The sequence below is a fragment of the Mesorhizobium sp. M1182 genome, from assembly GCF_040318335.1.
In the GTDB taxonomy this organism is placed as follows: domain Bacteria; phylum Pseudomonadota; class Alphaproteobacteria; order Rhizobiales; family Rhizobiaceae; genus Mesorhizobium.
Window position 1 is genome coordinate 1 of sequence record NZ_JAMYMD010000004.1, and the last position, 53,857, is coordinate 53,857.

Consider the following 53,857-nt stretch of genomic DNA (forward strand, 5'->3'; position numbering starts at 1 on the left):
GACCCAGAACACGATCCACCATCGCGAATCTCCCTGCTCCAACCTCACAACAGAATCACTGATCGGCTTCTGTGCAAAGATCTCCTTGTGGGAGAAGGTGGCCTCGCGAAGCGAGGTCGGATGAGGGGTGCTCCAGCTTGGCACCGACGCACTCCGTCCAACACCCCTCAACCGTCTTGGCGCTGCGCGCCAATCCACCTTCTCCCACATGGGGAGAAGGAAGAAGCTGCCGCGCTACTCCGCCTCGGCCACCATCTGCCTTCCACCAACCCAGTCGCGCCACGCCTTCTCATCGCCGTGGAAGACGTTGAGGTCTATGCGACCCCTTACCCCGTGCGACAGGCCGGAGCCGGAATATTGCCAGAACAGCCATTTGCGGTCGGGATAGACCTTTGACGGGTGGGCGGCCACGGCGCGCAGCCAGAACGGATAGTCGGGGAAGGCGCCCCTGAGATTGTCACGGTAAAAGTCAGGCGCGGTGTAGATGATCGGGCGCTGGCCGTAGTAGCGCTCGAGCTTGTCCATGAACACCTGCATCTTTTCCAGCACCTTTTGCCGCGACGGGCGGCGCTTGCAGCTGGATTCGCCGTTCCACTCGACGTCGATCACCGGCGGCAGCGCGCCCTCGACTCTCGGCACGTTGCGGATGAACCAGTCGGCCTGCTCGCCGGCGGTGCGGCACCAGTAGAAGAAGTGATAGGCGCCGCGCTTCAGGCCGGCGGCGTCGGCACTGCGCCAGTTTCTGGTGAACATCGGGTCGAGATGATCGCCGCCGTCGGTGGCCTTGATGTAGGCGAAGTTGGCGCCCTGGGCGCGCAGCTTTTGCCAGTTCACATTGCCCTGCCAGCGCGAAACGTCGACGCCGTGGACGGCAAGGCGCCTCGGCGAGGAGGACTTACCGAAATTGATCGGCTTGGCGTCGCGAAAACCATAGCGCGTGACCGGCTCGGCAAGCATCGCCGGTGCTGCGCGGGTCAGCCGCTTCGGCGGCGACATCAGCGCGATCACCTCGGCCGGCGGTTCGATGCTTTGGTCGGGCTCCAATGTAGCGACCGGCTGTTCGTCCTGCTCCTGTTCCGCGAAGGCGGGCACAGCATCAGTTTTCGCAGCAGATGCCACCGGCGCGGGTGGCCGCACAACCGAGCTGGTGGTCTCGCTGGACGGCACTTGCAGCGCATCGACGCCGGAGGCCGACGTGCAGCCGGCAAGGCAGAGCGCTGCGATCGAGAAGATGACGACGCCTGATAACCGCATCTGGACCTGTACGCAAAACACAACAGACCGAAGGCAGGACAACGCCGCCGGACAAACCAAGCTGGATTCCTAACAAGAAACTACCAACAAAGTTTGAATCGAATTGTTAGGGCTTTGCATCGGGACGTTCGCCCGGACGGAGGTGCGCTATGCCCCAACGTTCGGCCACGTGGCTGCCTCGCAATCCCGCTTGACAACTCACTGCATGAGATTAGTCTCCACTAATCTTACGGTGTAAGGCCATACTTGGGAGGAAGTCATGCAGCCCGCCGCCTTGTCAGAATTGCAGCCGGTAGTCCCGCCGGAGCCATGCTCGCCCGCCATCGGGATCGACGAGATATCTGGCGATCTCAGCCGCGTCATCGAACGCGCCGAGGTCGATGCCTGGCTCGACCTCTATCGCGCCGCCCCGGCAGACTTTGCCGCAAGGCAAGGCCTTGCCATCGCCGAAGATGGCGATCTCGTCTGGACCACCTGCACGACGATCCCGTTCATCCATTTCAACTGCGTCAAGAATTTCGGTGTCGATAGCGCTGCCACCGAGAGCCGGCTCGACGCGCTTCTGGCGCATTATCGCGACGCCGGTATTCTGCGGCCCTGGTTCTACACCAATCCACATACCGAGCCCGCGACGCTCAGCTGCTGGCTCGAGGCGCGCGGCTTGCAACGTCAGGGCGGCTGGGAACGCATCTTTCGCGACGCCACGCCATTGCCACCGGAGCCGCTTTTCCCGACTGAGAACGTCTCGGTCGAGCGGGTGACACCGGCAACGGCAAGGGAACGGGCTGGGTTCATCGACAGCCAATATCGGTTGCCGACCTCACCGTGGTTGCTGGCGCTGGCCGGCCGACGCGGCTGGCATCATTACATGCTGCGGCGGGACGGCGCGGTGGCGGCGGTGCGCTCGATGTTCATCGGTGTCGACGGCATGGCCTGGAGCGGCATCGACGCGCCGGTTCCCGGCATCATGGCGCCGAGCTTCGACCTCGATGCAATGCTCGGCGAAGCGATGGTGCGCGACGGACTTGCGGGCGGTGCAAAACTGTTCGTGACCGACATCGAGGCGCCGCAGTCCGAACGCGACGGGCCGGCCTACCGCAACTATGCACGCCTCGGCTTCAAGCTTGCCTATTTCCGCAGCCATTACAGCTATTTGCCGGCAAATTCCGGCTGACCGTTTCAAGACCCTAGCCGCACAGCCACAGCTTGTGGCAGGTCGTGGCCATCAGGTGGGCCGGCGGTACAAAACGATCGTTGACCGCCACATCGTCGTCCGCCCGGCGGACCTTTTCCTCGAGCAGCGTACGAAGTTCTGCCGGCTGCACGCGGTCGCGCTCCATCACCAGCTTGATCATCGGATCGCTCAAGAGCTCGTCCAGGGTGTTGATGCTGTCGTTCATTCCGTCGCCTCCTCGACTGCCGCCCGCACGCAATAGATAGGCAGCAATGATGGCCCGCCAATGACGCTTTGCCGGCTATCTCGTGTCGCTTCGGATTAAATTTTTGTCCAGATTTCACCTCAAGCCGGAGGTGGCGCGCCTTCATATTGCGGCAGGCCGTCATCGATCTGCACCCAGGGCTGCTTCGAGGCGGTCCAGATATGCATCTCAGGCCTGAACACCGATGGATCATCGAGGGAGCCGGTGGTGATGCCGATGATGCCGCCGGAATCGCGTCGGGAAAACATCGTCGTGCCGCAGCGGGGACAAAAGCCGCGCTTGAGATCGGGCGATGAATTCACCGTCGCCAGCGGTCCGTCGACCGTCACATCGTCGATGCGGAACAGCACGCGCGCGTTGAAGGCGGCACCCAGTGCCTTCTGGCAGAGCCGGCAATGGCAGACGCGCTCATTGATCGGTGCCGCCTCGGCACGGTAGCGCACCGCACCGCACAAACACCCGCCCTGATATCTTGCCATCGCCCGTGTCCCTTCCCTGCGAGGATAGGCGATACCTATCGATAGGCGTGGCAGCGTCAATTGAAAAGCTTTGATGGCGCCATCTAAAGCTGTGACCCGGCCGATCCACGATTGGCCCGATGCGTCGGCCGAGGCCTCATAGATGAAAACCGGCCATCGCGCAGGAGACGGCCGGCAGACAATTGACTGGGCGTCAGTTCGTTTCGTTGACGACCTCATCCGAGGTCTTGACCTTGGTCTCGCCATTGAGGAACGGCAGCGTGGCAGCTGTCAGTTCCGGCGCGAAGAACACGTCGTAGTGGGTGCGGTTCGGCAGGATCGCCAGGCGGTTTTGCGACAGGTTCTCGCGCATCCAGCCGGCGTCCTTCAACCCGCCGCCAAGCATCTGGTAGAATTTGATCTCGTGCTCGGGCCGGTACATGTCGCTGTCGCCGAACACCAGCATGACCGGCATTTTCAGCTTCGGCACGTCGGCGGAATAGTCGTAGTCCTTGCGCATATAGGCGCCGAGCTGGTCGAGCAGTTTCGGAAAATCCTCCGGATGCGGCGCGACCGCGACATAGGATTTGTACATCGGCGTGTCCGTCATCATGTCGGCCATCGCCGCGCCGACTTGTGCCTGCTGGCCACGCATTTCGGCGTAGAAGCCGTCCGCGGCGTAGCCGGTCGAGACCAGCACTAGGCGGCGCACCGTTTCGGGATGCTGCACGGCCATGCGGAAGGCGACGCCGCCACCCAGCGAATAACCCATGACGTCGATCTTGACGTAGCCGAGTGCCTTGACGATCGCCGCCATGTCGTCGCCCATCGCCTCCAGGCTGAGCGGCCGGTCGCCGAGCGCGGTGCGGCCATGGCCCTGCAGGTCGACCCCGATCACGGTGCGGTTCCCGGTAAGCTTCGGCAGGATCGGCGCGAACATGTCGGTCGTGCCGAGACCGCCATGCAGCAGAAGCAGCGGCTCGCCCTTGCCATAGACGGCGTAATAATAGTTCAGGCCGTTGATCGGCAGCAGGCCGGATTTTTCCGGCGTCGGCAGTGTTGCGGTTGCGGTCGTCATGGCGGGCTTGGCCTCCTCTGCGTTGATGGTGCCCGGCGCGGCAAATAGCGCGGCGGCCGAGGCGAATATGGCGAAAAATACCGATCTGGACACGTCAGTCTCCCTCTCCCGTTTGCATCAAAGTCGCTTGGCGACCTCCTCAAGCTGTTCGGCGCACTGGCCCCAGCCCTCGTGAAAACCCATTTTCTCGTGCTGTTCACGGTCGGCGACCGACCAATGCGCGACGCGGGCAATGTAGCGGGTCTTACCCTCGCCCTCGTCCTCAAAGGTCAGCACGACCGTCATGAACGGCTTTTCGGACGGCTCCCACGCCTTCGTATAGGCATCGGTGAAGACGAGCTTTTTGCCCGGTACGACTTCGAGGAAGATGCCTGGATTCGGGAACTCCTTGCCGTCGGGATCGGCCATGACGACAAGGGTGGAGCCACCGGTCCGCACATCCAATTCGGCGCGCGGCGTCATCCACGGCTTCGGCGAGAACCATTGCGTCAACAGCTTTGGCTCGGTCCAGCAGCGATAGACGTTCTCGTGCGGCGCATCGATGATGCGCGCGAGAACCAGCTCGCGGTCGGAGTTGGGGGCGATGTCGAGCTTGGTGGTCATGGTGTTTCCTCACACGTCGGTTTTGGCTTCCGTGTCTAGGACGAACCGACACGACGCAAGCCGACACGGCCCGCGAAAAAATCCGCGGGACAGGAGATTCGAACGACGGAAATAAGTGGCTTCAGTGGCGCTTGGCTTGCACCAGATAGGCGTCGATCTCGGTCTCGCCGAGCCACTTGGCCGCTTCCAGCCGATGCAACCCTTCGACCAGGATATGGCGCTTGCCGTCATGGCGCACTTGGATCGGCATCTTCATGCCGTTTTCCAGAATGTCCTCGGCCAGATGGCGGACGGTCTCGGGATGCAGCGTCTTTTTGCGCGCCGTCGGCACGTAGATATCGTTGACCCTGACCTTTTGCACTCTCAGCATATCGGCTCCCGTGGCGGACAAGGCCGCCCTTTGTGAGATAGTCTGTTTGGCCGGCAAGGCCAAGGAGCAGCCGGCAATGGCTGGCCCGATCGTTTCCAATTGACGCTTGGCCGGCGGATGGCCGAAATGGCGGCCTTCGACCTTAGCGGTGTCCATGAACCATCTGCCGACCGAGTTTCCCGATTTCGGACTGGCGCCGGAGCAGCGACGCCAGGCAGTGCGCAGCCATTACTGGGAATGGCCCGGTATGGATGGCGGGCGCGGCGAGATCTGGTGCTACTGCGACCGTTTTTCCTATCGTCCCGGCGACATGGTGGCACTGCATGTCAGTTCGACGGCCGCCAGTTTCGGCATCGCGATCATCCGCGACGGCGGCGCGGAAACGACAATGTTCGAAAGGACCGGGATTGCGGCGCGCTGGCAAGATACGCCGGACCAATGTTCGGTCGAAGGCTGCGGCTGGCAAGCGTCGTTCGAGTTTCGGATCGGCGACGACTGGCCGTCCGGCGCCTATCGCGTGACGCTGACAGCAGATGGCCGGGACGGCAAGCCGATCCGCTGCCACCATCTTTTTATCGTCGCGCCGCAGCCCGGCAAGAAGCCTGGCCGTGTGCTGCAGGTGGCGGCCACCGGCACCTGGCTCGCCTACAATACATGGGGCGGTTCCAACCATTACGAAGGCATCACCGGGCCAGGCCGGGACCAATATGCACGAATGGTGTCGACGCAGCGGCCGTGGTGCCGCGGCTTCGTCGTGCTGCCCAGGGACGCGCCGCGCGTGCCGCTCGAAGTCGCCGTGCCGCCGAAAACCGTGCCGCGCTATCCGCATATGGAATGGGCCTTTGCTACCGGCCATTCGAAGAAATACGCCTCGTCCGGCTGGGCAAGCTACGACAGCCATTTCTTCCGCTTCGCCGAGCGTGCCGGCTACGCCGTCGATCTCGCCAGCCAGCACGATCTGCATTTTTCGCCCGACATTCTCGATGGCTATGACTGCGTCGTCCTGGTCGGCCACGACGAATATTGGACCTGGGAAATGCGCGATGCGGTCGACACCTATGTCGAGCGCGGCGGTCATGCGGCGCGCTTTGCCGGCAATTTCATGTGGCAGACCAGGCTGGAGGACGAAGGCCGCCGGCAGGTCTGCTACAAATACCGCGCTCGCGCCGAAGACCCGGCCTATCGCGGCGGTGATATAAGGCGCGCCACCAATTCCTGGGAAGCGCCGGAAATCGGCCGGCCGGGTGCCGCGACCTTCGGTCTCAACGCGACAAGAGGCGTCTATGCCGGCTGGGGCGGCTGCGCGCCGCGCGGCGTACGCGGCTTTCCGGTCTACCGGCCGGAGCATTGGGCGTTTGCCGGCACCGGCATCTACTATGGCGATCTGCTCGGCGCCGACAGCCATGTCTATGGCTACGAGGTCGACGGGCTCGATTTCGAGATCCGCGGCGGCCTGCCCTACCCCAAGCCCGACAGCGGTGCACCGGACGGGCTGCAAGTGCTGGCCGTCGGCATGGCGAGCCAGGTCGAGGAAAGCGCCGACATTGCGTTCGAGGACCAGTTTCTCGGCGACGAGGACGGACGCTTCACCGCCGAGACGCTGTTCGGCGAGGCAAGCGATGCCAACCTCGACAAGGTCAAACGCGGCAACGGCATGATCGTCAATTTCCCGCGCGGCAAAGGCGAGGTGTTTCACGCCGGAAGCTGCGAATGGGTTGCCGGCCTGCTAAGGCAGGATGCGATTGTCGAGCGCGTCACCAGAAATGTCCTTGACCGCTATCTTGGAAAGCCATGACATGTTGAAGTCTCCTGCCCCGGAAACTCGCGAAGCCTCGCATCTGTTTTATCTATCCAGCCTGCGCCGGCCGCTGATCGACCGCGCCGAAGGCATCTACATGTGGACGCAGGATGGCCGCCGCTTCATCGACGGATCGAGCGGTCCGATGGTTGCCAATATCGGCCACTCCAATCGCAACGTGCTCGACGCGATGAAAAGGCAGATGGACCGCGCCACCTTCGCTTACCGTCTGCATTTCGAGAACGAACCGGCAGAGGAGCTCGCGCGGCAGCTGGCCGCCAAACTCCCTGAAGGCATGGACCGCATCTTCTTTGTCTCCGGCGGCTCGGAAGCGACCGAATCCTGCATCAAGCTGGCGCGGCAATGGGCGGTCGCCACCGGGCAGCCCAGCCGTTGGAAGGTGATCTCGCGCTTTCCCTCCTATCATGGCGGCACGCTCGGCGCGCTCGCCGTTACCGGCGACGATGCGCTGTCCGAAACATTTGTGCCGATGATGCAGATGATGCCGACCGTGCCGGCGCCCATCGCCTGGCGCGACCGCGACAATCTTTCGATGGAACAGCGCGGCATCCGCTACGCCGACATGCTGGAGGAAAAGATCCTCGCCGAGGGACCGCAGAGCGTGCTCGCCTTCATCATGGAGCCGGTCGGCGGCGCTGCCACGGCAGCACTGGTGGCGCCGGACAGCTACTATCCGCGCATCCGCGAGATCTGCGATCGCTACGGCATCCTGCTCATCCATGACGAGGTGATGAGCGGTGCCGGCCGCACCGGAAAATTCCTCGGCGGCGACCACTGGAACTGCAAGCCCGACATCGTCGCGCTGTCGAAGGGGCTGGGCTCGGGCTATGCGCCGCTCGGTGCGCTGGCGGCACCGATGCGGCTGGTGCAGCCTTTGCTCGCATCGGGCGGCTTTCAGCACGGCCACACCTACGCCGGCAACCCGCTCGCCTGCGCCGCCGGGCTCGCCGTGCTCGGCGAAATGGACCGTCTCGGCCTGATCGCCAACGCGGCTGTCATGGGCGAGCTATTGATGGACGAGCTGAAGGGATTGGCGAAGCGGTTTCCGTTCATCGCCGACATCCGCGGCAAGGGCCTGCTCACCGGTGCCGAAATTGTCGCCGATCCGGACACGCTGAGGCCGATCGAGCCGGCGAAAAAGGCCACCCAGCGCCTGCTCGACCTCGCCTATGAGCGCGGCCTGATCATCTACGGACGCAAGGTCAAGGGCGGTGTCGACGGCGACAATTTCATGGTCGCGCCGCCGATGATCGTCACCGCCGCGCAGATCGGCGAGATCATATCCATCATCGGCGACTCGCTCGAGGTGCTGGCCGGCGAGCTCGACCTGCCGGTCGAAGGCTGAGAGGCGAACCATGGCGTCGCGCAAAGTCATTATCACCTGTGCCGTCACCGGGTCGGTACACACCCCGTCGATGTCGCCGCATCTGCCCGTGACGCCGGACCAGATCGCCGCAGACGCGATCGCCGCCGCCGAGGCCGGCGCTTCGATCCTGCATCTTCATGCCCGCGACCCTAGGGATGGGCGGCCGACCGCCGACCCCGAGGTGTTCATGCAGTTCCTGCCGCGCATCAAGCAGGCGACCGATGCGGTGGTCAACATCACCACCGGCGGATCGTCGCTGATGACGCTCGACCAGCGGCTGGCCGCGCCGCTCAGGGCCGAGCCGGAAATGTGTTCGCTCAATATGGGTTCGATGAATTTCGCGCTGTTCCCGATGCTCGAGCGGCCGCGAGAATGGCGGCACGAATGGGAGCCGAAGCTGCTCGAGGCTACCCGTGACACGATCTTCAAGAACACCTTTGCCGACATGGAGACGGTGCTCGAGAAGCTCGGGCGTGGTTGCGGCACGCGTTTCGAATTCGAGTGCTACGATGTCGGCCATCTCTATTCGCTTGCGCATTTCCGCGACCGCGGGCTGGTGTCGGGACCATTGTTCATCCAATTCGTGCTCGGCATATTGGGTGGCATCGGCGCCGATCCAGAAAACCTGGTCCACATGAAGCGCATCGCCGACAAACTGTTCGGCGACAGCTACCGGTTTTCGGTGCTGGCCGCCGGACGCCACCAGATGCCGATGATCTCGATTGCGGCGGCAATGGGCGGCAATGTCCGCGTCGGGCTGGAGGACAGCCTCTACGACGGGCGCCAGCTCGCCAAGTCCAATGCCGACCAGGTGCGCCGCATCCGCGGCGTGCTCGACGGATTGTCGCTGGACGTCGCGACGCCGGCCGAGGCGCGGCAGATGCTGGCGCTCAAAGGCGGCGACCGCGTGGCGTTCTGAGATGCGACCGTGACCAACCCACCGTCAAGAGACATTGTCATCCGGCCCGGGACCGTCGAGGACGTCGAAACCATCCACGCCGCGCTCCTGCGGCTCGGCGCGCATGTCGGCGCACATCAGGAGATCACCTCGACAGCTCAGGATCTCCGCACCTATGGCTTTGGCGAAAAGCTTGCCTTCTCGACCTTGATCGCCGAAATCGGTGGCGAATTTGCCGGGCTTTGCCTGTATTTCCCGATCTTCTCGACATGGATGGGACGGCCCGGCGTCTATGTGCAGGACCTCTATGTCGAGGACCGTTTTCGTGGCCGCAGGATCGGCGAACGCCTGCTGCGCCGAGTCGCGGCGCAATGCCGGAAGAACGGCGGCGCCTATCTCAGGCTGTCCGTCGATACCGACAACGAGACCGCCAAGGCTTTTTACGAACGATTGGGCATTGCCTGGTCGAGCTACGAGCAGGTGCAGAAGATCGTCGGCGACGCCTTTTTCGCCTTTGCCGATGCACCGGAGGAGCCAACATGAAAGCCTTCTATGCCGAAGAACAGAAGCGCCACGACCCGAAGGCGTTCCTCTCGAGCGGCGCGCCGCAGCCCAATCCGGAAAAGCCGGAACGGGTCGAGCGATTGTTGGCCGGCGCAAAGGCTGCCGGCTGCACGATCGAACGGCCGCGGGATCACGGGCTCGGCCCGATTGCGGCGGTGCATACGCCGGAATATCTCTATTTTCTCCAGCATATCTTCGCGCGCTGGCAGCGCATCGAGGGCGCCTCGGCCGAGGTCATCCCCAATATCCATCCGATCGCGCGGAACGGCTCCTATCCGGCCTCGGCGGTCGGCCAAGCCGGCTATCACATGGCCGACACCGCCTGCCCGATCTCCGGCGAGACGTGGCAGAGCGCGCTTTGGAGCGCCTGGAGCGCGGTTGAAACCGCCGAGGCGGTGATGTCTGGAGCGCCGGCCGCCTATGCGCTGTGCCGGCCGCCCGGCCATCACGCCTTTGCCGATGTCGCCGGCGGCTTCTGCTTCGTCAACAATTCGGCCGTCGCTGCACAGGTTCTGCGCAAACAGGCGGCGCGGGTGGCGATCCTCGATGTCGACCTCCACCACGGCAACGGCACGCAAGGCATCTTCTATGCCCGGCCGGACGTGCTCACCGTGTCGCTGCATGCCGACCCGGTGCGCTTCTACCCGTTTTTCTGGGGCCATGGCGACGAGCGCGGCGAAGGGCGCGGCCTCGGCTACAATCTCAACCTGCCGCTGCCGCGCAAATCCGGCGACGCCGCGTTCCTCGAAGCGCTGGCGATGGCGTTCCAGCGCATCAAGGCCTTCTCGCCCGATGCGCTTGTGGTGGCGCTGGGGCTAGACGCCTTCGAAGGTGATCCGTTCGGCGGGCTGTCGGTGAGCGCGCCTGGTTTTTCGCGCATTGGCGAGGTGATCGCCGGACTCGGCCTGCCAACGGTCATCGTCCAGGAAGGCGGCTATCTCTGCGACGAGCTCGGCGACAATCTCACCGCCTTCCTCACCGGTTTTGGCGGCGCCCACAAGCGATGATCCGCCCGCGAGGGCGCTCAGGATCGTTCCTGCCTCAGCATGGCGACAACGCGGTGCACGCTCTCCAGCGTCTCGTCGATCTCGCCTGCAGTGTTGTAATGAGCGATGCCGATGCGCACCACCCCCTGCTCGGCCGGAATGCCGAGCTGGTGGACGATCTCCCAGGCGTAGTTGTGGCCGGACCACAGGAAGATGTTTTCCGCATTCATCTGCCGCACGATCGTCTCCGGCACGATGCCCTCGACGGTGAACGACACCGTCGGCACGCGCTCATTGATCCGCTTCGGATCGGTGATGCCGTGGATGGTCAGGCCGGCAATATCCGACAAGCCATCGATCAGCTGTCGCGTCAGCGGGTTTTCGTAAACGATTGAAACCTCGAAGGCCTTGGCGATTTTCAGCCGACGCGATCCTTGCGCGCCGGCTGCCGCACCCAACTCGGCAAAATAATCGACAGCCGCCGACAGGCCGGCCATCAATTCAATTTGCGGCGTGCCGAGCTCGAAGCGCTCCGGCAAGGCATTGGACGAGCAACGGCATCCATACGGCTTAAGCGCATCGATAACGTCCAGCCTGCCCCACAAAATCCCCATATGCGGGCCGAAGAACTTGTAAGCCGAGCAGATCAGGAAATCGCAGCCGAGGTTTTGGACGTCGATCAGGCCATGCGGCGCGAACTGGACGGCATCGACGTAGACCAACGCACCAGCCCGCCTGGCGATGCCGGTCAACGCCTTCACCCGGTTGATCGACCCGGTGAGATTGCTGGCGTAGTTGAGCGCGACGAGCCGCGTCCTCTCGGAAAGCAGCGCGGCGAGCGCCGCCTCCTCGATCTGCCAGCTCTGCTGGTTGAAAGGCAGCCAGCGCACGACAAGGCCAAGGTCTTCAGCCAGTTGCAGCCAGGGTGAGACGTTGCCCTCATGGTCCATGCGGGTGAGGACGATCTCGTCCCCGGGCTTCATCGTGCGGCCGAGCGTTCGCGACATGTGGTAGGTCAATGTCGTCATGTTGGCACCGATGATGATTTCCTGCGGGCTCGCAGCGCCGAGAAAATCCGCCATCGCCAGATGGGCCTCGTCCACGATGCCTTGTGCTGCAACGGTGGTCTCGAAGAAGCCGCCGAGGTTAGCATTGGTGGTCAGCAAGCAACGCGATACTGCGTCCGCCACCGCCTGCGGGACCTGCGTGCCGGCAGGATTGTCGAGATAGATGCGCCGGCGGCTCTTGTCGGTCAGCGACAAAGCCGGAAATTTCGCGCGCACCGCGTCGATCCGGAAGTCCACGGCTGTTCCCCTCTCCTTATGACGATCGGACAACCACGTCCCGACGCATCAAGGGCACGGATTGCCAACGCGCTGGTGGATCGCATCAACGGCTTTCTGCATGTCCTCGGTCCAGACCACGTCGGCGGAAGAGAGCGCCATTTCGAGTTGCGAAATGGTGGTGGCGCCGATGATGTTCGAGGTGACCAAGGGCCGGTTCGAGATATAGGCATTGGCGAACAGCGCCGGCTCCATGCCGAAGGTGCGCGCCAACCGGTTGTATTCGAGCTGCACCTCGGCAGCATTCGGCGTCTCGTAGCGCTGGCCGCGGTTGAACAACTGCGAGCGCGAGCCCTGCGGCCGCGCGCCATGATCGTATTTGCCGGTCAAATAGCCTTGCGCCAGCGGCGAATAGGCAAGCAGCGACACCTGCTCGCGCTCGCAGACTTCGGCAAGGTTCACCTCGAAGGTGCGATTGACGAAATTATAGGCGTTCTGCAGCGAGGCGACGCGCGGGCCGAGGCCCTTGTCGGCTTCGGCGATGAAACGCATGACGCCCCAGGAATTCTCGTTCGACAGACCGAAATGGCGGATCTTGCCGGCCTTCACCAGTTCATCGAATACGGCAAGCGTCTCGGCGATCGGCGTCTCGCCCTCCGGCACGCCGGCGGCATCGGAGCGTCGCGGGACAGCGCCGATCCGGTTCGGATTGGCGCCCCACGGCACGTCGCGTTCCGGCCAATGGATCTGATAGAGGTCGATGTAATCGGTGTTGAGCCTGGCGAGTGACTTATCGATAGCGTCGAAGATATCGGCGCGCACCAGCTTAGACGGGCGGTCGCCGCGAAACCAAGTGTTGGCGGTACGACCAACTACCTTCGAGGCGATGATCACCTGGTCGCGATTGCGCTTCTCCTTCATCCAATTGCCGATGAATGTCTCGGTACGGCCTTGTGTCTCCGCCTTGGGCGGGATCGGATAGAGTTCGGCGGTGTCAATGAAATTGACGCCGCGAGCAAACGCCAGATCCATCTGGGCGTGACCGTCCGCCTCGGTGTTCTGCTGGCCCCAGGTCATCGATCCGAGGCAGATTTGCGACACGAAAAGATCGGTCTGGCCGAGACGGCGTTTGTGCATGGAGTTTCTCCGGCGGGAATTTTGCGCGGCTGCGCGAGGAGGAAGCAATAGCATACAGGAAAGCGCCGCCCGCTTCCAAGCCCACCGACGGCAGGCCAGGCGACTTTCCCAGGACGCCGGCGGACGGAGTTTATCCCTGCGGCTAACAAAAAAGCCGGACTGCATGTGAATGCAGTCCGGAAGTTCGCCAGGAATGGCGAGGAAAAACCGGCCAAGTGCCGGCACTGAGGCCTACGGTCGAAGCACCACAGAAGTTTCGCGGGAACAGCCGAATTATGTCAAAAAAGATCAGGGCAGCATGGCTGCCATGCGAATGCTGCACTGCACAATTGTCATGATCTGCCTATATTGACGGCCGTGGAGGTTCAATAAGGGGCTTGAATTCATGGGATTCTTCACTGAAATGTTCGCCCGTCCGCGTCCGCGGGAACAGCTGCGTTATCGTGCGGCACTGGCGCTGCTCCATTCGATGAGCAATGCCGATCGCGCCGATATCGGCGTCAAGCCGGCCGATTTCCCGCGCATCGCCCGGGAAATGTCCCTACGCTAAACAGCGCGCCGTGAGATATCCCGCCGCAGCGGGATATCTCACGAGCGAATCTCAACGCAATCCGAGGAAGATCGACTTGCCCAATGGCACGCCGTTGTGACGCAGGATGTCATAGGCGGTGGTCAGGTGGAAATAGAAATTGGGCATGGCGGCATGCAGCAGATACTGCATTCCCGGCATCGACACCTCGCGCCCCGCAAGCCTCAGTTCGACCATTCTGTCATCTGAACCATCGAATTCGGCCGCCGAGAACGTGGCGAGTAGATCGAGCGTCTTGGTTATGCGCGCCTGCAGCTCGGCGAAGCTCGCCTCATTGTCCTCGTATTTTGGCACCTCGCGCCCGGCAAGCCGCGACGGCGCGCCCTTGGCGTGATCGGTGGCAATCTGTACCTGCCTGGTCAGGGCGAACATGTCCGGCGCCAGCCTCGCCGTGAGATACACCTGCGGGTCGATCTTGCGGTCAGCCGCATTTTGCTCGGCAATGTTCAGCACATTGGCCAGTGCCTTCAGCCTCGCCGAAAATACCGGCACGGATGCTTCATACATTGATATGGTCAAAAGAAATCTCCACGCGGCCCGACTGCCGAGGGCGAGAGGTAGCGCTTTCGCAGGCGATTGTTCAAGCGTCACCACGCCGCCGCAATCGATATGATAGGATTTTTCATCGAGTGGAGGTTCCCGATGAGACGCGCCTTGTTCGCAGCGACCGCTTTTTTCTCCCTTGCCGCTACTAGCCAACCGGTGCTCGCCGCCGACGCGCCTTACATAGACGACAGGTCGGATGCCGAAGCGGTCATCCGGTCGCTCTACAGCGCCATCAGCCGGCACGAGTTCGCGCGCGCCTGGGACTATTTCGGCGACACCAAACCGGCTAAGGATTTCAACTCCTTCGTCAAAGGCTATGACGGCACCGACACGGTCGAAGTCAGGACCGGCGGCGTATCCGAAGACGGTGCTGCCGGCAGCATCTACTACAGCGTTCCCGTCGCCATCCGGGCGACGGCCAAGGACGGCAGCGAAAATGTCTTTGCCGGTTGCTATACGCTGCGCCAGATCAATGCCTCGATCCAGGAACCGCCATTTCGCGCAATCTTCATCGACAAGGGTGCGCTGAAACCGTCAAAGGTCGATTTCGAGGATGCCGTGCCGGCAAGCTGCGGCGAAGGACCGCCGCCGAAGAAGGACGCAGCGCTTGAGCAGGCCAAGAAGGCCTTCGCAGCGACGTATGGCGACCAATGCGACAAGGACATGCCCGGCGGCGATCCGCGAGGAGAGCCGGACGCCTACTCGCTCCGCTACAAGGATGCGGGGGCGGCCGAAAACGAGCCCGAACGCGAGACACGGCTGTTTCGCTTTTTCTGCTCGATGGCCGCCTACAATGAGAGCGCAGTCTATTACATCTACGACGACGTATCGGGCGTCCGGCAATTGCAATTCGCGTCACCGGAACTCGATATTCGCTATGAGAACAACAATAGCGAAGGCAAGGTCGAGGGCATCAACATCATCGGCTTCCAGACCGACGACCAGTTGGTCAACTCCGAATATGACGAGGCCACCAAAACGATTTCATCCTTGAACAAGTGGCGCGGCGTCGGCGACGCCTCGTCGGCCGGCACCTACCTGTTTCGCCACGGCAATTTCTCGCTGGTGCAGTATGAGGTCGATGCCTCTTATGACGGCGAGATCAACCCGCAGACCGTGCTCGACTACAACACCGCGCCCTAAGGGACCTTCGATAACATCCAGTTGAGCGTGCCGCGCCAGTCGGTCATGCGGATGGGCGTGCCGTGCGTGCCAGTCTCGAAGCGGACGAAGCGGGTCGGATAAGTTTTCGATTTGGCCAGGATGGAGCGGAAGAAGGCTTCCTGTTTCTCGATTGGAAACACCGGGTCCTTGCTGCCCTGGCCGAAGAAGACCGGCACACGACGCTTGAAGGCGGGGCTTGAGAAGAAACTCTCGTCCCATAGCGAGCCGAGCAGCAGCAGCCCGTCGATGCGCCCGCCGGTGTCCTTGCGGGCGCCCAGCTTCCAGCACAACGCGCCGCCCATCGAGCCGCAGGCGACGAAGATTTTTGCGCTCGGCGATTGTTCGGCATAGTGGTTGATCAGCGCGGCGATCTGGGTGGCACCGGTGTCGCCGAAATCGGAAAAATCCGGCGACAGGTAGAGGCCGCCATTGCCGGCCATCAGGTTCTTGATACGGTTGAAATTGCCGCCGAAGGTGAAGTCGTCGGTGCCCTGCTTACGGCTGCCGCCCTGCCCGTGCAGATAAAGCACGATGATGCTGGCGCCCCCGGTCTTGCCGACGGCGATGTGGCGGACATCGCCGGCATCGGTCTTCAGCAACAAATCCTGCTGCACCTTGCGCACACCGGTATCGGTGTATTGCGCATGCACCCGGCGCTCAGGCACTTCGTCGCGGGCGTTGATATCGCGCAGCTCACGATAATCGATGACCGTATAGGCGCCGCTGTTTTCGGATGAGAGCATGACCGGATAGGCGAAGAGATCGTCCTTGAAGGGTTTGAGTTCGAGAGCGTTGGCGTAAGTGGCACAAAAGAGCGACCAAAGAATCGCGATCAGAAGGGCCGGGAGGCCGGAGGGGGGCAAGCGGAACCGGAGGCAGGAACGAAAGGCCATCCCGCAGCCATGCGTTTTTCGGCTTCGGTTTGTCAATCCTGCAGCACGCCGCCGGCGCTTTCCAGCGCCTCGCGCGTGTCGACATCGACGGCTGCCCCTTCGCCGATCTCGACATCGATGACGTCGAGCCCTTCGGCCTCGACCAGATGGCGGGCACCGGTATCGCCTTCGAGGTGAGCGATCGCGGCGAACAGCGAGCGCGGCAGCAGCACCGGGTTGCCGCGCCGGCCATCATGAGCGGCGCGCACCACCGATCGCCCTTCGGACTTGCGGAACGCCTCGATCAGCCTGTCGAGGTCGGCCGAGGCGACGCCGGGCATATCGCCGAGGACAATCATGGCGCCGGCGGCGTCGCCGGAAATCTTGGCGATGCCGGCCTTCAGCGACGAAGACAGACCCTCGCCGAAATCCGGATTGTCGGCGAGGGTCACATCGAGGCCAGACAGTGCACTGCGCACGCGCTCGCTCTGGTGGCCGGTGACGACGATGGTGGCCGCGGCTTTCGAACCGACCGCGCGTTCGGCGGTGCGGCGGACCAGGGGCTTGCCATCGAACAGTGCCAAGAGCTTGTTCGGCCCGCCCATGCGGCTGGAGCGGCCAGCGGCCAGAAGCACGATCTCGATCTTTGGTTCGGCTTTGGCCGGCAACGGCTCGCGCGGTTGCGGCCGCGTCGGAATTTCCATCAACAGCCCGCCGACACCCATGCCGGCAATATCCCTGGCGGTCACGTCGAGACCGGCGATCAGCCGGTCGAGCACCCAGTCGAAGCCGTTCTCCTTGGGACTGCGGGCGCAGCCCGGCGCACCGATGATGCGCTTGCCGCCGAGTGTGCCGAGCACCAGTAGATTGCCGGGATCGACCGGCATGCCGGCGCGGATGACAGTGCCGCCTGCCTTTTCGATCGCAGCGGGAACGACGTCGCCGAAATCGGCCATCGCCGAGGCGCCAAAGATCACCACCATATCGTTGTCGCGGATCAGCGAGGCCGCAGCCTCGGCGACGGGGATAATTTCATGCGGCGTTCGACGCTCCGCCGTCAGCCTGCCGCCCGAACGCGCCAGGCGCGCTTCGGTGACGCGCAGCGTCTTGTCGAGCACGCTGGGTTTGATGCCGGGCAGCACCGTCTGGATGACGCCGACGCGCACCGGCTGATAGGCGTTGACCGCAAACACCTCGCCGCCGGCGCAGATCCTTACCACGGCATCGACCAAAGCGGAGGCGACCGCAAACGGAATGATCTTCACCGTTGCTACCATCTGAACTTTTTCGACCGGCGCATGCTGCGCGAGCGTGGCGATGGTGATCGTCGGATCGACGGCGTTGATGGCGTTGATCATCGCCGCGTCGACGGTGAACATGCCGGCAGCCTGCGCGTGCAGGTTGACCCTGCCGGTCGCGGCGGGCTTCGCCTCGATGTTGCGATGGATCATGGATGCGGCGATCTTTTCGGCAGCGAGGTCCTCGCTGAGATCGTCGGGCGCCAACACCGCCGCTACGACCTCGGAAATGCCAGCGGCCTTCAACAGGGACACATCCCCGGCGCTTAGCCTGTGCGCCTTGCGGAAGCGGCGCTCTCCGACCGTGGTGGCGTGCGCAAGCACTGCCCCTTCGGCCGTATCGATCGCAACGGGACCAAATTTCACGCGACCGCGCCTTTGGATTCGAGGCCACGGGAGCGAAAGGCGTGGATCGCTTGCGCCAACACCGCGACGGCGATCTCGGCCGGGCTGGCGGCGCCGATGTCGAGGCCGATCGGGGCATGAATGCGGGCGATCTGGTCGGCGGTCGCTCCCGAAGCCAGCAGGCGTTCCACACGTTTGGCGTGGGTCTTGCGGCTGCCGAGCGCGCCGACATAAAAGCAGCCGGCGTCGAGCGCCGCCTTCAGCGGGAAATCGTCGATCTTCGGATCGTGGGTGAGAGCAGCCAGCGCCGTATAGCTATCGAGCGGCTGACGCGTCAGCACATCCTCTGGCCATTCGGCATGCAGCGCGATATCGGGAAAACGATCGGGCGTGGCAAAGGCCGTGCGCGGATCGATGATCTCGACAGGATAGCCGGCGATCCTGGCCATCGGTGCCAGCGCCTGGCTGATGTGGACGGCGCCGATCACCACCAGGCGCGGCTGCGGCAGATGTGCGTTGAGGAAGAAGGTCCGTCCCTCAGCTTCGACCGAACCGGAATTGCCCGTGCGAAATGCCTTGGCGATGGCCGCCCCGAGTTCGCCGGCTACCCGGTCGCCCTCGCGCACGACACGGTCGCGGCCGTCGCCGAGATCGGTGACCAGGATTGCCGCGCGGCGGGCGCGGCGTTCGGCGTTGAGTGTCTTCAGCGCATAGGGATCCATTCGAGATCAACCCAATCTTTCTACATAGACCTTGATGCGGCCGCCGCATGACAGGCCGACTTGCCAGGCGGTCTCGTCTGCGACGCCGAATTTGAGCATTTTGGCCGTGCCGCTATCGATAACATCGACCGCCTCGGTCACCACGGCGCCTTCGACGCAGCCGCCCGAGACGGAGCCGTGGAAATTGCCTTCGGCGTCGATGACCAGGTGGCTGCCGACCGGGCGCGGCGCCGAGCCCCAGGTCTCGACCACGGTGGCAATGGCGACATCCTTGCCGTCCTTCATCCAGCCCTCCGCGATGATCAGCGGGTCGCGGGCCTCATCGAGATAGATACTGCGTTCCATGATTTTCTCCCTGGGAGACATGTGGTTATGCGACGCGCTTCACGCCAGCCTTGATCCACGGGCGCGCGTCGACCGAACGCATAAAAACAGCACGGTTGCCAGCGACCGGTCCGCCACATAATCCGCACGGGTTAACAGATCGAGCGTCTCGTCGATCATCCGCGGCGCCGGACGCGGTTTTCAACTCGGTCATTCTGTCTTCGCGGGCGCGGCCATCTGAAAGCCTCTACAGAGCGTGGTAGCCGCGGTTGTGATAGATCAGCGGCCGCAAATTATCGCCGATGCGCAAACCTGTAACCTTGCCAAAAAGCACACGGTGGGTGGCCAGATCCTTGGAGTCGATCAGTTCGCAGTCGAAGACGGCGAGCGCGCCCTTCAGCGTCGGCGCACCGGTCGAGATCACATCCCATTCGGCCAACGCGAAACGCTCCTCGACCGGCAGGCCGGTAATGCCGGAAAAGGCGATCGACAGCGGCTCCTGATCCGAAGCCAGCGTGTTCAGGGCAAATTTGCCGTTTTCCACGAACGGCTCGTTCTTGGGATTTTCACGATTGAGGCAAACCAGGATGGTTGGCGGCGTGTCCGACACCGAGCAGGCCGCGATCACCGTCGCGCCGCGCCTGCCGGCAGGGCCATCGGTGGTGACTACATGCACATGGCCAGCAAAATGGGCCATCGCGTCGCGGTAGGCCTGCGGCCCGATGTCATTCTTCTTCAGCACCGATGATTTTCCACTAGTCAGAACCAACCGTTATATATGGGGGGATATTGCAGGCCACAAGCGAAGTGCTTGACCTATATCCCGAATTCGCGTGTTGCGCCAAAGCTGGCCAGCCTTTAGGTCTTGACGGCATTGGCGCCGGCAACCACGCGACCGGCGTGGAGGAATTCTTCGCTCGCATGCGACCTTGGACAACCACGATAGCGGTGCTGGCCTGGCTCTCGGTCGCCTGCAGTGCAAATGCCGAGACGCTGCTGGTCGGCGTCGCGGCACCTTTGTCGGGGCCGTCGGCGATCCTCGGCAAACAGATCGAGGCCGGCGCGACAATGGCGGCTGAAGCTGACGGTACCGAGATCAGGACGATCGATGACGCCTGCACGGCCGACGGTGGCGCCGCCGCCGCGCGGGAGTTCACCGCGGCCAAGGTCAACGTCGTCATCGGGTTTTTGTGCACCGACGCAATCGAGGCGGCTCTGCCGATCCTCAAGGATGCCGGCATACCGGTGATCACCGTCGGCGTGCGCACGGAAAGCCTGACCGACCGGCGCGCCAAGACCGGATGGCCGATCTATCGTCTCGGGCCGCGCGGCGACGACGAGCGCAATGCCGTCGCTGCCATCCTCACCCGCCTATGGCAGACCGAGCTGTTCGCCATCGTCGACGACGGTACGATCTATGGCCGCGAAATGGCCGAGACATTTCGGGCAGCCGCCGAGCAAGCGGCGCTGAAGCCGGTTTTCGTCGACACGTTCCGGCCGCAGCTCGATAACCAGATCGGCCTGATCGGCCGACTTAGGAAAGCCGGCGCAACGCATGTCTTTGCCGGCGGCGACGGCGATGATGTCGCCATTATGGGCCGGGATGCTGGCCAGCTAAATACCGGCATGGTGTTTGCCGGCGGCGAAGCGTTGCGCGCGCCGCTCGGCGACGTGGCTTATGCCGACGGCACGCTGATGATCGCGCCGCCCGAATGGGCCGATGTCGCCGACCCCAAGGTGCTGCAGAGCTTTGCCGGACAAAACATCGTGCCGGAAGGTTACACGCTGCCCGCCTATGCCGCGGTCGAGATCGCCAAGTCGGCTTCAGCATTGACGCAAAGCTCCGGCGAGAGGCTGGCCAACGTGCTGACCGCGCATGACTTCACCACGGCGATCGGACCGATCCGCTTTGACGAAAAAGGTGACCTGACGCAAAATCCTTATCGAGCCTTCCGTTTCGACGGCGGCCGTTTCGTGCCGGCGGAGAGCCAATGATGTCCAGCACAGGGATGTTCCATACGGGTCCGCGCAATCTCATCACGGACGTCGCCGGCCTGCGTGTCGGCAATGCGGCGAATGCCAAGCTGAAATCCGGTGTGACCACCGTCATCTGCGACGAACCGGCCGTGGCCGGCGTGCAAATCCTGGGCGGTGCGCCGGGCACCCGCGAAACCGACCTGCTCGAGCCGCACAATTCGATCCACGCCATCCATGCCGTGGTGCTTTCGGGCGGGTCGGCTTTTGGCCTCGACGCCGCGTCGGGGGTGCAGGCGGCATTGCGTGAAAGGGGCATCGGCGTCGAGGTCGGCGGCTTTCGCGTGCCGATCGTGCCGGCGGCGATCCTGTTCGACCTGCGCAATGGCGGCGACAAGGATTGGGGCCGGTATCCGCCTTACCGTGACCTTGGCTACGAAGCCGCGCAAGCCGCCGCGATAGACTTTGCGCTCGGCACTGCCGGCGCAGGTAGCGGGGCTTTGAGTTCCGGCCTGAAGGGCGGGCTCGGCTCGGCCTCGACAGTGCTGGACAGCGGCGTCACCATCGGCGCGCTCGCCGCCGTCAACCCGACCGGCTCGGTGACGGTCGCAGGGACCCGCCATTTCTGGGCGGCGCCGTTCGAGATCGGCGACGAGTTCGGCGGGTTAGGCTATCCCCACCCGATGCCTGACGATGCCAGAAAGGTCCTGCTGAAGTTCCGTGACAAGCATGCGGCAGAACAGGCGGAAACCGGCGCCAACACGACCATCGCCGTGATCGCCACCGATGCGGTACTCACGAAGGCCGCCGCCAAACGTCTGGCGATATCGGCACATGACGGCTTTGTCCGTGCCATTTGGCCGACACACACGCCCGCAGACGGCGATCTGGTCTTCGCGCTGGCAACGGGCAAGAGCGGCATTGAGCTCGCACCCAACGATGCCGTCGATCTCTACGCCGCGGCCGGCGCCACGATGGCACGCGCCATCAGCCGCGGCGTCTTTGCCGCGACGCCGGCCGAGGGCGATCTGTTCCCGGTCTGGTCGTCGCGCTGAACGCGCAAGGCTCATTCGGGTGAGCCGTAGTCAGACTGGATTATGATCAGGTGGGTTCGGATTTTTCTTCCTCGAACGTGACCGCAACATCCGAGTTTGCCGACAGCCGCACCTTCTGGCCCTCGACCTCGGCGACAAGGCTGAGAGGAATGAAGTGGTGATGGCCCCTGTGAGCGCCCTCGCCGCTGTCGCGCTTGGTCAGCTTTATGCGATCTCCGTCAACCTTGTCGACGGTACCGACATGGACGCCGTCGGCGCCGATCACTTCCATACGTTCGCGAATCTTGGCTGCATCAATCATTGGGGGTCTCCCTTAGAGCGCCGCGCGTCCCTTTGAACGCGCAAAGGACGCTCTAAACATTTTTGAATCAATGCATCGCGCCTTCCGAAAATCGATCCTGATTTTCGGAAGGCACGATGCGGTGAAGTTGCCGACAATAACAAACGACGGCCGGATTGGATGCATCGACTTTGTGTTTCAGTCAGCACGATCTTTTGACGGCATCGTGATAGGAATTTGAGGGCGTCGACCGTCGGAATGGAAAGCCCCATGCGAAATCTTGCCCTGTTTGCAGTCTGCCTGCTTGCCCCGCTTGCAACTTTGGCCGCCGCCTTCGCAGGCGATGTCGCCGAGCTTGAGATCCTCGGCTTCAGCAGTGATGGCGGGGTCTTTGCCTTCGAGGAATACGGCGTCCAGGACGGATCGGGATTTCCCTATGCGACACGCTATTATATCGACACGGCCGACGACAGTTTCCTGAAGGGCTCGCCGATACGTGTCCGGCTCGACGACGAGAATGCCACGGTGGCCGCAGCGCGGCTGCAGGCCCGGCAAAGGGGCGAAGCGATCGTCAGTCAGGCGGAACTCACGGCAAATCGCGGCATCACCGCCGGCTTCAACCCGGTGACCGAGCTTTCTGCCGATCCCTTCCGCATGGTGGTCAATCCGCGCCCGATCTTCTCGCCGGTCGACGATCCGCTCGAGTTCCGGCTCGACCAGATCGGCATGAATGACACCGAACGCTGCCAGAGCCAGGGCGAGATCAACGGCTTTCGCCTGCTGCGCATCGAGGCGAAGGATGGCGGCCAGACGAGGATCATTCACGAGGACAAATCGATCCCGCAAAGCAGAGGCTGTCCGAATGGCTACCAGATCGGCGCGGTTCAGACATTTTCGCTGGATAGCCTCAGCGCCTATGCCGTGCTGATCGCGGTGCGCCAATACGGCTTCGAAGGGCCGGACTATCGCTGGATCGCGGTAACCGGTCGCCTGTGACGTTCCCCGCCATGCGCTATCGCGCTCTGCGCCGTCTCCGCCGTGCTCTGCCGTCGCTGCGCACCGCATTTGCCGGTGCCTTGCTGTGGGCGGCAGCGATGGGCGCCAGCGCGCTGCTCAATCTGCTGCAGTACGATTGGGAGACCCCGGCAAAGATCCGCTTCGTCTCGCTGCTTTATGCTGCCGGCGGTGCGCTGGCTTTCCCGATTGGGCTTCTCCTGGCGCGGCTCGTCTCGCTCGGACGCCACTGGGAGATCGCCCTCGCTGCCGCCTTCGTTTGCCTTCTCGCAGCGACGATCGCCGTCACCGGCGGCCTCTTTGGGCTGCAATACCGCTCCTACTATGTCCAATGGCATGCGCCTGCGTTCACCATCACCTGGATTTTCCAGTTCGTGTTCACGATGTTGACGGCACTCTATCAGTTCGTCGTCCTCGGCATCCGGCTGTATTTTCCGCTCGGTTTCGTTGCACTCGCTGTCGCCAGTGTCTGGTTTGCGCGCCAGCAACGTTGAGCATTTTGCCTGCCTCTGTTAGGACGCGGGCAAATGCTCTCACAAGTCAGGACCGACTGATGATCCCTCGCTACTCCCGGCCGGAAATGGTGGCCATCTGGTCACCCGAAACCCGGTTCCGTAATTGGTTCGAGATCGAGGCCTACGCCTGCGACGCATTGGCCGAGCTCGGCGTCATCCCGAAGGAGGCCGCCAAGACCATCTGGGAGAAAGGCGGAGCGGCGAAGTTCGACGTCGACGCCATCGACGAGATCGAGCGCGTCACCAAGCATGACGTCATCGCCTTTCTCACCCATCTTGCTGAATTCGTCGGGCCGGATGCCCGCTTCATCCACCAGGGCATGACATCCTCCGACGTTCTCGACACCTGTTTTGCCGTGCAGCTCACCCGCGCCAGCGACATCCTGCTGGCCGACATTGACGGGCTGCTTGCGGCGCTCAAGCGCCGCGCCTTCGAGCACAAGGACACCATCACCATCGGCCGCAGCCACGGCATCCATGCCGAGCCGACCACCTTCGGCGTCAAGCTGGCGCAGGCCTATGCCGAATTCTCGCGTTGCCGCGAGCGGCTGGTGCACGCACGCGAGGACATCGCCACCTGCGCCATCTCGGGTGCGGTCGGCACCTTCGCCAATATCGACCCCTATGTCGAAGAATATGTGGCCAAGAAACTCGGACTGAAGCCCGAGCCGGTGTCGACGCAGGTGATTCCGCGCGACCGCCATGCGATGTTCTTCGCCACGCTCGGCGTCATCGCCTCGTCGATCGAGCGGCTGGCGATCGAGGTGCGCCATCTGCAGCGCACCGAGGTACTCGAAGCAGAAGAGTACTTTTCACCCGGCCAGAAGGGCTCGTCGGCGATGCCGCACAAGCGCAACCCGGTGCTGACCGAGAACCTCACCGGCCTTGCCCGCATGGTGCGCTCCTTCGCATTGCCGGCAATGGAGAATGTGGCGCTCTGGCACGAACGCGACATCTCGCATTCCTCGGTCGAGCGCATGATCGGGCCCGACGCGACGGTGACGCTCGATTTCGCGCTCTCACGCCTGACCAGCGTTGTCGACAAACTGCTCGTCTACCCCGACAACATGCTGAAGAACATGAACAAATTCCGTGGCCTTGTGCATTCGCAGCGCGTGCTGCTGGCGCTTACGCAAGCCGGTGTTTCGCGCGAGGACGCCTACCGGCTGGTGCAGCGCAACGCCATGAAGGTGTGGGAGCAAGGCGCTGATTTTCTTGAGGAACTTTTGGCCGACAAGGACGTTGTCGCAGCCTTGCCCGAGGCCGAGATCCGCGAGAAATTCGACTTGGGCTATCATACCAAGCACGTCGATACGATCTTTAGCCGAGTGTTTGGAGAAGCCTGATGATTTCGTCGGCCGGAGATTTCGATTTCCTCGCCCTGCCCGGGCGCGGCAATTCCGGGCCGGATCATTGGATGTCGCATTGGTGCCGGGTGTTCCCCAATTCGAGCCGCGTGCTGCAGGCCGAGTGGGACCGGCCGAAGCCTGAAGACTGGATCGGCCAGTTGGATGCCGCGGTGGCCGCCGCACCGCGCCGCGTCGTGCTGCTTGCGCATTCGCTGGCGGTGGCGACGGCGGTGAAGTGGGCTGCCGGCGCCAGTCAAAGCCAACTCGACAAGGTCGCGGCGGCATTCCTGGTTGCCGCGACCAATGTCGAGGATACCGATCCCTCATTCGACGCGGTGCGCCCGTTCGCGCCGATGCCGCTGAAGCGCCTGCCCTTCCCGGCATTGGTGGTGGCGAGCCGCAGCGACCCACGCGTCACCTTCGACAAGGCGACCGCCTTTGCCGCCGCCTGGGGCGCAGATGTCGCCGATGCCGGCGATCTTGGCCATATGGGAAACGAGGCCGGCCTCGGCGTATGGCCAGCGGGCCTGCTCATGCTTGGCCGCTTGTTCGAAAAAGCAAACCTCTAACCTACGCCTTACCGGGAACCGTCCTTATCACCGTGCCCCACGGATCCTCGCGGGTGGTCTCGCTTGCGGCATTGTCCGAACGCATCTCGACCCAGGCCAAGCCGGAGCGGGCGGGATCGCGGCGACCGGCGCCCGCGCTCTGCCACGCATTTGCGCCAATGTGGTGATGATAGCCGCCGGACGACAGGAACACCGCCGCGCCACCGTACTTTGCCACTGTGTCGAAACCGAACTCCTGATGCCACCATGCTTCGGCTTCTTCCGGCCTGCCGACCCGCAAATGGACGTGGCCGATAATGCTGTTTTCCGGCGCGCCCTGCCAGCCGGCGTCACCGGCCGGCACTTCGGCAATGACCGACGGAATGTTCAGCCGCTCCGTCGCCATCGCGATCTTGTCGCCATTCCATTTCCAATCCTGGGGGCGGCGGTCGGCATAGATCTCGATGCCGTTGCCTTCCGGATCGGTCAGATAAAGAGCCTCGCTGACCAGATGGTCGGATGCGCCCTCGATGCCGATCTTACCGGCGATGGCGTGATTGATCCAGCGGCCGAGATCGGCCCGGCTGGGTAGCAGGAAGGCGGTGTGGAAAAGACCGGCGCCGCGCGGGTCATCGGGTTTCGCAGCCGGATCCGCTTCGATGTCGAGCAAAGGGCGATTGACTGCGCCGAGCGTAATCGTGCCGCCGGAGCGGGTCAGTTCCTGCAAACCGACGACTTTGCGATAGTAGGCAGCGAGATTTTCTGCATCGCGCGCCCGCAAGCCGACACGGGCAACGCTGACCGGGGTCGTCGCGGCAAAAGGCAGTTCGCTCATCAAAGTGCTCCGTTCAGCCGGCGCTCGACAAGCTTCCAACGAAGGAACCCGGCGCCATCAATCATTCTACGCCGTGTCCGTGCCAAAATCTCGGAACAGCCATTCTTTCTCAGCGACAGATCGTCGATCGCGATCGTTCACACAAGAGCGCAAGAAGCGAACATGGTGTTCACAATAGCGAGCAGAACCGGGCTGATGAGAGGCCGTTTGCGTGTCGCTGTTGAGTTCATACCCGGTTGCACCCGACAGCGCCTCTCGCTACATGCGCGCCATGAAAGTCAGGGAAGCAGATATTCTCATCGTGCCGGGCTACACCAATTCCGGCCCCGATCATTGGCAGAGCCGCTGGCAGTCGAAACTATCGACAGCGCGCCGCGTCGAACAGACGGAATGGTCGAAGCCGGTGCGCGAGGATTGGACGGCCGGTGTCGCCAAGGCGGTTAACGAGGCCGAGCGGCCGGTCGTCATTGTCGCTCACTCGCTTGGCGTCGCCGCGGTCATCCAGGCATTGCCTCGGTTCGAGCGACCGGTCGCCGGCGCTTTCTTCGTGGCGCCGCCCGATGTCGCCAACCCTGAGATAAAGCCGAGGCACCTGATGACCTTCGGCCCCTACCCGCGTGACCCGCTGCCATTTCCGTCGGTGGTGATCGCAAGCCGCAACGACCCGTTCTGCGCCTTCGGCGTCGCCGAGGACATTGCCGCGGCGTGGGGCTCGCTGTTCATCGACGCCGGCGATGCCGGTCATCTCAACGCGGATTCCGGCTTCGGCCCATGGCCCGAAGGTTCGATGACGTTCGCGAAATTCCTGACGGATCTCTAGAGCGGTTCATCGTTTCACGGAAACGGCGAACCGCTCTATCTCTTTGTTTTGACGCAATTCCGGACGGAAAACCGTTTCACACTTTTCCTGGAATTGCTCTAGGAAGCGATCGAATCCCTGACGCTGCTCAGCAGGGTCTTTGCCCCAAGCGAAATCAGCGAATGCTCGGAACCCAACGCCAGCAGCCGGTAGCCCATCGACACCACGCGACCGGCAACGGCCGGTTCCATCACATAGATCGCCGCATGCTTGCCGGCCTTGCGGGTGCGCTCGGCGATCGAGGCGACGGTCTCCATCATGCTCTCCAGCGTCGAACTGACGGTGGTCCCCTTCGACCAGGCGATCGAGAAATCCGACGGGCCGAGGAAGATCCCGTCGATACCCGGCGTGTCGAGAATGCCGTCGAGTGCATCAAGCGCGGCGCGCGTTTCGACCATGGCGAACGCCATGGTGCGCTGGTTGCTGTCGCGCAGCCAGTCGGCATAATCGCCCTTGCCAAGGCGCGGAAAAGCATAGGTGGGACCCCAGGAGCGCTCGCCGAGCGGCGGGTATTTCATGGCGGCGGCAAACAGCTTTGCGTCCGCCACTGAATTCACCATCGGCGCAATCACAGCCTCGGCGCCGAAGTCGAGCGCGCGGCTGGCCATGTCGAAGCGGCCGACCGGGATGCGCACCAAAGCCGGCTTGTTGGCGGCCAGCACCGGCACAAGCCCGCGCAGCACGCTGTCCTCGTGATGGCCCCCATGCTGCATGTCGAGCGTAACCGCGTCGAACCCTTGCCTGGCCAGTATCTCGACCGTCAAGGCATCCGGCACGCCGGACCATGCGGTGAACAGCGTCTCGTCGACCGCAAGGCGTGACTTCAGGGACATTGGCGATTTCCTCTTTGCTTGCAGCAATTCAGCCGGAAATGACCGCAAAGGCAAAGAAAAACCGCGCGGTTAGGCCGGGCGGTCGATTGGTCCAGCATTCGATCGGTACCGGCTGAAAAATCAGGTGTTCTTGATCTGCTCGATCGCCTGCGCCATCAATTCATCCATGGTGCGGCGGATCTGATGGTCCGACTGGTCGATGCCCGCCGCATCGAAATCCTTGCGTATCTTGCGGAAAACGTCGTGATCGCCGGCTTCCTCGATGTCGCTGACGACCACTTCCCTGGCATAAGCGTCGGCATCGGTGCCGGATTTGCCGAGCTTTTCGGCAGCCCACAGGCCGAGCGCTCTGTTGCGGCGTGCCGCAGCCTTGAACCGAAGTTCCTCGTCGAATGCGAATTTGCGCTCAAAGCCCTCTTCGCGGTCTTTCATGCTGCTCATGGCATCCCTCCGTGAAATCCGATTCGTTGTGCCAATATGTGTTGCCGGAGCACAAACCAAAAGGGCGCGGGCCGGTCAATATGCTACATTGCTTGCTGCGCTGCGGCATTTCGGTGCCCGAAAGCGGTTGATTGAAAGGATTTGCCGATTGAGCAAACAGTGCGATTGGGATAGACACCGGCATTGAACCCCACCGTCGCCATCTTATTTTAGGCAGACGGACAGGAACTGGTCGCTTGCCGCCTGCCCGCAAATCCAGAGAAAAATCAGATGAAAAATCGCCGCCGCATTTATGAAGGCAAGGCCAAGATCCTTTATGAGGGACCGGAGCCTGGCACGCTGATCCAGTTCTTCAAGGACGACGCTACCGCTTTCAACAAGAAGAAGCATGAAATCGTCGATGGCAAAGGCGTGCTCAACAACCGCATTTCCGAGCACATCTTCAACCACCTCAACCGGATGGGCATTCCGACGCACTTCATCCGCCGGCTCAACATGCGCGAGCAGTTGATCAAGGAAGTCGAGATCATCCCGCTCGAAGTGGTGGTGCGCAACGTCGCCGCCGGCTCGCTGGCCAAGCGCCTGGGCATCGAGGAAGGCACCGTGCTGCCGCGCTCGATCATCGAATTCTATTACAAGGCCGATGCACTCGACGATCCGATGGTATCGGAAGAGCACATCACCGCCTTCGGCTGGGCGAGCCCACAGGAGATCGACGATGTCATGGCGCTGGCCATTCGCGTCAACGACTTCCTTTCCGGCCTGTTCATGGGCGTCGGCATCCAGTTGGTCGATTTCAAGATCGAATGCGGCCGCCTGTTCGAAGGCGACATGATGCGCATCGTCGTCGCCGACGAGATTTCGCCGGATTCCTGCCGGCTGTGGGACGTGGCGACGCAGGACAAGCTCGACAAGGACCGCTTCCGCCGCGACATGGGCGGGCTGGTCGAAGCTTATCAGGAAGTTGCCCGCCGACTCGGCATCATGAACGAGAACGAGCCGCCGCGCCCAGCCGGGCCGGTGCTCGTCGCATCGACCGACGGTGTCAAAGGCAAGCCGCACTGATGGCTTGCCCGCTCAACAGATGAACAGGAACATGTCCAGCGTGATCAAGGCCCGCATTACCGTAACCCTCAAGAACGGCGTGCTAGACCCACAAGGCAAGGCAATCGAGCATGCGCTGTCCGCAATGGGTTTCGGCGGCATCGGCCAGGTGCGGCAAGGCAAAGTTTTTGATATCGAACTTGCCGAGAGCGACAAGGCCAAGGCCGAAGCGGATCTGAAAGCCATGTGCGACAAGCTTCTGGCGAATACGGTGATTGAGAATTACGCGGTGGAGATCGCCTGAGGTGAAATCAGCCGTCGTCCTGCTCCCCGGCCTCAATCGCGACCGCGACATGATCGCGGCGCTGACCAAGATTTCCGGCACGCCGCCGGTCACCGTCTGGCAGACCGACACCGACATTCCCGATGTCGACCTGATCGCCATTCCCGGCGGCTTTTCCTTTGGCGATTATCTGCGCTGCGGCGCCATTGCCGCGCGCATGCCAGTAATGCGGGCTGTGGCCGAAAAGGCGGCCAAGGGCGTCACGGTCATCGGCGTCTGCAACGGCTTCCAGATCCTGGTCGAGGCCGGCCTGCTGCCGGGCGCATTGATGCGCAATACCTCGCTGAAATTCGTCTGCCGTCAGGTGAAGCTGCAGATCGCCAACGCCAACACGATGTTCACCCGCCGCTATCAGCCGGGCCAGATCATCCGCGCGCCGGTGGCGCACCATGACGGCAATTATTTTGCCGATGCCGAAACGCTGGCCCGCCTCGAAGGCGAAGGCCAGGTGGTGTTCCGCTATGCCGTAGGCACCAATCCCAACGGCTCGATCAACGACATTGCCGGTATCGTCAACGGCCGCGGCAATGTGCTCGGCCTGATGCCGCATCCCGAGAACCTGATCGAAGCGGCGCATGGCGGCAGCGACGGCCGGGCGCTGTTCGAAAGCGCGCTGGGCATCGCCGCTTGATGCCTTCAATTTTCCTCCTGGAGCGACGGTCATGAAACTCTATTCGCGGCCGTTGTCGCCCTATTCGTCGATCGTGCGGGCGTTGGCCTACATCAAGAACGTGCCGCTCAAGCTCATTGTACCGCCGCCGGGGTTTCCCATCCCCGAGGCATTTCGTGCGATCTCGCCGCTCAACAGGATTCCGGTGCTGATCACCGGTTCCGGCGAAACGATCGTCGAATCGGTAGTCATTGCCGAATATCTGGAGGAGCGTTTCCCCGAGCCGGCGCTGCTGCCCAAGGATACGAAAGACCGGGCGTTGGTGCGCATGTTCGCCCGCATCACCGACCTCGACGTGCTCGCCCCGACCATGAAGCTGTTCGAACTCTATTTCGTGCCGCAGCGCAATGAGGCGGAGATCAAGGCACAGTTCGCCCGATTGCATCACGGGCTTGCGGCAATCGAGGCCCGCATGGCGCATGGCCCGTTCGCGCTCGGCGACGACATCTCCTTTGCCGATGCGTGGTTGACGCCGACCCGGTTCGTCTTCAACAATTTCAGGACAACGATCGGCCGCCCCGATTTGCTTGACGCCTATCCGAAATTCGATGCCTATGAGCAAATCGCCTTGCAGCATCCGGCGCTGTCGCGCGTCTGGGGTGAGATGACAGACGGTCTGAAGATCTTTCTGTCCGAACTCGAGATGGGCGCCGCTTGAACATGAGACCGACGACCACGCGCCTCGCCCTCGCCGCTTCCGCCGGTCTTGTACTCGCCTCCTGCCAGTCAGGCCCGAAGAGCGCGCCGGCGCCGGCGGGCAAGAGCGCGTCACTGCTTGCCATTGAGCAGGTGGCAATAGCTGCCCACAAATGCTGGATCGCCAGCAAGGACCCTGCCTTCAAATCGTACCAGATGGCCAACGAGCTGAATTCGTTCAGCGGCACGCCGCGCTTCCTGCTGGTGCCGGCCAAACATTATGGTGGAAAGCCGTTGCTGGTCGTGCAGGCGCAAGGCAATTCGAGCCGCGTCGACGTGTTCGGCCCATTGATGGCGGAACCGCTCGGCGCCCGCATCGGCTCGGACATTGCCCGCTGGCAGGCGGGCAATCCGGGCTGCGGCGCTGCTGCCTAGCCCAATGGGTCGCGTGCTGCAGATCACCGGTCTGGTCGTCGGCCTGGCCGGGCTCGTCCTGCAACTCTGCATCACCGTCCCGGCATCAATGGAAGCCGGCCGCGGCTTTGCCGGCTCGCTGGTCTTCTATTTCAGCTTCTTCACCATCCTGACCAACATCGGCGCGGTGCTCGTCCATGCCTCGTTGCTGTCGTCGACGGGTTATGCCTGGTTTCCGGCCTTTGCCGCGCCACGGATGCGGGCGGGCGTAGCCGTCGCCATAACGCTGGTCCTCATCGTTTATGCAACGGTCCTGGCGCAGCTTTGGCAGCCGCAAGGGCTGTTCCTGCTCTGCGATGTGCTCCTGCACTATGTGACGCCGGTGTTGTTCGTGCTGTGGTGGCTTGTGGCAGGCGCCGACGGCTCGACGCGGTGGCGCGACATCTCCTGGTGGATGATCTATCCGATCGCCTATCTGGCCTACGCGCTGCTGCGGGCGCCGATTGCCGGTGAAGTGCCCTACCCGTTCCTCGATCTCGCCAAGAACGGCGCGACCAGCGTCGCCGTCTCGGCTCTGGCCATCACCGGGCTCTTTCTGATGCTGTGCATTGTGGCGGTGCTTGTGGACCATGGTGTCACGCGGATCAGGGCGGCGGACATCCGCTAAAGCGCTCGAACGCATCAGTCCCAGAACGGCCTCAGACCTTCACGATGGGCATCGCAGCGCGAAATGCCGATGTCCTTGAGCTGGGTGTCGGTCATCTCGAGCAGGACCAGCCGGCTGCGCCGGCGATCCATTAACCCGTCAATCCACCTCGCGAAGGATCTGAGCGTACGTACCACCCGACTGACATAGGTTGGCCTGCCCGGCGGGCGCGCCACTTGCACCTGCAATTCAACTGCCGCGTAGCGGATTGTCTCGATTGTACCCATTTTCTTTCTGCCAAGATTGCAATTGTGCCTTTCGTACGGCCCGCTTCATATGTATTGACTCCCATTTCGGTGCAATGTAAAAATTGTCACCATGACAACTTGGCTTCCAGACCTGACCGCCCGCACCGGCCCGCTCTATCAGCGGCTTGCCGATTCCATCGAGACGGACATCGACCGCGGCTTGATCGGTGCAGGGGCAAAGCTGCCGCCGCAGCGCGATCTGGCATACGACATCGGCACGACCGTCGGCACGGTCGGCAGGGCCTATCAATTGCTGCGCGAGCGGGGATTGGTCAGCGGCGAGGTCGGCCGCGGAACCTATGTTATCGCTCAACAGTCGGAGAGCGCAAAGGCGGATTTCCTGGGGCCGGTCGAACAAGGCACGCGCTATATGGATGCGCCTGGCGACAAGCTGCGCTTCGATAGCACGGCCGCACCGGACGTCGGCCAGGGTGCCATCGTCGCCGACGTGTTGACACGCACGGCGCAAGACCATCCGCATGAGATTTCAAGCTATACGCGTGATTTCCCGGACCGCTGGTTCGAAGCCGGCAGGCGCTGGCTGTCGCGCAATTCCTATCGCCCGGCGGTAGATGCCATCGTTCCCACGCTCGGCACCCACGCCGCGGTGATGGCAACCATTGCGGGGCTCACCGCCCCCGGCGACTATGTCGTCTTCGAGCACCTCACCTATTCGCAGATCTCGCGCAGTGCCGGCCTGATCGGTCGCCGGACCGCACTGGTGGCGACTGACGACGAGGGCATCGATCCCCAGGATTTCGAGCGCGTCTGCGCACAAAAGCACCCGAAGATGATGTTTTTGATGCCGACGGCCAAGAACCCGACGCTGACAACGCTGTCGGCATCGCGCCGCGAGGCAATCGCGCATGTCGCCCGTCAATATAACGTCGTCCTGATCGAGGACGATCTCTATGGCGGACTGACCGATGACCCAACGCCTTTAATGGCCGAATATGCTCCCGAACGGACCATCGTTGCCGGCGGCCTGTCGAAATCGGTTGCGGCGGGTGTTCGCGGCGGCTGGCTCGCTTGCCCGCCGGCCTATCGTCACCGCATCCGGGTTGCCCACAAGATGATGACGGGCGGCCTGCCCTTTCTGCTGGCGGAGGTGGGCAGCCGGCTGGTGCTGTCCGGTCAGGCCGCTGAGGTGCGCAAGCGCAGCATTGCCGAGATCGGTGCGCGCATCGCGATCGTGCGCGAGACACTCGACGGCTTCGATTTCAAGGCGCTGGATAACGTGCCGTTCGTCTGGCTCACTTTGCCGGACCCATGGCTTTCCGGCACTTTCAAGCAGGCCTGCCTCGAACATGGCGTGCTCATCGACGACGAGGACGAGTTCAAGGCAGGGCGTTCCGAACAGGCCTTTCACGGCGTACGGTTTGGCATCTCGCAACCGCGGCAGCGGGACGATATCGCGCACGGCGTCGCGGTAATCCGGCGGCTTCTGGACGAGGGCCGCGCCGGCTACGACAGCTTTTCCTGAACCGGCTTGAAACCGGCGGGTCGAGTGGCGATCTTTCGCTACTTGCGGTCAGCTGTTGCTTTCCATCGTTTTAGTCATCCAACGGGGTGTATCGGCTGCGACGCTTGCGATAAGACGGGACTCGATCTCAAGGACACAATTGCCGATCATGACCATTTCCAATTCCGTGCCGATCACTCCTGAACTCATTGCCGCGCACGGGCTGAAGCCCGACGAGTACCAGCGCATCCTCGACCTGGTCGGGCGCGAACCGAGCTTTACCGAACTTGGTATTTTTTCGGCGATGTGGAACGAGCATTGTTCTTACAAATCCTCGAAGAAGTGGCTGCGCACGCTGCCGACCACCGGGCCGCAAGTCATCCAGGGCCCGGGCGAGAATGCCGGCGTGGTCGACATCGGCGACGGCGACTGCGTCGTCTTCAAGATGGAGAGCCATAACCACCCCTCCTATATCGAGCCCTATCAGGGAGCTGCGACCGGCGTCGGCGGCATCCTGCGCGATGTCTTCACCATGGGCGCGCGGCCGATCGCGGCGATGAACGCGCTGCGCTTCGGCGCGCCGGACCACCCCAAAACCAGGCACCTCGTTGCCGGTGTCGTTTCCGGCGTCGGCGGCTATGGCAATTCCTTCGGCGTGCCGACAGTCGGCGGCGAGGTCAATTTCGACGGCCGCTACAATAGCAACATCCTGGTCAATGCCTTTGCGGCGGGGCTTGCCAAGACTGATGCGATCTTCCTGTCGGAAGCCAAGGGTGTTGGCCTGCCGGTGGTCTATCTCGGCGCCAAGACCGGGCGCGACGGTGTCGGCGGCGCCACCATGGCCTCGGCCGAGTTCGACGACAAGATCGACGGGAAGCGGCCCACCGTGCAGGTTGGCGATCCGTTCACCGAAAAATGCCTGCTCGAAGCCTGCCTCGAACTGATGGCGTCCGGCGCCGTTATCGCCATCCAGGACATGGGTGCCGCCGGCCTCACCTGCTCGGCGGTCGAGATGGGCGCCAAGGGCGACCTCGGCATCGAGCTCGATCTCGACAAGGTGCCGGTGCGTGAAGAGCGCATGAGCGCCTATGAGATGATGCTTTCGGAGAGCCAGGAGCGCATGCTGATGGTGCTGCGCCCCGAAAAGGAAAAACAGGCCGAGGCGATCTTCCACAAATGGGGCCTCGACTTTGCCATCGTCGGCAAGACTACCGACGATCTGCGCTTTCGCGTGCTGCACCAGGGCGACGAGGTCGCCAACCTGCCGATCAAGGATCTCGGCGATCAAGCGCCGGAATATGACCGTCCCTGGGTCGAGCCGAAGAAGCCGGCGCCGCTGGCCGGCGATGCACCGCAAGCCGATGTGGCCGACGCACTGCTCAAGCTGCTGAGCGGACCGGACCTTTCCTCGCGCCGCTGGGTCTGGGAGCAGTACGACACGCTGATCCAGGGTAATTCCCTGCAGCTTCCCGGCGGCGACGCCGGTGTCGTGCGCGTCGATGGCCACCCGACCAAGGCGCTCGCCTTCTCCTCCGACGTGACGCCGCGCTATTGCGAGGCCGACCCTTACGAGGGCGGCAAGCAGGCGGTTGCCGAATGCTGGCGCAATCTTACCGCCACCGGCGCTCTGCCGCTCGCGGCCACCGACAACCTCAATTTCGGCAATCCGGAACGGCCGGAGATCATGGGCCAGCTGGTTGGTGCTGTGAAAGGCATCGGCGATGCCTGCCGGGCGCTTGGCTTTCCGATCGTCTCCGGCAACGTCTCCCTCTATAATGAGACCAACGGACAGGGCATCCTGCCGACACCGACCATCGGCGGCGTCGGTCTGATTGCCGACTGGTCGAAAATGGTGCGCATCGGCTTTGCCGCCGAACGCCAGATGATCGTGCTGGTCGGCGCGCCGACGATATGGGGCTCGCATCTTGGCCAGTCGGTCTATATGCGCGACATCTTTGGCCGCGCCGACGGCCCGCCGCCGCCGGTCGATCTCGGCCACGAGAAGCGGGTCGGCGACCATGTGCGGGCACTGATCGCCTCCGGTGTCGTTACCGCGGCGCATGACGTTTCCGATGGCGGCATCGCGGTAGCGCTGGCCGAGATGGCGATGGCCTCCGGCATCGGCGCGACCATCCCCGGCCTGATCGGCACAGATCCAATCCCCGTCTGGTTCGGCGAGGACCAGGGCCGCTATCTCTTGACGCTGTCGATCGACCCGCAGAGCGAGCAATGGGACGCCATTCGCGAACAACAAAACAAGCTCGGCGTTTTTGCGCCGTGGATCGGCTCGACCGGCGGCAGCGACCTGAAGCTGGGCGAGGCGCGTGCGATACCGGTCAGCGAATTGACCGCCGCCCACGAATCCTGGTTCCCTCGCTTCATGGCAAATGAGGTCGTGGACCCGTGATGTGATCGAGTGGGCCCTTTCCCTGTGGTTCATCCGCCATTTCGACCATATCTATGAGATCACGACCTGAACAAGGAATCCTCATATGGCAATGGACGCCCACGACATCGAACGGCTGATCAAGGAAGGCATTCCCGACGCCAAGGTGACGATTCGCGACCTGGCCGGCGACGGCGACCATTATGCGGCTGAGGTTGTGGCCGAAAGCTTTCGCGGGAAAAGCCGGGTCCAGCAGCACCAGATGGTCTATGACGCGCTGAAGGGCAATATGGGCGGCGTGTTGCACGCGCTTGCCCTGCAGACCAGCGTGCCGGACTAATTCTACGCAAGCGGGAAGTCATGGCCAAAGGCGACAGCGATCCGGTTGCAGTCAGTGCCTATGCTTCCTTCGCCGAGCGCTATGACGCGCTGGCGCCGATCAAGCCGCACAACGCCCTTTATGAACGGCCAGCCTCGCTGGAGTTGCTGGGCGACGTGACGGGTCTGAACATACTGGACGCCGGTTGCGGCTCCGGTATCTGCTCGGAAAAGCTGGCTGGCTCAGGTGCGCGGGTAAGTGCCTTCGACATTACGCCGGAAATGCTGGCTCTGGCACGTCAGCGATGCGCTGGGCTCGATGTCGATATCCGGCTTGGCAACCTCGAAAGGGCTCTCGACTGGCTCGCGGATGGCAGTTTCGACCGAATACTTTGCTCGCTGGCGCTCGACTATGTCGAAAAACTGGAGCCGGTATTCGCTGAGTTTCATCGCGTGGCCTGCCCGGGCGGCTGGCTGGTGTTCTCTATGGGCCATCCAATGCGCGACTGGCAGGACACGCGCACGCGCGGGACGAAAACCTATTTTGAAACGAATCGCTGGGGCATGTATTGGGGAGGTTTTGGGGAGCCCAAGCCCTATGTCGAATCCTATCGCAGGCCGCTCGGCGATATCCTCAACGGGCTTGCCGACACAGGCTGGACGCTCGATCGTTTCGTCGAGCCGGTTCCCGCGCCCGAGATGGAAATGGTCGACTCCAGGCATTTTGCCGAACTGAGTTTGGCGCCGGCATTCATATGCGTACGTGCGCATAAATAAATTCACCTTTTCGCCGACACGGCGATGATCGGCCCGACCGGATAGCTTCCACCCACAATCATCCGCTCGCCGTTCGACAGCGCCGAAACGACCCCGTCGAAGAAAAGCGCGTTGGGACAATCGAGCACATCTCGAAACAGTCGCGCGAAGCTGCCGAGGCTGACCTCAGAGCGCGAGATCGCCAGCACGACAGTGTTTTCGTCACGCACGCCGATGCCATTGCGGATATAGCGCGATGTGCCGTTTTGCTCGAAGCGGGGATGAAGCCGGCCGTCGATCACCAGCATCGGGCCGGATTGCGTGGCAAACATCACGTCCAGTCTGGTCGCAGCATAGGCGCTTGTCTCCATGACCGCCGCCTTGCCGTCCTTCCGGACCAGGAAGACGCCATTCGGTTTCAGGAAGAAATTCCCTTCGCTGTCGGCGACGTTGATCGGCGCCTTCTCCCGGCCGTCTTCGACGAGAAGGCCGACCGGAGTCAGGTCTTGGTGATACATGCCGGCGTTCATGGCGAGCAGCACCGGCCGGCCATGATCCGCCATCGCCTTGTCGAATTTGTCCAGTGAACCGAAAGCCTTGCCGTCAAGGCCTGCGTGGAACACACCGATGTCATAGTGGCGCAGATCGATTTCGCAGACGACATAGGCGACCGCCTCGAAGCTCGCGTCGCGGCACGGCGCCGGTAATTCACCGCCGACGACGAGAGATGGCTGTCTCGGCGACCTGGCCCACCAGATCAAGGACAGTGCGGCGACCAGAACGGCGAGGACGAACCCGGCGAGATATCGTCTTTTCATCGCGCCTCGGGAAAGATGGTGGCCAACGCTCTTGGCCCAAGATCAGACGTTCCTTTGCGCCATTTGCATGGCAAGGCGGCAAACACCTTGTTTCGCGCAACCCATGGGTTTATTTGAAGGGTAATGTTCGAGCCTGACTCCCACAGGCATGAAAGGGTATTCCATGAGCGGCATCAACGACTACATCGACAATGAAGTGAAGGGCAACGACGTCGTTCTCTTCATGAAGGGCACGCCCGGCTTCCCGCAATGCGGATTTTCCGGCCAGGTCGTGCAGATCCTCGACTATATCGGCGCCGACTATAAGGGCGTCGACGTGCTGACGTCGGCCGAACTGCGGCAAGGCATCAAGGACTATTCCAACTGGCCGACCATCCCGCAGCTCTACGTCAAGGGCGAGTTCGTCGGCGGCTGCGACATCATCCGCGAGATGTTCCAGGCGGGCGAATTGCAGACCTTCCTCGTCGAAAAGGGCGTCAGCGTCAAAGGCGCCGCCTGACTTCTGTTTCTGCGTATGACCTTCCGCCTGCGATTTTCGGGGGTCATGCGCTAAGCGCCGGGGCAGCCCCCACCTTGGCAAAAAGTTCTGCCCGCTATCGGGCAATCAACGAATGGATGCGTCGGCCAGCCGGCGCATTTTCGTTTGAGGATCGGACTGGCCTTGGATCAGCAAGCACAAGCGCAGCAAAAGGCAAGCACCTTGCCCATTCCGCGCTGGGAATTCATTGCGCTGTGCGCGGCGCTGATGGCGCTCAATTCGCTTGCCATCGACATTATTTTGCCGGCGCTGCAGCAGATCGGCGCTTCGCTTGGCATCGAAAATGAAAACCACCGGCAATATGTGGTCACCGCCTATATTCTTGGCTTTGGCGGCGGACAGCTGTTCTTCGGACCGATCTCGGACCGCTTCGGGCGCCGCGCGCCGCTTGTCGCAGGGCTGGTGATCTACGTCCTGGCGGCCGGCGCTGCGGCAATCGCCCCGTCATTCACCACGCTTCTGCTATGCCGGGCCGTGCAAGGCATCGGTGCGGCGGCGACGCGCGTCATTGCCGTCTCGATCGTGCGCGATACGTTCGACGGAAGGCGCATGGCCGAAGTCATGTCCTTGATCTTCATGGTGTTCATGGCCATTCCGGTGGTGGCGCCCGGTATCGGCCAGTTCATCATGCTGTTTGCGACCTGGCATGTGATCTTCGTCACCATGGCAGCCGGCGCGCTGATCGTGTCCGCCTGGTCGCTGCTGCGCCTGCCCGAGACACTACACCCCGAATATCGCCGGCCGCTGACGCTGTCCTCCATCATCGGCGGCTTCCGCATCGTTCTCACCAACCGCATCGCGCTCTGCTACGCCTTTGCCAGCACCTTCATCTTCGGCGCCATGTTCGGCTTCATCGCCTCGGCCCAGCAAATCTATGTCAGCGTATTCAATGTCGGCGAGATGTTCCCCGTCATCTTCGCGGGGGTTGCCGGCGTACTTGCTTTTTCGAATTACCTCAACTCGCGCCTCGTCGGCCGCATCGGCATGCGCCGCCTGTCGCAAAGCGCGTTGCTGCTGTTTCTGGCCATCAGCCTTGCCTGGCTGGTCGTTTCCATCGAAATAAAGATGCCGCTCTGGCTCTTCATTACCTTCTTTGCCTGCGCCATGGTCCCGTTCGGCGCGCTTGGCGCGAACTTCAACGCGCTTGCCATGGAGCCGCTGGGGCACCTGGCCGGCACTGCATCGTCGATCCTTGGGTTCATGCAGACATTTCTTGGCGGCATTCTCGGCACGCTGATCGGCCAAGCCTTCAACGGCACGGTGACGCCGCTGGCCGCCGGGTTCTGCAGCGTGTCGGTGGCGGCGCTGCTGATGATCCTGCTGGCCGAGCGCGGCAGACTGTTCCAGCCGCATAACCCGCCGGTTTAATGCACATTGCGCGTGCGCCTAGGATGCACCCTCACTGACCGCGGTGAAGCGAGGGAACAGCGTACGTCCTGCGATTGCTCCACCCATACTGTCCGAAACGGGCAGTGGGAGAGCCTTGTCGAGCGCCTCGAGGACGGAAGCCACGAAGGCTCGGTTGAGCGGACCATCGTCCCCTAGATGGGAGTAGGTGGCGCGCGGCTTGCCGATAAGCGTGCCGTTTCGGCGAATTGAGAACTGCAGTGTCAGGGTCATGCCCGCGGTTCCGCGCGGCGGCTTCCAACAGGCGAAGATCGCGGAGAACATCTCGTCTATGGTGTCGACGGAGTCGGGACTGCGACATGCGCGTTCCCCAGCGCTTGCTTCATTGACACCGGCAACCAAGGCAAGGGCAAAGGCCGTTGCAACAATTGCGGACCGAGGTTTCATTCGAGATCTCCGGTTTCGCACAAGATTGGACAACTTTGGCAGCGAAGAGCTATTCTGCCCAGAGCTCGCGGCGCAGCTCCCGCCAGCTCTCGCGGTCCGGCGCGACCAGCAGGCCACCCCCGACATGCGACGGCAGATAGGCGCTGCCGTCGAAGCGCGCGGCATGGCCGCCGGCCTCCGCATGGATCAGCACGCCGGCCAAGTGGTCCCAAGGCATCAGCTTGTTGTAAACGACGAAATGGCCGTGGCCGCTGGCCAGCAGGCGGTATTCGTGGGCGGCGCAGCGATAATTGAACTGCGATAGCGACTTGGTCTGGTTGCGCGCCAAACGTGAGCGGTCCGGCTCGGGCACATAGTGCCATGAGACCGCACCGGTCATTTCCGACATCGGCGCCGGTTTGGCGACATGGACCTTTTCCAGATCGCCATAGGCATGGCGGATATGGCTGCCGGCGCCACTAACGCCGATCAGCCAATCCTTGCCGACGGGATCGTGAATGATGCCGGCGACCGTCTCGCCCTTGATCACGACGCCAAGCATGACGCCGAAAAGCGGCACGCCGGAGGCGAAGTTGAAGGTGCCGTCGACCGGGTCGATGACGAAGGCGAGTTCGGCATCGCCGAGACCGTCGAGCAGCGTCGGGTCGTCGGAGCAGGCCTCCTCGCCGACGATCATTGCGTGGGGATAACGCTGGCGCAGCCTGGCGGTGATGCGCCGTTCGGCATTGATGTCGGCCTCGGTGACGAGATCGGCGGCCGAGGTCTTGCGACGGACGTCGCCCTCGCTCAACCGGCGAAAGCGCGGCATGATCTCGGCGACGGCGGTTTCCGACAGAAGGTCGGCAAGCCAGTCGATCGCGCTATCGTCAAATGTCATCGGGACGCCTGGTGGTGAGGGTTTCGTTGAGGGCGGCGAAATCGAACAGCTTCCTGTCGAGCAGATGCGAACGCCGCACATTGGTCATGGCGCGGATCATCGTGTCCTTGCGGCCGGGCATGCGCTTCTCGATGTCGTCGAGCATCGCCTTCATGGCGTTGCGCTGCAGGCCTTCCTGGCTACCGCACAGATCGCACGGAATGATCGGGAACTTCATGGCGCCGGCGAATTTCTCGAGATCGGCTTCCGCACAATAGGCGAGCGGCCGCAGCACCATGACATCGCCTTCGTCGTTGAGCAGCTTCGGCGGCATGGCGGCGAGGCGTCCGCCATGGAACAGGTTCATGAAGAAGGTTTCCAGTATGTCCTCGCGGTGATGACCGAGCACCAGCGCCGAGCAGCCCTCCTCGCGGGCAATGCGATAGAGATGGCCGCGCCGCAGCCGCGAGCACAGCGAGCAATAGGTGCTGCCCTCGGCCAGCTTGTCGGTGACCACCGAATAGGTGTCCTGATATTCGATGCGATGCGGAATGGCATATCTATCGAGATAATCGGGCAATATGTGCTTGGGAAAGTTCGGCTGGCCCTGGTCGAGATTGCAGGCCAACAGCTCGACCGGCAGCAGCCCGCGCCATTTGAGATCGAGCAGCACGGCAAGCAGGCCGTAGGAATCCTTGCCGCCCGACAGAGCGATCAGCCAACGGTCGCCGGGTCTCACCATGGCGAAATCGTCGATCGCCTGGCGGGCAAGCCGCAACAGCCGCTTGCGCAGCTTGTTGAACTCGACGGAGGACGGCACATCGGCAAACAGCGGATGAAAGCCGCCTTCGGTATCGGCGACCGGTTCGAGTGTTTCGGCGTCTGGCAGCATATTCATGGCGCGTCGGCCCCAAGATCCTGTTGCCGCCCGCAGTAGCGCATCGGACCGGAAACCGAAATCGATTTCGGAATCACGCCGTGGAAAAGGAACGAAAAAGAAAAGGCCGCCTCGACGGGCGGCCTTCGATTGTATCGCGACGAACGCGCCGATCAGCGCGAATAGAACTCGACGACCAGGTTCGGTTCCATCTGCACGGCAAACGGAACGTCCGCCAGGCCGGGGATGCGCGTGAAAGCCGCGGTCATCTTGTTGTGATCGGCCTCGATATAATCGGGCACGTCGCGCTCGGCCAGGCCCACCGATTCCAGCACGATGACCAGCTGCTTCGACTTCTCGCGCACTTCGATGACATCGCCCGGCTTGCAGCGGTACGAGCCGATGTTGACGCGCTTGCCGTTGACGTTGACGTGGCCGTGATTGACGAACTGGCGCGCCGCAAAGATGGTCGGCACGAACTTGGCGCGGTAGACGACCGCGTCGAGGCGCGATTCGAGCAGGCCGATCAGGTTCTCCGAGGTGTCGCCCTTGCGGCGGTCCGCCTCTTCATAGACCTTGCGGAACTGCTTTTCCGAAACGTCGCCATAGTGGCCCTTCAGCTTCTGCTTGGCGCGCAGCTGCAGGCCGAAATCGGAAAGCTTGCCTTTGCGACGCTGGCCATGCTGGCCGGGGCCGTATTCACGCTTGTTGACCGGGGACTTCGGGCGGCCCCAGATGTTTTCGCCAAGACGGCGGTCGATCTTGTACTTCGCGGATTCGCGCTTGCTCATCGCATTCCCTTTCAAAACAATGCACCCGGAACCTCATGGTCCGGGTGAAGGAAACGCGCCCTCCTCTGGCCTCCGTTTTCGAGACCTGACAGGGTTTTCCACGCAACGCGACGGAAAACCCACGGGACACGTCATTTCAAACAAGACATAGGGAAAGTAAAACCGGCTTCCCAAACGTCTTGCACACATAAAGAAAACCACCGGGCATTGCGGCCCGGTGTTGGTGGGCTGGTTAAACGGAGATTTAACCGCTGTCAAGCTTCCGGCTGGCGCGAATCGCCGAACCGGATAGTGTTACGGTTGTAGAACGTGCCGGATGTGGCGGGAGGTTGCGCCAGCGGCATCAGGAAGGGACTGAAGTCAGAGGAGCTGGAATTCGCATGAAGAAGTTCTTCCTTACGTTGGTAGGCGCCGCGGTGATGGCCGGCACGATGGCGGTCGCGCCCGAGCCGGCGCAGGCCCGGCATTGGCATGGGCACAGGCATCACCAGGTCTGCCGCATCGTGGTCAAGAAGAAGGTGGTGTGGCGGCACGGTCATCGCAAGGTGATCCGCTACAAAGTGCGGCGCTGCGGGTGGGGCTGGAACTGGTAATTTTCGTCCTCGCCCGTTGAGACTTCATGGCCCGCGGCTCAGCCGCGGGCCTTTTATTGACCGGCATCCGCCGTCAGAATGGCCAGTCGATCAGTGTTTCGACTTCTTTTCCGGCAGGCCCTTGCGCTTGGTCTCGGCGAATTCCTCGAGCTGTTTTTCGCTCATGGATTTATACATTCCCTTCGACGCGCCTTTGAGCGCGCCCTTCTTGGTCTCGCCGCGCTTGGCTGACAATGCCGCGCCGGCCGCTTTCTGCTGGGCTTTTGAGGTGGCTGGCATGATAGTTTCTCCCGTTTCCAATGAGAGGAAAACGCATTGTCCGGTGTGATGTTCCCAAAGCGAAAATTGCCTGCGATCAGGATATCGCCAGGCCAAATCCCTGCATCAGCCGGCGCGTCGGAAAATCGGCGCTGTTCGAGGTGAAGAATGCAAGGTCGGCGCCTTCCGGCAGTGCCTCTCTGCGATAGCGGGCCTCGGTATCGGCAAGCAGCGACAGCGCCCGGCGTGCGATCGCCTCGGCCGGGTCGAGCCAGTCGACCGGCCACGGTGCTGTCTTGCGCATGCGGTTGGCCAAAAACGGATAATGGGTGCAGGCAAGCACGACGATGTCGGTGCGCAGCCCGTCATGCTCGACGAAGCACGGCGCGATCTCGGCGCGCACGGCGTCCTCGTCGACAAAACCATCGCGCATATAGGCTTCGGCCAATGCAGCCAGCCTGTCGCTGCCGACCAGGCGGACATGGCATTTCTGCGCCCATTTGCTGATCAGGTCGCGCGTGTACTGGCGCTTGACGGTGCCGGGCGTAGCCAGCACCGAAACCAGGCCTGAGCGCGTGCGTTCCGCCGCCGGCTTGATGGCCGGCACGGTGCCGACGAAAGGGTGGCCGGGAAACCTCTCGCGCAAGGCATCGATGACCAGCGTCGAGGCGGTGTTGCAGGCGATGACCGAGATGGCCGGCGAAAACCGGTCGAGCAGCCTGGCGAACAACTCCAGGATATGTGTTCTCAGCGCCGGCTCCTCCCAGCCGCCGAAGGGGAACGCCGCGTCGTCGGCGACATAGATGAAGCGGCGATCAGGCATCAGCACGCGCGCCTCCCGCAGCACGGTCAGGCCGCCAATGCCGGAATCGAACATCAGGATCGGACGGGCGCTCGATGGATCGGTCATTGTCATTGAGTCACTAAGGGCTGGGAATCACTAAGGGCTGGGAATCACAAACGAGATCACGAGGGAAGGCCCGGCCCATGCTTTCTGCTTCGGCCAATGATGCTTTATCCCGGCCGCTTCTATGTGGAAGCATCATGGCCTTGATGCGGCGAGCCGGTCACACAAGGCCGCGCTTGCCGAAGCCGCCGGGCCGCGGCCGGCCGTTCGCCGGAGATGCAGGTTGAGATGCAGGGTGGTTCGACGGCACCGGCGCGGCCCGCGTGGCGTAGGCTGGAGCCAGGGCCGTCGCGCCGGTGGCTGACGCTGAATGGAGCGCGGCGGCGCCGCGCAGCGGCCCGGGCGGGTCGAAATCGTCGAAACTCAGGGATGACGCTATATCCGAAGAGCCGCCACCCGCCGGCTTGGCCGCCAAGATGACGGCCCACAGCCCGACAAGAGCTAATCCCAGCAGGTTAAGGCCGGAATGCGAATCTTCGCCGTCGAATTTTACGACAAGAACAGTGCCGGCCTGCAGGATCGCGAACAGCGTCGAGAACACGATATAGGACCAAAGGATCCAACCCGACCCTTGCGCGTCGCGGCTTCGACGCCAGGCGAAATTCGCGCGGAACAGAACGATCACCAGCGAGGTAACGAGAACGGCCGCGGCCAGCCCTTCCCTGGAAGGTCCGGGCTTCGAATTGGCCAAACCCTCGATGCCGATGGTCAGCACGACGCACAGCACAAAGGTCACGATTTCCGCAACCAGCAGGGCCGCGGAATAGAAGAAAAAGCGAAGACGCCCGATATTTGAATTGAACATCGAAAGATCCATCGTTTTCCAGACAATGGATCACACCAAATAACATTCGGTTACTGGTGAGGTATGGGCAGTTCCGAGGCTAGTCTTTGTCTTTCGCCCTCGCAGCGCGTGCCGCGGCCGCCGGGAGCCGCCTTGGATCGTCGCCGGGCGATCCGTCGCCGCGCGGCATGGCCGGCGAGAACCTGTCCAGCGATGATATGATGCCGCGCAGCACCTTGAGCTCCGGCTCAGCAAAGCCGGGGCGGGTCAGCACTGCACGCAAATTGTCGACCATCTTCGGCTTCTTCGCTGCCGGGCGGAAATAGCCGCGCGCCTCCAGTGCACCTTCCAGATACGCAAACAGGCCGTGCAATTCTTCCTTGGCAGCCGGCGGCATTTCGGGGCCGGAGAAGTTGGTCCTGGTCTCGTCTTCCAGGCCGGACTTCATCCATTCATAGGACATCAGCAGGGCAGCCTGGGCGATGTTGAGCGAGGAGAAGGCTGGATCGACGGGGAAAGTGACGATCTCGTCGGCAAGGCCGACCTCGTCATTATAGAGGCCGAAGCGCTCGCGGCCGAACAGGATGCCGGTGCGCTGGCCGGCCCGCTGCCGCGCGCGCAGCGCCCTGCCCGCCTCGACCGGACCGCGCACCGGCTTGAAATTGTCGCGCGCGCGCGCCGTGGTGGCGAAGACGAAGTTCAAATCGGCAATCGCCGAGGCGAGGTCATCGAACACCGTGACTGCATCGATGACGTGGTCGGCGCGGCTTGCGGCGGCACGCGCCTTCTCGCTCGGCCAGCCGTCGCGCGGATTGACGAGCCGCAGCTCGGTAAGGCCGAAATTGGCCATGGCGCGCGCAACCATGCCGATATTCTCGCCGAGCTGCGGCTCGACCAGGATGATCGCCGGTCCGGACGCTGGAGTTCCGGAGGCAAGAGGGGTGGCGGGATCCTGGGTAGCGGCCATGGTTGTCAGTGAACTGCTGTTTGCGGCATTTCGCAGTCCCCTGCCACATTTGGCGGCGAAAATGAAGCTTTCGCAAGGAATGCCGACACTACGGCGCGGTTCGCCGTTTGCGCGGCCAAAAAGCCTTTGATATACGGGCCGCATCCCAGGGCCGGCAGCCGTGCGGGCAAGGCCGTTCCGTTCCCCAAAAGTGAGGCATTCTTTCCATGGCGAAGATCAAGGTGGCGAACCCGGTCGTCGAACTCGACGGCGACGAGATGACCCGCATCATCTGGCAGTTCATCAAGGACAAGCTGATCCACCCTTATCTCGACCTCAAGCTCGAATATTACGACCTCGGCATCGAGCACCGCGACGCCACCAACGACCAGGTGACCATCGATTCGGCCAATGCCATCAAGAAATACGGCGTCGGCGTGAAATGCGCGACGATCACGCCCGACGAGCAGCGCGTCGAGGAATTCAAGCTGAAGAAGATGTGGAAGTCGCCGAACGGCACCATCCGCAACATCCTCGGCGGCACCATCTTTCGCGAGCCGATCATCATGAAGAACGTGCCGCGGCTGGTGCCCGGCTGGACCAAGCCGATCATCGTCGGCCGCCACGCCTTCGGCGACCAGTACCGCGCCACCGACTTCCGCTTCCCCGGCAAGGGCAAGCTGACGATCAAATTCGTCGGCGAGGACGGCCAGGTGATCGAGCACGACGTCTTCGACGCACCCGGCGCCGGCGTCGCCATGGCCATGTACAATCTCGACGAATCGATCCGCGAATTCGCCCGCGCCTCCCTGAACTACGGCCTGCTGCGTAATTACCCCGTCTACCTCTCGACCAAGAACACCATCCTCAAAGCCTATGACGGACGCTTCAAGGACATCTTCCAGGAGGTCTACGAAGCGGAGTTCGAAGCAGAATTCAAAGCGAAGAAACTCTGGTACGAGCACCGGCTGATCGACGACATGGTGGCCTCGAGCCTGAAATGGTCGGGTGGCTATGTCTGGGCCTGCAAGAATTATGACGGCGACGTGCAGTCCGACACGGTGGCGCAAGGCTTCGGCTCGCTCGGCCTGATGACCTCGGTGCTGATGACGCCGGACGGCAAGACCGTCGAGGCGGAAGCCGCGCACGGCACCGTCACCCGCCACTATCGCCAGCACCAGAAGGGCGAGGAGACCTCGACCAATTCGATCGCCTCGATCTTTGCGTGGACGCGCGGCCTCGCGCACCGCGCCAAGCTCGACGACAATGCCGAACTGAGGCGCTTTGCCGAGACGCTGGAAAGGGTCTGCATCCAGACGGTCGAGTCCGGCTTCATGACCAAGGACCTGTCGCTGCTGATCGGCCCCGACCAGCCATGGCTTTCGACCACCGGCTTCCTCGACAAGATCGACGAGAATTTGCAGAAAGCGATGGCCTGAGCCCAACCGGCATGGGCAAGCCCGTCGTCTACGGCGCGGACTACAGCGTCTATGTACGCATCGTGCGGCTGGTGCTGGAGGAAAAGGGCGTCGGCTACGAGCTCGTGCCCGTCGACATCTTTGCCGCGGACGGCATTCCCGGCTGGTATTTCGAGCACCAGCCGTTCGGCCGCATCCCGGCCTTCGAGCATGACGGCTTTCGCCTCTACGAGACCGGCGCGATTGTCCGTTATGTCGACGAAGCCTTTGGCGGCCCGGCGCTGCAGCCGGTCGAAGCCCGGCCTCGAGCACGCCTTAACCAGATCACCGGCCTGCTCGACGCCTACGCCTACAGGACCATGGTCTGGGATATCGCTGTCGAGCGGCTGGAAAAAACGTCGCCCGACGAAGCCGTGATCGCCAACGGGTTGCGGCAGGCAAGAACGGCATTGCAGGCGCTCTCCTCGCTGAAAGCCGAAGGGCCTTGGCTATTGGGAACGGACCTGACGCTGGCCGACCTGCACGCCGCACCGATCATCGGCTATTTCGTCAAGGTCGCCGAGGGACAAGCCCTGCTGGCCGAGTTTGCCGAGATCCAGAATTGGTGGACCCGCATTGCGGCGCGTGCGAGCGTTGCCGGCAGGCTGACTTAACTCTCGAGCGCATTCATGGCCAAGCTCTCTCACCAGGACGCACTGACGGTGGCCAGAATAGTCAGAGTCAACCACGCCGGCGAGTACGGCGCGATCAGAATCTATTCGGCACAGATTCTTGTCGCGAAGCGTTTCTGGCCGGACTGCGTGCCGTCTTTGTCGGAGATGCTTGGGCACGAGCGCACCCATTGCGCGTCTTTCCATGCAGCCATGCCACTGCGAAATTCCCGACCGTGTCGCGTGATGCAATTCTGGAGCTGGGGCGGCTGGCTGCTGGGTTTCCTCACTGCCCTGCTCGGCCCGCAAGGCGTCTGGGCCTGCACCGCAGCTGTCGAAGCGGCGGTGCACCGCCATCTCGATGATCAGCTGTTCTTTCTCACCGGACGCGATCACGAGTTGCACGGCATCATCCTGTCCGTCCGCGAAGAAGAGCTTGCCCATCTCCGTCACGCCGAAGAGCTGCTGACCTCGCCTGGACCGTTGCTGAACCGCCTGCGCGCAGCGATCTCCGTTACCACCGACTGCCTGATTTGGCTGTCGACCTGGGGGGACTCGACGCGAATGACGCGTGCCCTGAAGGCATCAAGGCATCTCTGATGAGCGCTATGCCGTTCTAGCGCCGCCTCTTTGGGGCCACTGCCCTGCGCCATCGGGCCGCCGCCCGGCCCTAACGCCATACCGTGATCTGGACACCTGGCTCAGGCGAAGCAGCCACCGAATTGGCAAGCCGCTCAATCGGGAAGGTAGATCTCCGCCTTCATGAAGGTCTTCGCACGGCCTGTGATCAGCACGCGATCTCCGGCCAGTTCGCATAGCAAATGCCCGCCGCGCTGCGAGCATTGGAATGCCGACAGATGCATCTTGCCGAGTTTTTCAGACCAATAAGGCACCAGCGTCGCATGAATGGAGCCGGTTACCGGATCCTCGGGAATGCCCGCCCCAGGCACGAAGTAACGGGAGACGAAATCGTGGGCTCGCCCAGGCGCGGTAATAACCAGGCCGAGAGGATGAAAACGTCCGATCCTGAGCAGATCGGGAACGAAAGATCGCACGGTTGTCTCGTCGGCAAGCTCGACAATCAGGTTCTCGAAATTGCGGAAGCTCGCAACCGGCCGCTGAGGCAATATCGCTTGCAGCGCCGAGTTCAGCTCTTCCTCGACGGGCTGCGGCGGAAAACAAGGCAGATCGAGCTGATAGCCCCCTTCCCACCGGGAAACCCGCAGCTCGCCGACCCGGGTGGCGAAGGCCATTTCGCCCTGACCATTGTATTCCGTAGCCAGCACATGGGCGGCCGCAAGAGTGGCGTGGCCGCAGAAGTCGACTTCGTGGACCGGCGTGAACCAGCGCAAATCCCAACCTTTGCCATTCGGCCGCACAAACGCGATTTCAGCAAGATTGTTTTCGTTGGCGATGGCCTGCATTACCTGCTCCGACAGCCATTCCTCTAAAAGGAGAACGGCGGCAGGGTTACCCTGGAAGGCCCGTTCGGCAAAGGCATCGACCTGATACATCGTCAGCGTCGGCATATCGGCCCTCAGAGATATCCACTGGGCGACGCGCCATTTCGGCCGTGCCGCCCCGGGTGCAGGTTCACGCCGCTTCGAGAGCCGCCTTCACCGCAGCGATCGCGTCTTCGGCCTTCGAGGCGTCCGGGCCGCCGGCCTGAGCCATATCGGGTCGCCCGCCGCCGCCCTGCCCGCCCAATGCCGCGGACGCGACGCGCACCAGATCGATGGCGCTGAAGCGGCCGGTCAGATCATCGGTGACGGCGACGACGACGCTTGCCTTGTTGTCCTCGCCGGCGCCGACAAAGACGACGATGCCGGAGCCGAGCGACTTCTTGCCGGCATCGGCCAACGGCTTAAGATCCTTTGGCGAGACGCCCGATACCGCCTTGCCGAGAAAACCGACACCGGCAATGGTTTCGTTTTCCGCCGGCACACCGGCTGGCGAGCGATCGCCCAGCGCCAGCTTCTTGCGCGCCTCTGTCAGCTCCTTTTCGAGCTTCTTGCGTTCGTCGAGCAGCGCCTCGACGCGGGCCGGCACATCGGCCGCCGAAATCCTCAGCGCTGCGGCGGCCGCCTTCAGCCGCTTGTCCTGTTCGTCGAGATGCTTTCTGGCCGCCTCGCCGGTCAACGCCTCGATGCGGCGCACGCCGGCAGCGACCGCGCTGTCGGACAGGATGCGCACCAAGCCGATATCGCCGGTCGCCCTGACATGCGTGCCGCCGCATAGCTCGACCGAATAAGGCCGGTTGGCCTTGGCGCCATGCAAGCCCGTGCCCATCGAAACGACGCGCACTTCATCGCCATATTTCTCGCCAAACAGCGCCATGGCGCCTTCGGCAATGGCGTCGTCGACAGACATCAGCCGCGTGGTTACAGGGCCGTTCTGAACGACGATCTCGTTTGCCATGCGCTCTACCTCTTCGAGCTCGTCAGGCGAGATCGGCTTGTTGTGGGAGATGTCGAAGCGCAGACGCTCGGGCGCAACCAGCGAGCCCTTCTGCGCCACATGGGTACCCAGCACCTCGCGCAGCGCCTCATGGATCAGATGCGTGGCGGAATGGTTAGCGCGCAGCCTGGAGCGGCGCGCGTGGTCCACCTTCAGCTCGACGGTCGCGCCTGTCTTGACCGTGCCGTTAGCCACCTTGCCGAGATGGACGAAAAGCCCATCGGCCTTCTTCTGGGTATCGGATATCTCGATCGAGAACCCGTCGCCCGAAATGACGCCGGTATCGCCCATCTGGCCACCGGACTCGCCATAGAACGGCGTCTGGTTGACAACCACGGCAACGGCGTCACCCTTGCCGGCGCTGTCGACGGTTTTGCCGTCCTTGACCAGCGCCTGGATGAGGCCTTCGGCCTGCTCGGTCTCATAACCCAGGAATTCGGTGGCGCCGGTCTCCTCACGCACCGCGAACCATATCGTCTCGGTTGCGGCCTCACCGGAACCAGCCCAGCTTTTGCGCGCCTCCGCCTTCTGCCGCTCCATCGCCTCGGTGAAGCCGGCAAGGTTGACCGAGATGTTGCGCTGGCGCAGCGCATCCTGCGTCAGATCGAGCGGAAAGCCATAGGTGTCGTAGAGCTTGAACGCTGTCTCGCCATCCAGCATGTCGCCGGAGGCCAGCTTTTCCGTCGCCTCGGAAAGCAAGCCCAAGCCGCGCACCAGCGTCTTACGGAAACGAGTTTCCTCAAGCTTCAGCGTTTCGGTGATCATCTGTTCGCCGCGCACCAGTTCCGGGTAGGCTTGGCCCATCTCGCGGACCAGCGCCGGCACCAGGCGCCACATCAGCGGATCGTGGGCGCCGAGCAACTGCGCGTGGCGCATGGCGCGGCGCATGATGCGACGAAGCACGTAGCCGCGGCCTTCGTTGGACGGCAGCACGCCGTCGGCGACCAGGAAGCAGGACGAACGCAAATGGTCGGCGATGACGCGGAACGATGCGACGGTGCCCGCATCCGGACCTTTGCCAAGCGCCGACGACGCAGCGTCGATCAGGTGGCGGAACAGGTCGGTTTCGAAGACGCTTTCAACGCCTTGCAGGATGGATGCCATGCGCTCGAGGCCCATGCCTGTGTCGATCGACGGACGCGGCAGGTCGACGCGCTCGTCCTTCGTCACCTGTTCGTACTGCATGAACACCAGGTTCCAGAATTCAAGGAAACGGTCGCCATCCTCCTCGGGGCTGCCGGGAGGGCCGCCCCAGATATGCTCGCCGCGGTCGATGAATATCTCCGAACACGGCCCGCAAGGCCCGGTGTCGCCCATCGCCCAGAAATTGTCCGAAGTCGCGATGCGGATGATGCGATCGTCCGAAAGGCCGGCGATCTTCTTCCAGTACGAGGCCGCCTCGTCGTCGGTGTGGTAGACGGTGACCAGCAGCTTGTCCTTCTTCAGCCCGAACTCCCTGGTGATCAGGTTCCAGGCAAGCTCTATGGCCCGCTCCTTGAAATAGTCGCCGAAGGAGAAATTGCCGAGCATCTCGAAGAAGGTCAGGTGGCGCGCGGTGTAGCCGACATTGTCGAGGTCGTTGTGCTTGCCGCCGGCGCGAACACTCTTCTGGGCAGTCGTGGCGCGCGAATAGGGCCGCTTCTCCAGACCGGTGAAAACGTTCTTGAACTGCACCATGCCGGCATTGGTGAACATAAGCGTCGGGTCGTTGCGCGGCACCAGCGGGCTTGACGCGACGACCTCGTGACCTTCCTTGCGAAAATAGTCGAGAAATGCCGACCGGATCTCGTTGACGCCACTCATGAATACTGCCTTTTCGAGAGAACCGCCGGCTGCCGGCGGAAAATAGACATGGCCTTTTTAGCGGTCGCACCGCAGCCTGTCCAGAAACACCAAATGGGCTCAAATCCCGGCTTTCACCAGCGCCTTGAAATGCGTCTGCCTCGCCGTCAAACGCGAACCGCCGGCCCTGGGCCGGCGGTTCGAAACGCATCGATTACGCAAACTCAAAATCAAAACATCAAATCGAAACCTGGCTGAGGCTCAGCGAGGCGTCGCTTGCCCTACATCACCCCAGCGTCGTCCTCGAAACCGTCATCGCTGCTTTCGGAGCCGCCGTTCTCAAGGAATTTCTCAGCGATCAGCCCGGCATTCTGCCGTAGCGCCAGCTCGATCTCGCGCGCCGTGTCGGGATTGTCGCGCAGGAACAGTTTTGCGTTTTCGCGGCCCTGGCCAAGACGCTGCGAATTGTAGGAGAACCAGGCGCCCGACTTTTCGACCACGCCCGCCTTGACGCCGAGATCGACCAGCTCGCCGGTCTTGGAGACGCCCTCGCCATACATGATGTCGAACTCGACCACCTTGAAGGG

At 62.7% G+C, this 53,857-nt stretch carries 62 protein-coding genes and 1 pseudogene (1 of these 63 cut by a window edge); 31 read left to right on the forward strand and 32 right to left on the reverse strand.

From position 1 onward, the window contains the following. Positions 1-234: 234 nt before the first annotated feature. A complete protein-coding gene (locus tag NKH33_RS06990) occupies positions 235-1,254 on the reverse strand; it encodes a GH25 family lysozyme (protein ID WP_352918621.1) in 1,020 nt (339 codons plus the stop codon). A gap of 259 nt (positions 1,255-1,513) precedes the next feature. Between NKH33_RS06990 and NKH33_RS06995 the strand changes: the two genes are divergently transcribed. After that, positions 1,514-2,428, forward strand: coding sequence for a hypothetical protein (locus tag NKH33_RS06995; RefSeq protein WP_352918623.1), 915 nt, complete (start codon positions 1,514-1,516; stop codon positions 2,426-2,428). A 13-nt stretch (positions 2,429-2,441) separates the two neighbouring features. Here the strand turns inward: NKH33_RS06995 and NKH33_RS07000 are convergent, their stop codons facing one another. From NKH33_RS07000 to NKH33_RS07020, 5 genes are all read right to left on the reverse strand, one after another. Continuing rightward, entirely contained in the window at positions 2,442-2,654 is a 213-nt protein-coding gene (locus NKH33_RS07000; protein WP_023717422.1) for a hypothetical protein, read from the reverse strand. A gap of 119 nt (positions 2,655-2,773) precedes the next feature. Next, a complete protein-coding gene (locus tag NKH33_RS07005) occupies positions 2,774-3,172 on the reverse strand; it encodes a GFA family protein (protein WP_352541413.1) in 399 nt (132 codons plus the stop codon). A gap of 193 nt (positions 3,173-3,365) precedes the next feature. Next, positions 3,366-4,322: an alpha/beta fold hydrolase gene (locus tag NKH33_RS07010; RefSeq protein ID WP_352918625.1), complete on the reverse strand. Its 957-nt coding sequence runs from the start codon at positions 4,320-4,322 to the stop codon at positions 3,366-3,368. A 24-nt stretch (positions 4,323-4,346) separates the two neighbouring features. Beyond that, the gene (locus NKH33_RS07015; RefSeq protein WP_352541415.1) at positions 4,347-4,832 is read right to left on the reverse strand and encodes an SRPBCC family protein; all 486 of its coding nucleotides are present in this window, start codon (positions 4,830-4,832) and stop codon (positions 4,347-4,349) included. Positions 4,833-4,953: 121 nt separating this feature from the next. Continuing rightward, positions 4,954-5,202, reverse strand: coding sequence for a ParB N-terminal domain-containing protein (locus NKH33_RS07020; protein ID WP_023674751.1), 249 nt, complete (start codon positions 5,200-5,202; stop codon positions 4,954-4,956). Positions 5,203-5,356: 154 nt separating this feature from the next. Here NKH33_RS07020 and NKH33_RS07025 point away from each other — a divergent pair, with 154 nt between their 5' ends. From NKH33_RS07025 to NKH33_RS07045, 5 genes are read left to right on the forward strand one after another with little or no spacing between them, the layout of a single operon-like run. Beyond that, positions 5,357-6,997, forward strand: coding sequence for a N,N-dimethylformamidase beta subunit family domain-containing protein (locus tag NKH33_RS07025; protein ID WP_352918627.1), 1,641 nt, complete (start codon positions 5,357-5,359; stop codon positions 6,995-6,997). A 1-nt stretch (position 6,998) separates the two neighbouring features. Next, positions 6,999-8,366 (forward strand): aminotransferase family protein, encoded by a 1,368-nt coding sequence (locus NKH33_RS07030; RefSeq protein ID WP_352918629.1) that lies wholly within the window; start codon positions 6,999-7,001, stop codon positions 8,364-8,366. Positions 8,367-8,376: 10 nt separating this feature from the next. Beyond that, on the forward strand, positions 8,377-9,306 hold the full coding sequence (kce, locus tag NKH33_RS07035) for a 3,5-dioxohexanoate:acetyl-CoA acetone transferase (protein WP_352918630.1): 930 nt from the start codon (positions 8,377-8,379) through the stop codon (positions 9,304-9,306). A 9-nt stretch (positions 9,307-9,315) separates the two neighbouring features. Next, positions 9,316-9,828 carry a GNAT family N-acetyltransferase gene (locus NKH33_RS07040; RefSeq protein WP_352918631.1) on the forward strand — a complete coding sequence of 171 codons (513 nt, stop codon included), beginning with the start codon at positions 9,316-9,318 and terminating at the stop codon, positions 9,826-9,828. Beyond that, positions 9,825-10,856, forward strand: a complete 1,032-nt coding sequence (locus NKH33_RS07045) for a histone deacetylase family protein (protein WP_352918633.1) — start codon at positions 9,825-9,827, stop codon at positions 10,854-10,856. The genes NKH33_RS07040 and NKH33_RS07045 overlap by 4 nt, the downstream gene beginning before the upstream one ends. 17 nt (positions 10,857-10,873) lie before the next feature. Here NKH33_RS07045 and NKH33_RS07050 read toward each other — a convergent pair whose 3' ends face one another. Beyond that, entirely contained in the window at positions 10,874-12,139 is a 1,266-nt protein-coding gene (locus NKH33_RS07050) for a cysteine desulfurase-like protein (protein ID WP_352918634.1), read from the reverse strand. Positions 12,140-12,187: 48 nt separating this feature from the next. Then, positions 12,188-13,255 (reverse strand): aldo/keto reductase, encoded by a 1,068-nt coding sequence (locus NKH33_RS07055; RefSeq protein WP_352918636.1) that lies wholly within the window; start codon positions 13,253-13,255, stop codon positions 12,188-12,190. 385 nt (positions 13,256-13,640) lie between these two features. Between NKH33_RS07055 and NKH33_RS07060 the strand changes: the two genes are divergently transcribed. Further along, positions 13,641-13,805, forward strand: coding sequence for a hypothetical protein (locus tag NKH33_RS07060; RefSeq protein WP_023674744.1), 165 nt, complete (start codon positions 13,641-13,643; stop codon positions 13,803-13,805). Between the two features lie 51 nt (positions 13,806-13,856). On the opposite strand, the gene NKH33_RS07065 is transcribed toward NKH33_RS07060, so the two are convergent. Then, complete coding sequence (locus NKH33_RS07065; protein WP_352620689.1) at positions 13,857-14,363, reverse strand: DUF1993 domain-containing protein; 507 nt, start codon at positions 14,361-14,363, stop codon at positions 13,857-13,859. 123 nt (positions 14,364-14,486) lie between these two features. On the opposite strand from NKH33_RS07065, the gene NKH33_RS07070 reads away from it, so the two are divergent. Further along, positions 14,487-15,533, forward strand: coding sequence for a DUF1176 domain-containing protein (locus NKH33_RS07070; protein WP_352918638.1), 1,047 nt, complete (start codon positions 14,487-14,489; stop codon positions 15,531-15,533). On the opposite strand, the gene NKH33_RS07075 is transcribed toward NKH33_RS07070, so the two are convergent. The 6 genes and pseudogenes from NKH33_RS07075 to NKH33_RS07095 all read right to left on the reverse strand — a co-directional run bounded on the left by NKH33_RS07075 (position 15,530) and on the right by NKH33_RS07095 (position 19,857). Next, complete coding sequence (locus tag NKH33_RS07075; RefSeq protein ID WP_352918640.1) at positions 15,530-16,447, reverse strand: alpha/beta hydrolase; 918 nt, start codon at positions 16,445-16,447, stop codon at positions 15,530-15,532. The two genes, NKH33_RS07070 and NKH33_RS07075, sit on opposite strands and share 4 nt — an antisense overlap. A gap of 32 nt (positions 16,448-16,479) precedes the next feature. Then, entirely contained in the window at positions 16,480-18,090 is a 1,611-nt protein-coding gene (locus tag NKH33_RS07080) for an NTP transferase domain-containing protein (RefSeq protein ID WP_352918642.1), read from the reverse strand. Then, complete coding sequence (locus NKH33_RS07085; RefSeq protein ID WP_352918643.1) at positions 18,087-18,791, reverse strand: XdhC family protein; 705 nt, start codon at positions 18,789-18,791, stop codon at positions 18,087-18,089. Before NKH33_RS07085 ends, NKH33_RS07080 begins: the two co-directional genes overlap by 4 nt. Positions 18,792-18,797: 6 nt before the next feature. Beyond that, a complete protein-coding gene (locus NKH33_RS07090; protein ID WP_352918644.1) occupies positions 18,798-19,136 on the reverse strand; it encodes an XdhC family protein in 339 nt (112 codons plus the stop codon). Between the two features lie 63 nt (positions 19,137-19,199). After that, a pseudogene (locus tag NKH33_RS33220) lies at positions 19,200-19,329 on the reverse strand (AAA family ATPase); the annotation flags it as partial. 33 nt (positions 19,330-19,362) lie between these two features. Next, a complete protein-coding gene (locus NKH33_RS07095; RefSeq protein ID WP_023674737.1) occupies positions 19,363-19,857 on the reverse strand; it encodes a flavin reductase in 495 nt (164 codons plus the stop codon). A gap of 179 nt (positions 19,858-20,036) precedes the next feature. On the opposite strand from NKH33_RS07095, the gene NKH33_RS07100 reads away from it, so the two are divergent. Both NKH33_RS07100 and NKH33_RS07105 read left to right on the forward strand, forming a co-directional pair. Continuing rightward, positions 20,037-21,110: a branched-chain amino acid ABC transporter substrate-binding protein gene (locus tag NKH33_RS07100; protein ID WP_352918646.1), complete on the forward strand. Its 1,074-nt coding sequence runs from the start codon at positions 20,037-20,039 to the stop codon at positions 21,108-21,110. A 14-nt stretch (positions 21,111-21,124) separates the two neighbouring features. Beyond that, entirely contained in the window at positions 21,125-22,144 is a 1,020-nt protein-coding gene (locus tag NKH33_RS07105; protein WP_352474065.1) for a P1 family peptidase, read from the forward strand. Between the two features lie 46 nt (positions 22,145-22,190). Here the strand turns inward: NKH33_RS07105 and NKH33_RS07110 are convergent, their stop codons facing one another. Next, entirely contained in the window at positions 22,191-22,445 is a 255-nt protein-coding gene (locus NKH33_RS07110; RefSeq protein WP_352474015.1) for a DUF2171 domain-containing protein, read from the reverse strand. Positions 22,446-22,694: 249 nt separating this feature from the next. Here NKH33_RS07110 and NKH33_RS07115 point away from each other — a divergent pair, with 249 nt between their 5' ends. The 4 genes from NKH33_RS07115 to NKH33_RS07130 are packed head-to-tail and all read left to right on the forward strand — an operon-like array spanning position 22,695 to position 25,871. Continuing rightward, positions 22,695-23,420 (forward strand): DUF2259 domain-containing protein, encoded by a 726-nt coding sequence (locus NKH33_RS07115; RefSeq protein ID WP_352501595.1) that lies wholly within the window; start codon positions 22,695-22,697, stop codon positions 23,418-23,420. An 11-nt stretch (positions 23,421-23,431) separates the two neighbouring features. Next, a complete protein-coding gene (locus tag NKH33_RS07120) occupies positions 23,432-23,932 on the forward strand; it encodes a hypothetical protein (RefSeq protein ID WP_352836807.1) in 501 nt (166 codons plus the stop codon). Positions 23,933-23,991: 59 nt separating this feature from the next. Beyond that, the gene (purB, locus tag NKH33_RS07125) at positions 23,992-25,299 is read left to right on the forward strand and encodes an adenylosuccinate lyase (protein ID WP_352918648.1); all 1,308 of its coding nucleotides are present in this window, start codon (positions 23,992-23,994) and stop codon (positions 25,297-25,299) included. Further along, positions 25,299-25,871 carry an RBBP9/YdeN family alpha/beta hydrolase gene (locus NKH33_RS07130; RefSeq protein WP_352872475.1) on the forward strand — a complete coding sequence of 191 codons (573 nt, stop codon included), beginning with the start codon at positions 25,299-25,301 and terminating at the stop codon, positions 25,869-25,871. Before purB ends, NKH33_RS07130 begins: the two co-directional genes overlap by 1 nt. 1 nt (position 25,872) lies before the next feature. Here NKH33_RS07130 and NKH33_RS07135 read toward each other — a convergent pair whose 3' ends face one another. Continuing rightward, the gene (locus NKH33_RS07135) at positions 25,873-26,685 is read right to left on the reverse strand and encodes a VOC family protein (RefSeq protein ID WP_352918650.1); all 813 of its coding nucleotides are present in this window, start codon (positions 26,683-26,685) and stop codon (positions 25,873-25,875) included. A 271-nt stretch (positions 26,686-26,956) separates the two neighbouring features. Here NKH33_RS07135 and NKH33_RS07140 point away from each other — a divergent pair, with 271 nt between their 5' ends. After that, positions 26,957-27,505 carry an RBBP9/YdeN family alpha/beta hydrolase gene (locus NKH33_RS07140; RefSeq protein WP_352474656.1) on the forward strand — a complete coding sequence of 183 codons (549 nt, stop codon included), beginning with the start codon at positions 26,957-26,959 and terminating at the stop codon, positions 27,503-27,505. A gap of 98 nt (positions 27,506-27,603) precedes the next feature. Here the strand turns inward: NKH33_RS07140 and NKH33_RS07145 are convergent, their stop codons facing one another. Further along, a complete protein-coding gene (locus NKH33_RS07145; protein WP_352918652.1) occupies positions 27,604-28,377 on the reverse strand; it encodes an HpcH/HpaI aldolase family protein in 774 nt (257 codons plus the stop codon). A gap of 120 nt (positions 28,378-28,497) precedes the next feature. Then, positions 28,498-28,818, reverse strand: a complete 321-nt coding sequence (locus NKH33_RS07150) for a DUF1476 domain-containing protein (RefSeq protein ID WP_254817651.1) — start codon at positions 28,816-28,818, stop codon at positions 28,498-28,500. A gap of 270 nt (positions 28,819-29,088) precedes the next feature. Between NKH33_RS07150 and purC the strand changes: the two genes are divergently transcribed. Genes purC through NKH33_RS07180 form a run of 6 tightly spaced genes read left to right on the forward strand, consistent with a single transcriptional unit; the run spans position 29,089 to position 32,592 of the window. Beyond that, positions 29,089-29,883, forward strand: a complete 795-nt coding sequence (purC, locus tag NKH33_RS07155) for a phosphoribosylaminoimidazolesuccinocarboxamide synthase (RefSeq protein WP_023674725.1) — start codon at positions 29,089-29,091, stop codon at positions 29,881-29,883. A gap of 40 nt (positions 29,884-29,923) precedes the next feature. After that, complete coding sequence (gene purS / locus NKH33_RS07160; RefSeq protein ID WP_352541430.1) at positions 29,924-30,166, forward strand: phosphoribosylformylglycinamidine synthase subunit PurS; 243 nt, start codon at positions 29,924-29,926, stop codon at positions 30,164-30,166. 1 nt (position 30,167) lies between these two features. Then, a complete protein-coding gene (gene purQ, locus NKH33_RS07165) occupies positions 30,168-30,836 on the forward strand; it encodes a phosphoribosylformylglycinamidine synthase subunit PurQ (protein WP_352836305.1) in 669 nt (222 codons plus the stop codon). Positions 30,837-30,867: 31 nt separating this feature from the next. Continuing rightward, positions 30,868-31,533 (forward strand): glutathione S-transferase family protein, encoded by a 666-nt coding sequence (locus NKH33_RS07170; protein ID WP_352918653.1) that lies wholly within the window; start codon positions 30,868-30,870, stop codon positions 31,531-31,533. 2 nt (positions 31,534-31,535) lie between these two features. Beyond that, positions 31,536-31,946 carry a hypothetical protein gene (locus tag NKH33_RS07175; RefSeq protein ID WP_352918655.1) on the forward strand — a complete coding sequence of 137 codons (411 nt, stop codon included), beginning with the start codon at positions 31,536-31,538 and terminating at the stop codon, positions 31,944-31,946. Positions 31,947-31,950: 4 nt separating this feature from the next. Beyond that, positions 31,951-32,592 (forward strand): Pr6Pr family membrane protein, encoded by a 642-nt coding sequence (locus NKH33_RS07180; protein WP_352745675.1) that lies wholly within the window; start codon positions 31,951-31,953, stop codon positions 32,590-32,592. A 14-nt stretch (positions 32,593-32,606) separates the two neighbouring features. Here the strand turns inward: NKH33_RS07180 and NKH33_RS07185 are convergent, their stop codons facing one another. Continuing rightward, complete coding sequence (locus tag NKH33_RS07185; protein WP_352918657.1) at positions 32,607-32,858, reverse strand: DUF1127 domain-containing protein; 252 nt, start codon at positions 32,856-32,858, stop codon at positions 32,607-32,609. A 91-nt stretch (positions 32,859-32,949) separates the two neighbouring features. Here NKH33_RS07185 and NKH33_RS07190 point away from each other — a divergent pair, with 91 nt between their 5' ends. The 4 genes from NKH33_RS07190 (at position 32,950) to NKH33_RS07205 (ending at position 37,822) form a co-directional block, all read left to right on the forward strand. After that, a complete protein-coding gene (locus NKH33_RS07190) occupies positions 32,950-34,362 on the forward strand; it encodes an aminotransferase-like domain-containing protein (RefSeq protein WP_352918658.1) in 1,413 nt (470 codons plus the stop codon). 148 nt (positions 34,363-34,510) lie between these two features. Continuing rightward, positions 34,511-36,748 carry a phosphoribosylformylglycinamidine synthase subunit PurL gene (gene purL / locus NKH33_RS07195; protein WP_352918660.1) on the forward strand — a complete coding sequence of 746 codons (2,238 nt, stop codon included), beginning with the start codon at positions 34,511-34,513 and terminating at the stop codon, positions 36,746-36,748. 85 nt (positions 36,749-36,833) lie between these two features. Next, positions 36,834-37,067, forward strand: a complete 234-nt coding sequence (locus tag NKH33_RS07200; RefSeq protein ID WP_023674714.1) for a BolA/IbaG family iron-sulfur metabolism protein — start codon at positions 36,834-36,836, stop codon at positions 37,065-37,067. Positions 37,068-37,087: 20 nt separating this feature from the next. Continuing rightward, entirely contained in the window at positions 37,088-37,822 is a 735-nt protein-coding gene (locus tag NKH33_RS07205) for a class I SAM-dependent methyltransferase (RefSeq protein ID WP_352541435.1), read from the forward strand. 2 nt (positions 37,823-37,824) lie between these two features. On the opposite strand, the gene NKH33_RS07210 is transcribed toward NKH33_RS07205, so the two are convergent. Beyond that, positions 37,825-38,619, reverse strand: coding sequence for a phosphodiester glycosidase family protein (locus tag NKH33_RS07210; RefSeq protein ID WP_352918662.1), 795 nt, complete (start codon positions 38,617-38,619; stop codon positions 37,825-37,827). Positions 38,620-38,782: 163 nt separating this feature from the next. On the opposite strand from NKH33_RS07210, the gene grxD reads away from it, so the two are divergent. Both grxD and NKH33_RS07220 read left to right on the forward strand, forming a co-directional pair. Then, entirely contained in the window at positions 38,783-39,118 is a 336-nt protein-coding gene (gene grxD / locus NKH33_RS07215) for a Grx4 family monothiol glutaredoxin (RefSeq protein WP_023674712.1), read from the forward strand. A gap of 207 nt (positions 39,119-39,325) precedes the next feature. Continuing rightward, entirely contained in the window at positions 39,326-40,525 is a 1,200-nt protein-coding gene (locus NKH33_RS07220; protein ID WP_502897046.1) for a multidrug effflux MFS transporter, read from the forward strand. A gap of 18 nt (positions 40,526-40,543) precedes the next feature. Here the strand turns inward: NKH33_RS07220 and NKH33_RS07225 are convergent, their stop codons facing one another. The 4 genes from NKH33_RS07225 to rpsD form a co-directional block, all read right to left on the reverse strand. After that, complete coding sequence (locus tag NKH33_RS07225) at positions 40,544-40,951, reverse strand: UCP034077 family protein (RefSeq protein ID WP_352474640.1); 408 nt, start codon at positions 40,949-40,951, stop codon at positions 40,544-40,546. Positions 40,952-41,000: 49 nt separating this feature from the next. Beyond that, on the reverse strand, positions 41,001-41,828 hold the full coding sequence (locus NKH33_RS07230) for an inositol monophosphatase family protein (protein WP_352918663.1): 828 nt from the start codon (positions 41,826-41,828) through the stop codon (positions 41,001-41,003). Next, on the reverse strand, positions 41,818-42,705 hold the full coding sequence (gene ttcA, locus NKH33_RS07235) for a tRNA 2-thiocytidine(32) synthetase TtcA (RefSeq protein WP_352474638.1): 888 nt from the start codon (positions 42,703-42,705) through the stop codon (positions 41,818-41,820). The genes NKH33_RS07230 and ttcA overlap by 11 nt, the downstream gene beginning before the upstream one ends. Before the next feature lie 152 nt (positions 42,706-42,857). Next, positions 42,858-43,475 (reverse strand): 30S ribosomal protein S4, encoded by a 618-nt coding sequence (gene rpsD / locus NKH33_RS07240; RefSeq protein ID WP_023717376.1) that lies wholly within the window; start codon positions 43,473-43,475, stop codon positions 42,858-42,860. A gap of 380 nt (positions 43,476-43,855) precedes the next feature. Here rpsD and NKH33_RS07245 point away from each other — a divergent pair, with 380 nt between their 5' ends. Continuing rightward, a complete protein-coding gene (locus NKH33_RS07245) occupies positions 43,856-44,068 on the forward strand; it encodes a hypothetical protein (protein WP_023674706.1) in 213 nt (70 codons plus the stop codon). Between the two features lie 90 nt (positions 44,069-44,158). On the opposite strand, the gene NKH33_RS07250 is transcribed toward NKH33_RS07245, so the two are convergent. The 4 genes from NKH33_RS07250 to NKH33_RS07265 form a co-directional block, all read right to left on the reverse strand. Next, positions 44,159-44,347 (reverse strand): DUF3008 family protein, encoded by a 189-nt coding sequence (locus tag NKH33_RS07250; protein ID WP_023674705.1) that lies wholly within the window; start codon positions 44,345-44,347, stop codon positions 44,159-44,161. Between the two features lie 76 nt (positions 44,348-44,423). Beyond that, on the reverse strand, positions 44,424-45,236 hold the full coding sequence (murI, locus tag NKH33_RS07255) for a glutamate racemase (protein WP_352474637.1): 813 nt from the start codon (positions 45,234-45,236) through the stop codon (positions 44,424-44,426). 157 nt (positions 45,237-45,393) lie between these two features. Further along, the gene (locus NKH33_RS07260; RefSeq protein ID WP_352918665.1) at positions 45,394-46,038 is read right to left on the reverse strand and encodes a DUF805 domain-containing protein; all 645 of its coding nucleotides are present in this window, start codon (positions 46,036-46,038) and stop codon (positions 45,394-45,396) included. 79 nt (positions 46,039-46,117) lie between these two features. Continuing rightward, a complete protein-coding gene (locus NKH33_RS07265) occupies positions 46,118-46,984 on the reverse strand; it encodes an RNA methyltransferase (RefSeq protein ID WP_352501579.1) in 867 nt (288 codons plus the stop codon). 206 nt (positions 46,985-47,190) lie between these two features. Here NKH33_RS07265 and NKH33_RS07270 point away from each other — a divergent pair, with 206 nt between their 5' ends. The 3 genes from NKH33_RS07270 to NKH33_RS07280 are packed head-to-tail and all read left to right on the forward strand — an operon-like array spanning position 47,191 to position 49,631. Then, the gene (locus NKH33_RS07270; protein ID WP_292659842.1) at positions 47,191-48,402 is read left to right on the forward strand and encodes an NADP-dependent isocitrate dehydrogenase; all 1,212 of its coding nucleotides are present in this window, start codon (positions 47,191-47,193) and stop codon (positions 48,400-48,402) included. 11 nt (positions 48,403-48,413) lie between these two features. Beyond that, positions 48,414-49,034: a glutathione S-transferase family protein gene (locus NKH33_RS07275; protein WP_352918666.1), complete on the forward strand. Its 621-nt coding sequence runs from the start codon at positions 48,414-48,416 to the stop codon at positions 49,032-49,034. Positions 49,035-49,049: 15 nt separating this feature from the next. After that, entirely contained in the window at positions 49,050-49,631 is a 582-nt protein-coding gene (locus NKH33_RS07280; protein ID WP_352918667.1) for a demethoxyubiquinone hydroxylase family protein, read from the forward strand. 134 nt (positions 49,632-49,765) lie between these two features. Here NKH33_RS07280 and NKH33_RS07285 read toward each other — a convergent pair whose 3' ends face one another. From NKH33_RS07285 to recA, 3 genes are all read right to left on the reverse strand, one after another. After that, entirely contained in the window at positions 49,766-50,560 is a 795-nt protein-coding gene (locus tag NKH33_RS07285) for a PhzF family phenazine biosynthesis protein (protein WP_352918669.1), read from the reverse strand. A gap of 64 nt (positions 50,561-50,624) precedes the next feature. After that, positions 50,625-53,291, reverse strand: a complete 2,667-nt coding sequence (alaS, locus tag NKH33_RS07290) for an alanine--tRNA ligase (RefSeq protein ID WP_352918670.1) — start codon at positions 53,289-53,291, stop codon at positions 50,625-50,627. Positions 53,292-53,551: 260 nt separating this feature from the next. After that, a protein-coding gene (recA, locus tag NKH33_RS07295; protein WP_023674696.1) for a recombinase RecA crosses the window boundary here: on the reverse strand, positions 53,552-53,857 show its 3' portion. 792 nt of this gene lie beyond the right edge of the window; only the last 306 of its 1,098 coding nucleotides appear in the window; its start codon lies beyond the right edge, outside the window; it ends in the stop codon at positions 53,552-53,554.

Excerpts from the sequence above, each read along its gene's own strand:
- NKH33_RS06990 (WP_352918621.1), bottom strand. The coding sequence starts at position 1,254 with ATGCGGTTATCAGGCGTCGTCATCTTCTCGATCGCAGCGCTCTGCCTT.
- NKH33_RS06995 (WP_352918623.1), top strand. The coding sequence starts at position 1,514 with ATGCAGCCCGCCGCCTTGTCAGAATTGCAGCCGGTAGTCCCGCCGGAG.
- NKH33_RS07000 (WP_023717422.1), bottom strand. The coding sequence starts at position 2,654 with ATGAACGACAGCATCAACACCCTGGACGAGCTCTTGAGCGATCCGATG.
- NKH33_RS07005 (WP_352541413.1), bottom strand. The coding sequence starts at position 3,172 with ATGGCAAGATATCAGGGCGGGTGTTTGTGCGGTGCGGTGCGCTACCGT.
- NKH33_RS07015 (WP_352541415.1), bottom strand. The coding sequence starts at position 4,832 with ATGACCACCAAGCTCGACATCGCCCCCAACTCCGACCGCGAGCTGGTT.
- NKH33_RS07020 (WP_023674751.1), bottom strand. The coding sequence starts at position 5,202 with ATGCTGAGAGTGCAAAAGGTCAGGGTCAACGATATCTACGTGCCGACG.
- NKH33_RS07025 (WP_352918627.1), top strand. The coding sequence starts at position 5,357 with ATGAACCATCTGCCGACCGAGTTTCCCGATTTCGGACTGGCGCCGGAG.
- NKH33_RS07030 (WP_352918629.1), top strand. The coding sequence starts at position 6,999 with ATGTTGAAGTCTCCTGCCCCGGAAACTCGCGAAGCCTCGCATCTGTTT.
- kce (WP_352918630.1), top strand. The coding sequence starts at position 8,377 with ATGGCGTCGCGCAAAGTCATTATCACCTGTGCCGTCACCGGGTCGGTA.
- NKH33_RS07045 (WP_352918633.1), top strand. The coding sequence starts at position 9,825 with ATGAAAGCCTTCTATGCCGAAGAACAGAAGCGCCACGACCCGAAGGCG.
- NKH33_RS07055 (WP_352918636.1), bottom strand. The coding sequence starts at position 13,255 with ATGCACAAACGCCGTCTCGGCCAGACCGATCTTTTCGTGTCGCAAATC.
- NKH33_RS07060 (WP_023674744.1), top strand. The coding sequence starts at position 13,641 with ATGGGATTCTTCACTGAAATGTTCGCCCGTCCGCGTCCGCGGGAACAG.
- NKH33_RS07070 (WP_352918638.1), top strand. The coding sequence starts at position 14,487 with ATGAGACGCGCCTTGTTCGCAGCGACCGCTTTTTTCTCCCTTGCCGCT.
- NKH33_RS07075 (WP_352918640.1), bottom strand. The coding sequence starts at position 16,447 with ATGGCCTTTCGTTCCTGCCTCCGGTTCCGCTTGCCCCCCTCCGGCCTC.
- NKH33_RS07085 (WP_352918643.1), bottom strand. The coding sequence starts at position 18,791 with ATGGATCCCTATGCGCTGAAGACACTCAACGCCGAACGCCGCGCCCGC.
- NKH33_RS07090 (WP_352918644.1), bottom strand. The coding sequence starts at position 19,136 with ATGGAACGCAGTATCTATCTCGATGAGGCCCGCGACCCGCTGATCATC.
- NKH33_RS07100 (WP_352918646.1), top strand. The coding sequence starts at position 20,037 with ATGCGACCTTGGACAACCACGATAGCGGTGCTGGCCTGGCTCTCGGTC.
- NKH33_RS07105 (WP_352474065.1), top strand. The coding sequence starts at position 21,125 with ATGTTCCATACGGGTCCGCGCAATCTCATCACGGACGTCGCCGGCCTG.
- NKH33_RS07110 (WP_352474015.1), bottom strand. The coding sequence starts at position 22,445 with ATGATTGATGCAGCCAAGATTCGCGAACGTATGGAAGTGATCGGCGCC.
- NKH33_RS07115 (WP_352501595.1), top strand. The coding sequence starts at position 22,695 with ATGCGAAATCTTGCCCTGTTTGCAGTCTGCCTGCTTGCCCCGCTTGCA.
- NKH33_RS07120 (WP_352836807.1), top strand. The coding sequence starts at position 23,432 with ATGCGCTATCGCGCTCTGCGCCGTCTCCGCCGTGCTCTGCCGTCGCTG.
- purB (WP_352918648.1), top strand. The coding sequence starts at position 23,992 with ATGATCCCTCGCTACTCCCGGCCGGAAATGGTGGCCATCTGGTCACCC.
- NKH33_RS07130 (WP_352872475.1), top strand. The coding sequence starts at position 25,299 with ATGATTTCGTCGGCCGGAGATTTCGATTTCCTCGCCCTGCCCGGGCGC.
- NKH33_RS07135 (WP_352918650.1), bottom strand. The coding sequence starts at position 26,685 with ATGAGCGAACTGCCTTTTGCCGCGACGACCCCGGTCAGCGTTGCCCGT.
- NKH33_RS07140 (WP_352474656.1), top strand. The coding sequence starts at position 26,957 with ATGAAAGTCAGGGAAGCAGATATTCTCATCGTGCCGGGCTACACCAAT.
- NKH33_RS07145 (WP_352918652.1), bottom strand. The coding sequence starts at position 28,377 with ATGTCCCTGAAGTCACGCCTTGCGGTCGACGAGACGCTGTTCACCGCA.
- NKH33_RS07150 (WP_254817651.1), bottom strand. The coding sequence starts at position 28,818 with ATGAGCAGCATGAAAGACCGCGAAGAGGGCTTTGAGCGCAAATTCGCA.
- purC (WP_023674725.1), top strand. The coding sequence starts at position 29,089 with ATGAAAAATCGCCGCCGCATTTATGAAGGCAAGGCCAAGATCCTTTAT.
- NKH33_RS07170 (WP_352918653.1), top strand. The coding sequence starts at position 30,868 with ATGAAACTCTATTCGCGGCCGTTGTCGCCCTATTCGTCGATCGTGCGG.
- NKH33_RS07175 (WP_352918655.1), top strand. The coding sequence starts at position 31,536 with ATGAGACCGACGACCACGCGCCTCGCCCTCGCCGCTTCCGCCGGTCTT.
- NKH33_RS07180 (WP_352745675.1), top strand. The coding sequence starts at position 31,951 with ATGGGTCGCGTGCTGCAGATCACCGGTCTGGTCGTCGGCCTGGCCGGG.
- NKH33_RS07185 (WP_352918657.1), bottom strand. The coding sequence starts at position 32,858 with ATGGGTACAATCGAGACAATCCGCTACGCGGCAGTTGAATTGCAGGTG.
- NKH33_RS07190 (WP_352918658.1), top strand. The coding sequence starts at position 32,950 with ATGACAACTTGGCTTCCAGACCTGACCGCCCGCACCGGCCCGCTCTAT.
- purL (WP_352918660.1), top strand. The coding sequence starts at position 34,511 with ATGACCATTTCCAATTCCGTGCCGATCACTCCTGAACTCATTGCCGCG.
- NKH33_RS07200 (WP_023674714.1), top strand. The coding sequence starts at position 36,834 with ATGGCAATGGACGCCCACGACATCGAACGGCTGATCAAGGAAGGCATT.
- NKH33_RS07205 (WP_352541435.1), top strand. The coding sequence starts at position 37,088 with ATGGCCAAAGGCGACAGCGATCCGGTTGCAGTCAGTGCCTATGCTTCC.
- NKH33_RS07210 (WP_352918662.1), bottom strand. The coding sequence starts at position 38,619 with ATGAAAAGACGATATCTCGCCGGGTTCGTCCTCGCCGTTCTGGTCGCC.
- grxD (WP_023674712.1), top strand. The coding sequence starts at position 38,783 with ATGAGCGGCATCAACGACTACATCGACAATGAAGTGAAGGGCAACGAC.
- NKH33_RS07225 (WP_352474640.1), bottom strand. The coding sequence starts at position 40,951 with ATGAAACCTCGGTCCGCAATTGTTGCAACGGCCTTTGCCCTTGCCTTG.
- NKH33_RS07230 (WP_352918663.1), bottom strand. The coding sequence starts at position 41,828 with ATGACATTTGACGATAGCGCGATCGACTGGCTTGCCGACCTTCTGTCG.
- ttcA (WP_352474638.1), bottom strand. The coding sequence starts at position 42,705 with ATGAATATGCTGCCAGACGCCGAAACACTCGAACCGGTCGCCGATACC.
- rpsD (WP_023717376.1), bottom strand. The coding sequence starts at position 43,475 with ATGAGCAAGCGCGAATCCGCGAAGTACAAGATCGACCGCCGTCTTGGC.
- NKH33_RS07245 (WP_023674706.1), top strand. The coding sequence starts at position 43,856 with ATGAAGAAGTTCTTCCTTACGTTGGTAGGCGCCGCGGTGATGGCCGGC.
- NKH33_RS07250 (WP_023674705.1), bottom strand. The coding sequence starts at position 44,347 with ATGCCAGCCACCTCAAAAGCCCAGCAGAAAGCGGCCGGCGCGGCATTG.
- murI (WP_352474637.1), bottom strand. The coding sequence starts at position 45,236 with ATGACCGATCCATCGAGCGCCCGTCCGATCCTGATGTTCGATTCCGGC.
- NKH33_RS07260 (WP_352918665.1), bottom strand. The coding sequence starts at position 46,038 with ATGTTCAATTCAAATATCGGGCGTCTTCGCTTTTTCTTCTATTCCGCG.
- NKH33_RS07265 (WP_352501579.1), bottom strand. The coding sequence starts at position 46,984 with ATGGCCGCTACCCAGGATCCCGCCACCCCTCTTGCCTCCGGAACTCCA.
- NKH33_RS07270 (WP_292659842.1), top strand. The coding sequence starts at position 47,191 with ATGGCGAAGATCAAGGTGGCGAACCCGGTCGTCGAACTCGACGGCGAC.
- NKH33_RS07275 (WP_352918666.1), top strand. The coding sequence starts at position 48,414 with ATGGGCAAGCCCGTCGTCTACGGCGCGGACTACAGCGTCTATGTACGC.
- NKH33_RS07280 (WP_352918667.1), top strand. The coding sequence starts at position 49,050 with ATGGCCAAGCTCTCTCACCAGGACGCACTGACGGTGGCCAGAATAGTC.
- NKH33_RS07285 (WP_352918669.1), bottom strand. The coding sequence starts at position 50,560 with ATGCCGACGCTGACGATGTATCAGGTCGATGCCTTTGCCGAACGGGCC.
- alaS (WP_352918670.1), bottom strand. The coding sequence starts at position 53,291 with ATGAGTGGCGTCAACGAGATCCGGTCGGCATTTCTCGACTATTTTCGC.